The following is a 57,671-nucleotide window of genomic DNA, read 5'->3' as shown; positions in this document are numbered from 1 at the left end:
TGCCGATTGTTGTGGCGGGAGACGGGAACTTCTACGTAGATTATTCCATCGATCTGAACAAAATTCTAATGGAACAGAAACCTGAAGTGAAACCAGGTGAAGACATTCGCCATCTGCTTGTTGACAATTCTCAAGTCCTTCCGGCATACTCATTGCCATACACAGTGAACGAAGACAATGAGCCCGTATTTATGAAAAGATAAATAGAAACTTCTTAAACGTTTCGTGCTTTATGCATGAAACGTTTTTCTGTTTCATAAACTACTATGCGGAGAAAAAGGAGGGCGAAAGATGAAAGAAGAATTATATGAAAACCTAGCCAGAAGAACAGACGGTGATATTTATATAGGAGTGGTCGGCCCTGTACGTGTGGGGAAATCCACTTTTGTTAAACGCGTCATGGAAGAAGTCGTGATCCCTAACATGACAGACGCAAACGACAGGATACGTGCACAGGATGAATTGCCTCAGAGTTCACCGGGCCCTGTGATCATGACAGCGGAGCCGAAATTCGTCCCTGCCCAGGGTACCAGTGTGTCGATTGGCGACGGCGAGCTGGCATTCCAGGTTCGTCTGGCAGACTGTGTAGGTTATGTAATCGACGGGGTGAAAGGTTATGAAGATGAGGAAGGCCCGAAATATGTCCATACACCCTGGCATAATGAACCGATTCCATTTGAAGAAGCTGCACGGATCGGCACTGACAAAGTCATAGGAGACCATTCGACAATCGGAATTTTGCTGACGACTGACGGCACGGTAAACAATATCCCGAGAGCAGCTGCGGAAGTGGCAGAACAAGAAATTGTTGCGAAGCTGAAGGAAATCGGCAAGCCATTCGTCATTGTATTGAATTCTAAAATGCCTGCTCATGAGAGGGCGCTTGACCTTAAACAGCAGCTGCATGAAAAGTACGGTGTGCCTGTTATCGCCATCAGTGCGGATCAGCTGAATGCCCAGGAAATCCAGTTAATCCTCAAAGAAGCGCTTTATGAATTTCCGATCACGGACATTGAGCTGCAGCGTCCGGACTGGATGGAAGAGCTCGGTGATGAACATAAATTAAATGCACGGATTGATCACGTAATCAATGATGGTTTCCTCGGCGTATCGAAGATCAGGAAAGTGCAGGAAATTGCGGAATTGCTGCAGGAAGAAGAGTTTGTGCGCCAGGCGGATGTTGTGGAAGTGGATGCAGGCAAAGGCAAGGCCATTGTCAATATCGATATGGATGAACGAGCTTTTATTGCGGTATGTGAGGAGTTTATGGGCACAGAAATGCGTTCCAAGAAAGACTGGCTGGCATTCATTAAAGAAGCGGTCAAGGCAAAGAAATCCTATGATATGTACGCGGAGGCCATCGATACGGCCAAACAAACCGGATATGGTGTAGCACTGCCGACGATCGCAGATTTCCAGCCGACTCCTCCTGAACTTATTAAACAAGATACATTTTTCGGCGTGCGAATGAAAGCAAAAGCTCCTTCACTGCATATTATACGGATTGATATGGAAGCGGAATTTTCACCGTTGATCGGATCGGAATTCCACAGTCATCACTTGCTGAAAGAATTGAAAAATGCCTACTTGCATGACCGAGATGCATTATGGGAAACTCAGCTTTTCGGAACACCGCTGCATGAAGTAATGAAAGAAAGCATTCGTTTTAAGACCGCTGCAGTTCCGGATAATGCCAGAAAACGACTGCGGGAAACAATTGAGCAGATGGTGAATGACGGCAATAAAGGAATGATTACATTTATCGTTTAATACATGTAAGGGGAAAAGATCCGGACAATATCGGGTCTTTTTTCTTCGATTTCGGCAAGAAAAGCGGGGAAATGCTGATTATAAGCGGAAAGCGCGAGAATATTGTTGCACCGCAGTTTTTCTTATGTTACTCTTTTTACAGTGTTAACAGCAATAGCATCCCCCTTTGAGAGGAGGTGAACGGTGTGAATAAAACAGAATTAATTAACTCTGTGGCAGAAGCGGCAGGTCTAACTAAAAAAGACGCAACTAAAGCTGTTGAAGCTGTATTCGATACAATTCAATCAACTCTTGCTAACGGTGATAAAGTTCAATTGATTGGTTTCGGAAACTTTGAAGTGCGTGAACGTGCTGCCCGCAAAGGTCGTAATCCGCAATCAGGAGAAGAGATCGAAATCGCTGCTAGTAAAGTTCCGGCTTTCAAAGCAGGTAAAGCACTGAAAGACGCAGTAAAATAATTAGAGATGTTACATAGGAGTCCGTCCAGCGAATCTGTTCTGCAGATGCGAATGGATGGACTCCTTTCTTTTTACATAATGAAGCAGACTAGCTGTACGGAATGTGCGGAATATGCTACTATTTTGGTGAAATAGGTTTTGTTCCTAAGGAGGACATGCTGAAATGAATGAGCAGGATGTAAATAAAATTGAACTGGCTGTCACGATGATTTTGGAAGCAATTGGAGAAGATCCACAGCGTGAAGGCTTACTGGATACACCTAAGCGTGTCGCCAAAATGTATCAGGAAGTTTTTGAAGGATTAAATAAAGACCCGAAGGAATATTTCGAAACCATTTTTCATGAAAATCATGACGAAGTAGTATTAGTGAAAGATATTCCGTTTTATTCCATGTGCGAACATCATTTAGTGCCTTTCTTCGGCGTGGCGCATGTTGCTTATATTCCGCGTGATGGTGTCGTTGCAGGATTGAGTAAACTGGCGAGGGCTGTCGAAACGACTGCACGCCGTCCGCAGCTGCAGGAACGCATCACATCGACTGTGGCAGATGCAATGATGGATATGCTGAATCCGATCGGCGTCTATATCATTATTGAGGCAGAACATATGTGCATGACGATGAGAGGAATCAAGAAACCCGGTTCCAAGACAATCACGACGGTAGCGAGAGGGATTTATGAGCACGATGACGTAAAACGTGCGGAAATTTTATCGCTCCTGCGAACGAACTGAGGTCTTTGCCGGGCGCCCGATTTATATGCTATCATTAAGACCATATAGAGACTGGAGATGCGTACATGACACAACCGGATTATCTAATTATTAAAGCCAAAAAAGACGGCGTGAATGTCATTGGTCTGACAAGAGGCAATGATACGAAGTTTCACCATACCGAGAAGCTGGATCGGGGAGAAGTCATGATCGCTCAGTTTACAGAGCACACATCCGCCATCAAAATTCGGGGAGAAGCTGAAATTCATACAGCACATGGAGTGGTTTCGAGTGAAGAAAAAGAATGACCGGCACTTTTACAGCTGATGGGAATGGAGCTTACTGATGGAGACAAAAGGATACACTGACCAAATCGACAATTATATACAGAATTTGCGGAGAGCGATTTATCAGCCGATTGTTGAACGGGATGCGGGCCATGCCCTGATCGATAGAGAGAAAGCGTTCTTGCTTCTGCTGCCTTTATTGAATGGCGAGCAGTGGACAGATGAAATGAATCAAGCTGCTTTGGCAATCGGCGCTATTCATACAGCGTTTGAAGTCCATGATCAAATTGATGCCTCAGATGCTTCTTCCAAAGAACAGCAGTTGATGGTCCTTGCAGGCGATCACTTCAGCGGCATTCATTATAAGCTATTGGCTTCTATTCCTAATTTTCAGCTCATCCGTTCATTGTCTGCCGCAATCGGCCGGATCAATGAATGTAAAACAACATTGCTGCAATCTCCGCCAGCCCGATCTGAAGACCGGCTGCAATTAATCGGGGAAGTGGAAAGCGCCTGTATAATGGAATTCTATGAAACATTCGGATTCACACGCTATAAAGCAATTGCGCAAGTGCTGTTTCCGCTGCTGTGGCTGATCCACAGTAAAGAAATGAATCTGCAGGACATGAAATTTCCGCATTTAGTTCCCGATGCGCTGGATACAGATCAATGGATCAAGCAATTACAGGATAACTTTACAGATCGGGTTAAACAAAGCTTTTTCTTACATAAACCCTTGGTTGATCAATTGCTGGGGATGGCTGAACTTGACGCAGGCAACTTGACGTAGAAAGAAGGGACCAACTCGTGACACTTTCAAAAGAAGAGAAAGTTCATAACGTCTTTGAAAAAATCTCGACAGATTATGATAAAATGAATTCTGTAATCAGTTTCAATCAGCATATCAAATGGCGTAACGATATAATGCTCCGTATGAATGTGCAGCCGGGTGCAAAAGCGCTGGACGTTTGCTGCGGGACAGCAGACTGGACAGTGGCACTGGCTAAGGCAGCAGGACCTGAAGGGGAAGTAACAGGATTGGATTTCAGTGCCAATATGCTTGCATCGGGAAAAGACAAGGTGGCTCCTTACCCGAACCTGACACTCGTACAGGGAAATGCCATGTCCCTTCCTTTCCCAGATCATTCATTCGATTATGTGACGATTGGATTCGGTTTGCGGAATGTGCCGGATTATTTGACTGTTTTAAAAGAAATGCGCAGAGTATTAAAACCGGGCGGCATGGCAGTTTGTCTGGAGACTTCTCAGTCGAAGATTCCTGTCTATCGCCAAGTATTCCGTTTATATTTCAAATACATCATGCCGCTTTTCGGTAAAATTTTCGCGAAAAGCTATAAAGAATATTCCTGGCTGCAGGAATCGGCGAATGATTTTCCGGACATGAAGGAGCTTGCCCAGCTGTTTGTAGATGCCGGCTTCGATGAGGTATCATACAAGTCCTATAGCGGCGGTGCGGCAGCTGGCCATATCGCTTTCAAATAAAAGAGTACACGGGAGAAGGTAATTGGTTTGGAAAAAATTAAGTTAATGTCACTTTATACGGATTTCCGAAAAGATGTGGCCTATATTGAAAAAGAACTTGAGCGCTCCGTGCAATCTTCTTCTCCCATTGTTCGTCAAGCTTCTTTGCATCTGCTGAAGGCGGGCGGGAAACGCATCCGCCCGATCTTTGTCATTCTGGCTGCGCAATTTGGCAATTACTCTCTTAACAATGCTTCCAAAGTGGCCGTGTCACTGGAATTGATACATATGGCTTCGCTGGTGCACGATGATGTCATCGATGACTCAGACATGCGCCGGGGCCTTGAGACAGTGAAAGCGAAGTGGAATAACCGGGTGGCGATGTATGCAGGAGATTTCATTTTTTCCCGTGCGCTGACATCTATCGGCGGGATTGAAAAGGAATCAGTACACGGTATTTTAGCCGAAACCATGCTGGAGATCTGTAAAGGGGAAATCATTCAGATTGATTTTCAGCGGCAGACAGATCAGAATCTGCGGGATTATTTGCAGCGCATCAAACGCAAGACCGCGTTATTGCTCGCATCCAGTTGTGAATTGGGTGCACTCAGTGCGAATGCTGACATCGAAACCGTCCGAAAGCTTCGGCGATATGGCTACTTTACAGGCATGGCTTTTCAAATTGTTGACGATATTCTGGACATCATTTCAACGGACTCTCAACTGGGGAAACCAGCGGGCAGCGATTTATTGAACGGCCATATTACGCTGCCGATTTTATACATAAAAGACGATGAAGAATTTAAGCCGTACATGGAACAGGCATTTACAGGAAATATGCCGGAAGAAGAACGTCAGCAGATGCTGCAGTACATCCGACAGAGCAGCGCAATTGAAAAAGCGCAGCACGTCAGCGATCTTTATCTGGCGAAAGCGCTGAAAGAACTTGAAGGACTGTCGGACGGCAAGTCCAAAAAGGCACTCATTCAAATTGCTGATTTCATCGGCCAGCGGAAATACTGACGGATTTTGTTATTAGTTGAAAGAAAAAGGCGTCAATGGTACGATTTAAAAGGGTATTTCCCAGATAGACAGATGAAGGAGTGTTTGACAGATGGAAAGAACATTTTTAATGGTAAAGCCAGACGGCGTACAACGTAACCTTATAGGTGAAATTGTCGGACGTTTTGAAGACAAAGGGTATCAATTAGTTGGCGGGAAATTAATGAACATTTCTCAAGAACTTGCAGAACAGCATTACGGTGAGCACAAAGAGCGTCCGTTTTTCGGAGAGCTTGTAGAGTTCATCACTTCCGGACCAGTTTTCGCAATGGTGTGGGAAGGCGAAAACGTCATCTCGACTGCACGCTTAATGATGGGTGCTACGAATCCAAAAGAATCAGCGCCAGGAACTATCCGTGGAGATTTCGCTGTTACTGTAGGCAAAAATATCATTCACGGTTCAGATTCATCTGAGTCAGCAAGCCGCGAGATCAACTTGTTCTTTAAAGAAGAAGAGCTTGTGACTTATGACAAAACAGTGAACAGCTGGATTAACTAATTGCCAAAAACAGCCGAGCGAATTTCGCCTGGCTGTTTTTGTTATACATACGCTATACATTTTCCGTTATAATAGGAACGTACATAGAAAGATAGGCAGCAGAGGGGGGACTCGAAATGTCTGATTATTCTATTTTGATTCAAGGAATCAAAAAGAAAACCGGCATTGACTTATCATTATATAAAGAAGCCCAGATGAAACGAAGACTCACTTCTTTATATGAGAAAAAGGGATTTAAAGATTTCAAAGAATATTTTCAGGCGATTCAATCCAATCAAGAGCTGTTGGATGAATTTTTGGACCGCATGACGATTAATGTGTCAGAATTTTACCGCAACGCAGTGCGCTGGAACGTGCTGGAGAAAAAGATTCTGCCGGAGCTTTTGCAGCAAAATAAACGTTTGAAGGTATGGAGTGCAGCCTGCTCAACAGGCGAGGAGCCGTATTCTCTGGCAATGGTATTATCCTCACACATGCCGCTGCGCGATATTTCCATTCTGGCCACCGACTTGGATTTGGGTGTCATCGACCGGGCGAAAGTCGGATTATATGGCGAACGTTCATTGAAGGAAGTACCGAAATCGGTTGTCGCTAAATATTTCATCAAAGAAGGACAGTCTTATCAAGTGTCTGATGAAATCAAAAAAACCGTCACGTTTAAACAGCATAATCTGTTGGAAGACCGTTATGACATAAATTATGATTTAATCGTGTGCCGGAATGTCATGATTTATTTCACTGAAGAAGCGAAAGATCAAATTTATTCAAACTTCTCGAAAGCATTGAAGCCGGGCGGAGTGTTATTTGTTGGCAGTACAGAGCAGATATTTAATCCTGAAAAATACGGTTTCGAATCAATGGATACTTTTTTCTACCGTAAAAAATAAACTTATATAGAAGGAGGAACAGAACATGCGGTTTATCACAGCTGGAGAATCACACGGTCCGCAATTAACAGCCATCATCGAAGGACTTCCTGCACAGATGGAATTGACGGCTGAAATGATTAACAAAGAACTAATAAGAAGACAGGGCGGACACGGAAGAGGACGCCGTATGCAAATTGAAAAAGACCGCGTGGAAATTTCCTCAGGCGTACGCCACGGCAAGACAATCGGCTCACCGGTCACTTTGACAGTTGTAAATGACGACTGGAAGCACTGGACATCCATTATGGGAGTAGAACCGCTCGGAGAAGATGTAAATCCTGAAGATGTGAAACGACAAATTACCAGACCCCGTCCGGGTCATGCGGATTTAGTCGGCGGCATGAAATACGGCCACCGTGATCTACGAAATGTACTGGAGCGTTCATCTGCACGGGAAACGACGATGCGGGTAGCGATTGGTGCTGTGGCGAAGCAGTTTTTAAACCAATTAGGCATCCATACAGTTGCACATGTGACGGAAATCGGAGGAATTGAAACGAATCCCGCTGCTTACGCAAATTTATCTATGGAAGAGCTGCGTGAAATCGTAGAAGGAGATCCTGTTTACTGTGCGGATAAAGAAGCCTCCGTTAAAATGACGGAAGCGATTGATGCTATTAAAAAGCGTGGAGATACGCTTGGCGGTGTCGTTGAAGTAATGATCGAGGGATGCCCGCCGGGAATCGGCAGCTATGTGCAGTTCGACCGCAAGATGGACGGTAAATTAGCCGGTGCTATGATGAGTATCAATGCATTTAAAGGTGTGGAAGTGGGTCTTGGGTTTGACATGGCTAAAATGCCGGGCAGTGAAGTGCATGACGAAATCGGATGGAATGATGAGTTGGGCTATTACCGCAAGTCCAATCGTTTAGGCGGCCTGGAAGGCGGAATGACTACGGGAATGCCTATTGTGGTGCGTGGAGTTATGAAACCGATCCCTACGCTCTATAAACCGCTTGAAAGTGTCGACATTGATACGAAAGAATCATTTGTTGCGACCATTGAGCGCTCTGACCCTTGTGCAGTGCCGGCAGCTTCTGTTGTAGCGGAGCATGTCATTGCGACAGAAATGGCAAAAGCGATTATGGACGAATTCCGTTCCGATACAATGGACGGTCTTCAAAAAGATATTGAGCAATATAGACAGTATGTAAAGGAGTTTTAAGATGGAGAAATTAACCGTTTCCGTCAAAGAACATACGTACAATGTCCATGTCGGTTCCAATACTTACGAGCTGTTCGCGACTGAATACGCTGATTTTATCAGCAGTGCAGATAAAATCGGAATTATTGCAGATGCACATGTGGCAGAATTGCACTTGCCTTTGCTGCAGGACGCACTGGCTAAAACAGGCCGGACAGTTTCAGTCAAGATTGTGCCGGGCGGGGAACGCTGTAAAGCCCCTGATGTCTATGTGGATTGTCAGTCGTTTTTGCTGAATGAAGGATTTACACGGAACTCTGTTCTCCTGGCATTTGGCGGGGGCGCCTGCGGTGATTTAACGGGTTTCGTGGCAGCAACATTTATGCGGGGAATCCGTTTTATCCAATGTCCTACTACGGTACTGGCACATGACAGTGCTGTAGGCGGCAAGACGGCGATCAATATGCCGGAAGGAAAGAATATGGTCGGGTCCTTCCACCAGCCCGCTGCAGTGCTGTTTAATACCAATGTATTCGAGACACTGCCAGCTTCAGAAATGCGATCCGGGATGGCAGAACTGATCAAGCATGCTTTTATTTCAGATGCGGACTGGTCTGATGAACTTCTCAAAGAACAGCAGTTTTCAGCACCTTCAATTGAATGGCTGCAGAAAGAACTGCTGCGGGGAATTAAAGTGAAAGCGCAAATCGTCGGAGAAGATGAATTCGAGCATTCCACTCGAAAGTTTTTAAACTTTGGCCATACATTCGGACACGCTATTGAGGCTGCGTCAGGATACGGCAGTCTTAGTCACGGAGAATGTGTCATGATCGGGATGGGCTACGCGTTTATTTTGAGTGAAAAACACGGTGATATTCTTCCGGAATATACAAATCGTTATCTGCAATTTGCCAAAGACAACGGTTATACATTTGAGCGGGTATTTTCTTATCCGTTTGAAGAGCTGCTGTCTTATATGCAGAAAGATAAAAAGGCTTCATTCGGGAAAATGAATTTTGTTTTGCTCAAGGAAGCCGGACAGCCTTTTGTTCAGGAAATCAGCACAGCGCAATGTCAGGAAGTATATGAAGAGTTTAAGCAAAGACTGGAAAGCGGGGGGATTGTGTGACGGTTAGGGGTATTAGAGGCGCAACGACTGTTGAACGGGACGACGCACAGGAGATTTTATCGTCAACAGAACAATTGGTGCTGGAAATGGCGGAAACTAATGGATTTGAGCCAGAGGATATTGCATCTGTCATTGTTTCGACGACGGTGGACTTGAAGGCAGCATTTCCTGCTAAATCAATTCGTTCCATTGAAGGATGGGCTTACGTACCGGTCATGTGTACACATGAAATTGATGTACCCGGCTCTATGCGTAAATGTATTCGTGTCATGATGAATGTTAATAGTGAGAAAAAACAGCATGAGATTCAGCATATTTATCAAAATAATGCAGTTCAGCTGCGGCCGGATCTGCAGAAATAATTTATTATTTATAAAGGAAGGTGACCCGGCTTATGAAATGGAAGCCTGTCTTATCAACTATGAAACCTTATGCACCAGGACGTTCGATAAATGAAGTGAAACGTACATATGGACTCCAGGAAGTAAACAAGCTGGCATCCAATGAAAATCCCTACGGTTCATCTCCCGCTGTTGCGGAATATTTGCGTTCAAAGGCGGATCAATTTGAGATGTATCCGGATGTTTATACAGCAGGTCTGCGAAAAAAATTAGCGGAGTTCCATCAAATAGATCCATCTGAAATTATTTTCAGCAACGGCTCCGATGAAATGGTGACGATTCTTTCCCGCGCTTTACTCCAGGCCGGTTCAAACACTGTAATGGCTGATGTGACTTTCCCTCAATATGCGCATAACGCAAAAATTGAAGGCGCAGAGGTGCGGGCAGTTCCTGTTCTTGAAAATGGTGATCATGACTTAGAAGGTTTTTTACGGGCAGCGGATGAAGAAACAGCAATTATCTGGGTGTGCAATCCGAATAATCCCACTGGCAATCTGCTGTCAAGTCAATCGGTAAAAGACTTCCTGGACCGTGCACCTAAAACAGCATTAGTTGTGCTGGATGAAGCGTACTTTGAATATGTGACGGCTCCGAATCAAGAAGATTCATTAAAATGGATCCACGACTACGACAACTTGATGGTCATGCGCACATTCTCTAAAGCGTACGGTCTTGCCAGCTTCCGTTTAGGGTATGCTGTGATGAATAAAGACCATGTCGCAGAACTGAATAAGGTGCGAAATCCCTTCAATAATAACTCACTTGCACTGGCTGTCGCAGAAGTGGCACTCGGGGATCAGCAATTTTTGCAGGACTGTGTATCGAAAAATGACAAAGAACGGAAAAGGTATACAGAGTATGCAAAGAAGAACTCGCTTGCCATCTATCCTTCCGAGACGAATTTTGTGTTGATCGAAGTGCCCGTGGATGCAGATGTAGCTTGTGAAGTGCTGTTGCAGCAAGGATTCATCGTACGCAGCGGCAATTTGCTTGGAACGCCGGGATTTGTCCGGATTACGATAGGAACAACACAGCAGAACACGGATTTATTCAAAGCGTTCGATGTATTATTAACTAAAAAGTAAGGATAGATGACGATGAAAACTACTGTAAGTATTATAGGACTCGGCCTGATCGGAGGATCTCTCGGACTGGCGCTGAAACGGAATCCCGATGTACATGTAACCGGTTTTGACCGTTCCTATGCGACTGCAGACGAAGCATTTCGCAGAGGAATCATTGACACGGTCGCGCCTTCAGCAAAATCAGCCTGCGAGCAGGCTGACTTTGTCATTTTTGCGACGCCGGTAAATACGACGGTCGCTCTTTTTGAGGAAGCGGTTAATTGGAATTTTAGAGAGAATGCGATTGTCTCGGATACAGGAAGCACCAAAAAGCCTATTATGCAGGCTGCGGAGGTGCTTAAAAAGAAAGGCATCCATTTCATCGGAGGTCATCCGATGGCAGGTTCACATAAAAGCGGTGTATCCGCTGCGCTGGAGCATCTTTTTGAAAATGCATATTATATTTTGACGCCTGCTGATTCCACAACGGAAGAACAAATCACCCGGCTTGAAAATGTGCTGGAATCGACAAAAGCAAAATTGATTGTTCTGCAGGCGGAAGAACATGACCGTATGACTGCGATCATCAGCCACTTTCCGCATATCGTCGCGTCTTCACTCGTTGGCCGTTTAGCCGCACAGGAAGAAGGACAGCCCTTCGTCAAAAGACTTGCGGCAGGCGGATTTCGCGATCTGACACGCATAGCTTCTGCCGATCCCGTTATGTGGCGGGATATTACCATTCAAAATCGGGAAGAGCTGCTGTCGCAGGTAGACGGCTGGCTGGGAGAGATGAATAATATCCGCGCGATGCTGGTGGAAAATAATTCTGATCATATATACAATTTCTTTAATCAGGCAAAAGAATACCGCGATCAGTTGCCTTCAACATACGACGGTGCCACTCAGGGTGCACTTTATATGACTTTTGATTTGCATATCGATGTACCTGACCATCCGGGGGTAATTTCTGAAATCACAAAGATTCTCGCAGAGGCGGATATCAGTTTGACGAATATTCGAATCGTAGAAACGAGAACAGACGTATATGGTATTTTAGTAGTCAGTTTCCAATCGGCAGCCGAGAGAAAACGTGCCCGTCAAGTTCTTTCACAGGAGACGGATTATTCAATGCATGTACTTTGATACAGCAATTTCATTTGTTAGGAGGAGAGCGAAATGACGGAAAAAAAGACGGTTTCATTCGAACAGCCTGTCCTCCGGGGAACGTTGGAAGTACCAGGAGATAAATCCATTTCTCATCGTGCGGTGATGCTTGGTTCAATTGCGAAAGGGAAGACATCTATCACAGGTTTCCTCGACGGCGAGGACTGTCTGAGCACGATCAGCATGTTTCAGCAGCTGGGGGTTTTAATTACGCGGGAAGGGACCTCTGTTCAAGTGGACAGCCCCGGGATTGACGGATGGAAAACACCAGATGAGACGCTTGACGCTGGAAATTCCGGTACCACAGCCCGTCTTATGCTAGGTATTTTAGCGGGATCATCTGTGACGTCCACGGTGCGTGGCGATCAATATTTAACCAAACGTCCAATGAAGCGTGTAACAGCGCCATTAGCCTTGATGGGTGCAGATATTGCCAGTGAAGAGCATGAAGATTACTTACCGCTTACTGTACAAGGAACAAAACTGCAGGCGATCGATTACCGGATGCCTGTAGCGAGTGCTCAAGTGAAATCCGCTGTTTTATTGGCAGGGCTTCAAGCGGAAGGTGTGACGGTCATTACGGAAACAGATATTTCACGAGACCATACAGAACGCATGCTGCGCCAATTCGGCGCTGAAATTTCACAAGAAGGAAAGACGATTTCAATCAAAGGAGGACAGCAATTGACCGGTACAGACGTGGTAGTGCCGGGAGATATATCATCTGCGGCTTTCTTTATGGTTGCTGCAGCAATGACAGCAGACAGCGACGTTTCGTTTGAAAAGGTTGGATTGAATCCTACACGAACAGGTATACTGGACGTATTGGACGCAATGGGTGTCCAGATGGAGCTGTCAGACGAACTAGGACTTGACGGCGAACGTTATGGTACTGTCAGAATCCGGCATTCGAAGCTGAAAGCGACGGAAATCGGCGGTGAACTCATCCCGAGACTGATTGACGAACTGCCCGTACTCGCTCTGCTGGCGACGCAGGCGGAGGGCCGGACAGTAATTAAGGACGCGGAAGAGCTTCGGGTGAAAGAAACGGACCGAATCGAGGCGGTCGCGGCGGAACTCGGGAAGCTGGGTGCCAATATCGAGACGACGCCGGACGGAATGATTATCACTGGTCCTACAGTGCTGAAGGGCGCGACCCTGGCCTCATACGGCGACCACCGTCTCGGTATGATGGCGGCTGTTTCGGGTCTGATCACTGACGGCCCTGTCCATATTGATGACGCTTCCTGTATTGCGATTTCCTATCCGCAATTCTTTGAAGATCTGGAAGGACTAGTGAACACATAAAGATTTACAGAAAGCTCAGGTGAAATAATGAATAGTTTGCAGGAACTGGAGCAGTTTTTATTGGACGGGGATCTGAAATCTCTCAACGATAGAATAGAAAAACTTCAAGCCACAACAGAGTTTGATCAGTTGTATGATGCGGCAAATCTTTTTATAGAATATGGTTTTCTCAGCCAGGCGGACGCTGTTTTCTCTCAGCTGCTTGAGTTCTTCCCGGATGAAGCACAGCTGAAAATCGACCGTGCTGCAGTGCTTCTGGAACTGGGCGAAGAAGATGATGCATTGCTTTTACTGACGGAAATCAAGCCGGAAGAAGAAGAGTATGCGCAGGCATTGCTGGCGCAGGCGGATTATTATCAGACGATCGGTCTTGCAGAAACAGCACTTTCTAAAGTGCGTGAAGCGAGCGCGCTTGCTCCTCACGAACCGGTGATTCAGCTGGCAGAGGCAGAGTTGCTGCTGGATTCGGGCAGATACAGTGAAGCGGTCAGAATCTATCAGAAGCTGCATGAGAAGGCGGATGAACTGGCGGGTGTACGCCTGTCTTCACGTCTCGCAGAAGCGTATAGTGCAGGAGCAGCTTATGAGGAAGCCATTCCTTACTATGAAGAACTGCTGGATCAGGAAACGAATCCAAATGAATTATTTGGACTCGGACTGGCATATTATCAGACAGAGCAATATACGGATGCGCTCAGCAAGCTTGAACAACTGCTTGAAATGGACCCTGACTATTTCTCGGCCTATATGCTGGCGGGGCAAAGCCATGCCCATCTGAATGAAGATGCACAGGCGCTGAAACTGTTCCAGAAGGGTATTGAGCGGGATGCCTATGACAAAGAACTTCAGCTGGCAGCAGGGAAGTCTGCCCTGAAACTTCAGCTGCCGCAAGAAGCAGAACGCTATCTGAAAGAGGCACTTGTTCTGGACCCTGAATATATTGATGCCCTCGTTACGCTTGCTTCTCTGTATGATCAGCAGGAAGATGACGGTGCTTTAATTGAATTACTGACCTATTCAGAAGCGGATCAATTAGAAATACCGCTGCTTCATGCGTTCATGGCCTATGCATATGAACGGACAGAAAGCTATAATGAGGCATATGAAATGTACAAGAAAGCATATGATGGAATGCAGGAGGATCCGGGCTTCATGGATCAGTATGCAAGATATTTATTGGAAGAAGGCAAGCAGACTGAAGCACTGAAGGTTATTCGTCAGCTCGTTGAAATTGCACCCCAAGCAGAAGAATGGACAGTATATCTAGAAGGGCAATCTGAAGAGGAGGTGTGAAATGAATGCCATGGTTCCTGTAACCGCTAAGAAAGACTTTTTAAGGTGGTTTTTAAAGCGCTATCGGCTGAAGCGCCGGGAATGTGTATGGATTTTAAATTATCTTCTTAGCAATGAGCATTTATTGACCAATGTACACTTTACAGACGAAGCTCATCATTGTCCGAGGGCAATGATTATTTCCACCACGGAAGTAGACAGTATTCCATTTCGGTTTTATAAAGGAAACTTAATGACTGCGGATGCTGAAAAATCGTTTCACGACTTACGGCTTCATCCGGATGAAAAGATGTACATTCAGCTAAATTTCAAAAACAGCAATAAGTGTCCGGAATATGCCAGTGTTGCAGAAGAGAATCCATACCTTCCAGAAGACCTTCTGACTAAACGGAAGGATCAGGAAATCGCTGAGCGTCTGCTGGAAGAAAGCGTGACGCTGATGACGAATGAGATGCTGATGAAACGAATCGATGAAGCGCTGGATAAAGGGGATCGCGAACTTTTTATCAGCTTGACGGCACTTCTGAATGAAATGAAAAAAGATAAGGACCAGTGACCAATGACTTCGCCACATTCGGTGAAGTCATTGGTTTGCCTTGCGGTAAAATATGCGCTAAACTTTATGGAGCACTGAGGGAGGAATGAATATGAACTGGATTCCAAAAGATGTGGATACATATATTAGCCAAAAAGAGTATATTGACACCGTAGTAGTGCCGCTGATTGCAGTCGATACGAAGCCGGAAACAATGAAAAATAGTGCGTCCTCCTCAGAATTTCTGATGAATCTTTCTAAATTCATCGAAAAACAATTCAAAGGACGGATGATGTTCCTGCCTCCTGTATCGTATACACAGTCAACAGATATTCAGCAGCTGGCGGATACACTCTCCGGGGATTTGAAGAAATCTTCTTTCCCGCATATTTTCTATCTGACTACTGATCCGAAGTGGACAAGCGTTTCCACCGATGAGAAAGTCATCTGGCTGCCTTCTATACCGCTTGAAACAATGGACGACCATCTGCGCCAGACCATCATGGAAGACCAGCTGAGACAAGTGCTGACTCATTTCATGGATAAATGGAATGGACAGCAAGTAAATGAATGAAAACTAGTTTTTAGTGCAACAGTAAAGACTGGAGGAAAATTCATTCTTGTGCAGGCTGACAAGTAAATCTTCTTTTTCTAAAGTCTTTTCAGGCTGTATCGCTCATTTGAACCTTCTATTTGAGAAAGTTTGAAGAACTGTTCTCGTTTGTCACCAAATCTTAATATTTGTTCACAAACTTAAAGGCCTACTAAAAGCATTATTGAATTTACTTTCATCTTGATATATCATAGATATGTCCTAGTATTACAATTAGCAAAAGAATGTCCGTGGGACTGACTTTGGAGTAAGAGGAGGGAAATTACTGATGAGCAATAAAGTGTCTAGACGCACGTTCCTGAGCTATACACTAATGGGAACTGGTGGGTTCATGGCTTCTGCGATGCTGATGCCGATGATTCGCTTTGCAATTGATCCTGTATTGGCGAGTGCTGGCAGTTCGGATTTTATCCCGACACCACAAAAAGAGGCTGAGTTGACAGAAACTCCGGTTCGAGTAGACTATACAATCAAAGACCGACAAGATGCATGGTATACTTCTGACGAATCAAACACAGCTTGGGTCTACAAAGAAGGCGACAAGGTCATCGCACTTTCTCCAGTCTGTAAGCACCTTGGGTGTACAGTAAACTGGGAAGGCGACGAGCATAAAAATGAGTTTTTCTGCCCATGTCACGCAGGACGTTACAAAAAGAATGGTCAAAACATACCAGGAACACCGCCGCTTGGACCGCTTGATGAGTATGAAGTGGAAATCGTCGACGGATTTGTCTATCTTGGTGCAACAATACCGAACACATTAGTCTAAAGGGTAAGGGGGTACGAACGCAGTGTTAAATAAAATTTACGATTGGGTGGATGAACGGTTAGACATCACTCCAATATGGCGAGACATCGCTGACCATGAAGTACCTGAGCACGTAAACCCTGCACATCATTTTTCTGCATTCATCTATTGTTTCGGAGGTTTGACGTTCTTCGTAACGGTGATTCAAATCTTGTCTGGTATGTTCCTGACAATGTATTACACACCGGATATCGAAAACGCATGGAAATCAGTTTTCTACCTTCAAAATGATGTTGCATTCGGTGAACTTGTGCGTGGAATGCACCACTGGGGAGCTTCGTTAGTTATTGTTATGATGTTCCTACATACTTTGCGTGTATTCTTTACAGGGTCTTATAAGAAGCCTCGTGAATTGAACTGGATCGTCGGTGTGCTGATTTTCGGCGTAATGCTGGGTCTTGGATTCACAGGATATCTATTGCCTTGGGATATGAAAGCATTATTTGCAACAAAAGTTGGGATTGAGATTGCCGCGTCTGTACCTTTCATCGGAGAACAGATCAAGATTCTTCTCGCTGGTGATTCCACAATTTTAGGTGCGCAGACGTTAACAAGATTCTTCGCGATTCATGTATTTTTCCTACCGGCTGCTTTGCTTGGGTTGCTTGCAGCACACTTTATCATGATCAGAAGACAAGGTATTTCCGGACCACTATAAGAACCAATTTTTTGGTTAGGGTCATCTGAAATTTAAGAAGGAGGGAATAACATGCACCGCGGAAAAGGGATGAAATTTGTTGGGGATTCGCGCATCAAAGCTTCAAACAAAATGCCGAATACACCAAAGGATTACTCAGAATATCCGGGTAAAACCGAAGCATTCTGGCCAAACTTTCTATTGAAAGAGTGGATGATTGGAGCCGTTTTCTTAATTGGTTATCTGATTGTCACACTTGCACACCCGTCTCCGCTTGAGCGTCAAGCGGACCCGACGGATACTATGTATATACCGGTTCCAGACTGGTATTTCCTATTCATGTATCAATTACTGAAATATGAATTCGCATCCGGTCCTTTCAACGTGGTCGGTGCCATCATCATTCCAGGATTGGCATTTATGGCTTTAATGTTGGTTCCTTTTATGGATACTACAAAAGAGAGACGTCCATTTAAACGTCCATTGCCAACAGGATTCATGATTCTTTCATTCTTGGCGATTTTCTACCTGACTTGGGAATCAGTTGCTAACCATGACTGGGAAGCTGCAAAAGTTCAAGGTGCAATCGTTGATGAAGTAGAATTTGATGAAACGGCTGAGGGGTATGAAATCTACCAAGGTTCTTCCTGTATTGGCTGTCACGGTGACTCATTCCAAGGCGGACTGGGCTTGCCATTGACGAATACAGGTATGACAGCAGATGAAATTATAAACATTGCCCATGAAGGCCGTGGAGGAATGCCTCCTGGTACATGGGAAGGTTCAGATGAAGATCTTCAAGTGCTTGCTGAGTTCATTGAAGGTTTGAATACTAAGTAAGAAAAAAGAGTCAGGAAACTGACTCTTTTTTTATATAGAATTCTAAAGCGGAAGATGCCGTTTAGCTCCGACAGGCCGAAACGACCCGAGGAGCTGGCATCTGCAGCTGGATGTATCTAAAGTGTAAAGCGCCGTTTAGTCTCGACAGGCACTGGAGGGCTTGCCGCAAAGGCATACATACAAATACATTAAAAAGTAAGGGGGATTGTTTTTGCGTATTTTATTCACGCAGCTCTGGATAACTTTGTCTCACAAATCTTTTTTGTGGATTCTGCTCTTCATTAATATATTTGGCACGGTTTACGGATATGACTGGTATATGTGGCAGCTGGAAATAACGGAACCGAAGTTTTGGATCTTCGTGCCGGACAGCCCGACCGCTACATTGTTTTTCTGTTTCGCCATTATCGGCTGGCTGATGAAACGTCATTTCAAGTTAATGGAAGCGCTCGCACTTATCACACTGGTGAAGTATGGTATCTGGGCAGTCGTCATGAATTTACTGACTCTGGCAGAAACAGGATCGATCGGCTGGGTTGGGTGGATGCTGATCGGCTCCCATTTTGCAATGGCGCTGCAGGGAATACTGTACTTGCCGAATTATCGATTCAACGGCTGGCATATCGCCATCGCTGCGATTTGGACCTTGCATAATGATGTGATCGATTATGTATTCGGCCAAATGCCAATTTACCACGATCTCATGAAGTACAGTCCGCAAATCGGCTATTTCACGTTCTGGATGTCGATTGCGTGTATCGGAATTGCTATTGGGAGCCTGAACTCGAGACGCGCTTCGCTTCAGAACTGACCGTAGTTAAAAGTTGCAGTAAGCAAGTAAACATTATAAAATTAGAGTAGAAAGAAAGGGGAGAGATCGGCTTGTTCTTGATCTATTTAGGTATTATTATATTGCTTCCGCTCTATGCGCAATTTAAAGTGAAAAGCACATATAAGAAATACTCGAAAGTAGCTTCTACGTCAGGTATGACAGGAGCGCAAGTGGCTCGTCTTATTTTAGACCAAAATGGTTTACATGATGTGAAAGTGGTGGAGAGCAAAGGATTCCTTAGTGACCACTACAATCCAATGACTAAAATTGTTGCATTATCTTCAAGTAACTATCACGAAGCATCGGTTGCAGGGACCGCAATTGCCGCGCACGAAGTGGGCCATGCAATTCAAGATAAAGAAGCGTATGCATTTCTGCGCTTCCGACACAGACTGGCGCCTGTTGCCAGCTTGACGTCGAACGCTTCATGGGTGTTCATTATGATCGGCATAATTTTCTCGAGTATGAACTCTTTGCTTGGGATTGGGATTTTATTGATGGCTGTAGGAGTTTTATTCCAGGTTGTTACTTTGCCTGTAGAATTCAATGCTTCTTCACGTGCTATGGATCAAATTGTTGCACACGGAATCATCCGCAACGAAGAAGAACCATTGGCAAAGAAAGTATTGAGCGCTGCTGCTATGACGTATGTTGCTGCTACTGCAGTGGCTGTTCTGGAGCTAGTGCGTTTGTTATTAATTTTCACAAGCCGCGACTGATTATTAGAAGTTTATATAAATTAAAGGCCGTCCGCTTAGCGGGCGGCCTTTAATCTTGTATCGGACGCTTTTGCTCGTCCAATGTAAAGCCTTCGCCCATTACGTCGTGGACTTCCATTAAGGATACGAATGCTTCGGGGTCGACTGAATTAATGATATTCTTCAAACGGATCATTTCGTTCTTGCCGACCACGCAATAAAGTATTTCACGGTCAGCTTTGGAGAAATGTCCATATCCTTTAAAGACTGTCACACCTCGGTCCATCACGGTGCTGATCATCTCTGCCAGCTCATCAGGATAATTGGTGATTATAAATGCCCCGCGGGCTGAATAGGCACCTTCCTGAACGAAATCAATGACTCGCGCGCCGACAAACAGGGCGACCAATGTATACATCATCGAGCGATAATCCAAGTACACAGCCCATGACAGCAAAATGACTGCCGCATCAAATGCAAACATCGTTTTTCCCATGGTGATGCCGTACTTTTTATGAGCAAGTCTTGCAATAATGTCTGAACCGCCTGTCGTTCCGCCGCTTCTGAAAATAATACCGAGACCGACACCGATGAAGACACCTGCAAATAAAGAAACTAGGAATAAATCGCCCTCCATATGGATCTCCACTTGGTATTTCATAAAAATCTTAATGAAAACAGAAACAGCGACCGTTCCGATAACGGTATAAATAAACGCCCGTCTCCCAAGCATCTTCCATCCGAGAAAGAACATCGGAATATTCAGCACCAGGTTCATTAAGGCAGGGTCCCATTGAAACGCAAAAAGCAAAATAAGTGTAATCCCCGTAAATCCACCCTCGGCCAGCTCATGCTGAATCGTAAAATTCACCAATCCGAAACTGAAAATAGCTGCCCCTAGTATAATTAATAATATATTCCGTATACGAATGCCACTGAACAAAGACAACACTCCTTTAATTCGAACAATAATAACAGTATGTCCCAAATATTTTATTTTGACAATAGTCAACGAAATGCATACGATAGGAAGGGGAGCTGATACCGCATGGAAACAACGAAAACAATGGTACAATTACAGCAAGAAGTCGATACATACATAACAGGCTTTAAAGAAGGCTACTTTCCGCCAATGGAACTGATGGCCCGGCTGACAGAAGAGCTTGGCGAACTGTCCCGCGAAGTGCAGGACCGCTACGGCATGAAGAAAAAGAAGTCAACCGAAGCAGTACGGACACTGGAAGAAGAAACAGGAGATCTTTTATTCGTCCTGATTTGTTTTGCCAACTCACAGAATATTAATTTGACCGAAGCGCTGGATACCGTAATGGATAAATTCAAAACGAGAGATGCAGACCGCTGGACCAAAAAGGAGGAATTGTAATGACAATCAAATTAGCAATAGCAGGCGCCCGCGGACGTATGGGTGGAACGGCGGTGCTTGCAGCAGGCGAAGCGGCGGATATAGAGGTTGTGGCAGCACTTGATTATAAACATGACGGGGAATTTCTACATAATGAAACGGTAACAGATATGGAAGGCGGAGTTCCGATCTATACATCACTTTCCGCACTGAACGCAGCGCATCATCCCGATATCCTGCTTGATGTGACAGATCCTGACGCAGTTTTTGCCAACGCCAGTGAGGCACTGACACTTGGTCTGCATGTCGTCATCGGGACATCCGGATTAACGGCGGAAATGCTGACGGACTTAGAATCTCTATCAAAAGAGCAGCAGAAAAGCTGTATTATTGCGCCGAACTTTTCAATCGGAGCAGTCTTGATGATGAAATTTGCACAGCAGGCAGCCCGCTATTTAGGTGATATTGAAATACTGGAAATGCATCATGACCGGAAACTGGATGCACCGTCCGGGACTGCAGTAAAAACAGCTGAAATGATCCGCGAAGTCCGTGCAGCGCATATTCAGGGACACCCGGAAGAACAGGAAAAGATGGCAGGAGCACGGGGAGCAGACGTTGAAGGAATGAAAATTCACAGTATCCGATTGCCCGGATTGCTTGCCCATCAGGAAGTATTGCTTGGGGGAGAAGGGGAATTGCTGAAAATCCGCCACGATTCATTTGACCGTAAATCGTTTGCGCCGGGAATTTTGCTGGCGATCCGTGAAGCAGTCTCAACAACTCAGTTCGTTTACGGACTGGAAAAGATTATCGATTAAACATCCCAGTGAGGCGGTAGAGCATATGCAACAGCATAAATTAAAAGTAGGGGTCATCTGTTATCCTTCATTGGGCGGGTCGGGTGTTGTCGCAACTGAATTGGGCTTGAAAATGGCAGACAGAGGACATGAAATGCATTACATCACATCCAGCAAACCATTTCGGTTTCTTGATGCGCATCCGAATATCCATTTTCATGAAGTGACAATCGAAGGATATGCTGTTTTCAAATACCCGCCGTATGATATTGCACTGGCTAACCGCATAGCGCAAATCATCGAGTCGGAGGACCTGGATCTTTTGCATGTACATTACGCAGTACCGCACGCGATATCTGCGGTTTTAGCGAAGGATATGGCGGAATCCACAATCGGAATTATCACCACACTGCATGGAACAGATGTGACAATTCTTGGCTATGATCCTAATTTAAAAAATACTTTATCCTATGGCATTAATAAATCGGACCGTGTTACTGCAGTTTCACATTCATTACAAAATGAAACGATCGAACTGCTGCATCCAAAAACTGCTATCCAAACCATTTACAATTTTATTGATGAAGATAAATACTATCCGCGCGAAACAACTTCGCTGCGTGAAGAACTCGGAATTACGGCTGACGAAAACGTACTGATCCATATTTCGAACTTCCGTAAAGTCAAACGAATTCCGGATATCATCAAAAGCTTCGAGCTAATCCGCGAGCAGCATGATGTCAAGCTGCTGCTTGTCGGTGAAGGTCCTGAGAAATTTGATTTGGAAAAGTATGTGGAGACGACGGGACTGCAGGACGATATCCTGTTCCTCGGCAAGCGCGATGATCTCCCCGAATTATTATCCCTCAGCGATGTCATGCTGCTGCTTTCCGAGAAAGAAGCATTCGGACTTGTGCTTCTCGAAGGCTTTGCGTGCGGTGTGCCGGCTGTTGCCACTGCGATTGGCGGCATCCCGGAAGTTGTGAAGGACGGACATAATGGCTATCTTGTTGAACTGGGTGATGTACAGGCGGTTGCGGAAAGAGTGTCGCGTTTACTGACGGATGAGGAGCTGCGCAGACAAATGAAACAGCATGCTGTCCAAACTGTGCAAGAACAATTCAGTTCAGAACATATTGTGTCACAGTACGAAGCATTATATGAAGAAGTGGCGGAGATAAAATGAAAACTTCTTTTGGATCGTCAGCGAGCCGGAGTGTCGTCAGGCAATTGGCGGCTGCTGGTTACGAAGCAGTATTTGTCGGAGGGGCTGTACGTGACTTTGCACTGGGCAAAGAACCTGCCGATATCGATATCGCAACGTCAGCCTTGCCCGAACAAGTAAAAGAGGTATTCGGCCATACAGTTGATATCGGCATCGCACATGGAACGGTGTTAGTCATATTGGAAGGCGAACCGATCGAGGTCACAACATTCAGGACAGAAGGCACGTACAGTGATCACCGGCGGCCAGAGGGAGTCTTCTATGTCACTTCGCTGAAAGAAGATCTGCAGCGTCGTGATTTTACGATCAATGCACTGGCGATGACACTGGATGGTGAATTGATCGACCTTTTCGGTGGACTGCAAGATTTGGAAGACCGGTTCATTCGCTGTGTTGGGAATCCTGCCGAACGTTTCAGTGAAGATGCTTTGCGGATTTTTCGTGCGCTGCGTTTTACTTCCGTACTCGATTTCCGGATTGAGCAGGAAACACTGGATGCGATGAAGAAAATGGCATATGAATTGCGTCACATCGCCAGAGAGCGGATTAAAACGGAAATGGATAAGCTGTTAACAGGCCAAAATCCGTCTGCTGCATTCCAATTCAGCAGAGAAATAAAACTTCCAGAACTGTTTCCAGAGCTGTTTTCTTCATTCGAAAGACTGGACGAGTATGCTCCTTTCCGAAGTGTCCGTCACGGCTGGGCTGCAATACTTGCGCTGAGTGAAAGTAATGCTTCAGAGCTTGCCCGACAGTTTAAGCTTTCCAATGAAGACAAACGTTTTTTGAAACAGTTTGAGGAAGCTTCGGCAAAACGAAAAAAACATTTATTCGAAGAGCTCGACCTGTATGATTTTCCGCTCGATGTATTGGAAATCACCGAAATGATCCATTTATCGCGATATCCCAATGAAAAAGTGGAGCCAGTGGAAGAATTAGCTGCACGAAAGCAGCAATTACCGATCCAGCAGCGGTCTGAACTGGCATTTACTGGAACAGATTTATTGGAGTGGTCAGGCAGACGCGGCGGAAAATGGACGAGTGAGTGGATACGAATCATTGAAGAAGCGGTTGTATGCAGACTGATTGAAAATGACGCGCAGGCGATAAAGGAATGGTTTGTCTATGAAATCTCCCGTAAAGAATGAGTTATTGAAAAGATTATTTGCTGCTCAAGGCGAGCCGGTATCAGGCCAGGACATAGCCGATGAATTTGGGCTGTCCCGCACGGCAATATGGAAATATATTAAAGAGTTAGAAGAAGAGGGCTATGAAATCGGTTCGATGCGTAAAAAGGGTTATTTTTTAATTCAGGCACCGGATTTGGTGAATGCCGCGAACATCAGTACATATCTGCAGACGGAGCGCTATGGATGTCATATCCAACATTTCTCCACATGCCCGACAACTCAGACGATAGCACATGAGAAAGCACAGGGCGGAGCAGTGGACGGCACGCTGATTATTTCTGAAGAACAAACGGCCGGAAAAGGACGCCTCGCGCGGCCCTGGGCTTCAAACGCCGGGCGCGGTATCTGGATGAGTCTGATCATTCGTCCCAAACTGGCGCCGCAGCAAGCACCCCAGCTGACTCTTGTTGCAGCAGTTGCAATCGTCCGGGCGATAGAAGATGTGGCGGAAATTCAGCCTGTCATTAAATGGCCTAACGATATTTTACTTAACGGCAAGAAAGTGACCGGTATTTTGACGGAGCTGCAGGCAGATCCCGACCGTGTAAAAGCGATTATCCTCGGAATAGGATTGAACGCCAATCAGGAGCCGAAAGATTTCCCGGATGAGCTGCAGGCGATTGCCACTTCATTGAAAATTGAAACAGGCATACATATAGACCGGGCGAAGTTGGTGGCAAAAATACTGCAATATCTGGAGCACTACACAACACTCTATGTAGAAAAAGGCTTTGCGCCCATAAAATTATTGTGGGAAAGTTATGCAACGATCACAGGTAAGCGAATTACTGCCCGTATGGTCAATGAAACGGTTGAAGGAACTGCGCTTGGTATTTCATCAGAGGGTATGCTGGAATTGAAGCTCGATGACGGAACGGTGCGGGGAATTTATTCTGCTGACATAGAAATTAAGAATTAAAACTATACAGAATCTTACTGTTTTGATATAGTATACATCGAAGGGCGGTATCGATGAAGAGCTGCACCTGTACATGAATTGAAATAGCAACTAGATCTGCCTTGATCTGAAAAGACAGGGACGGAGGATGCATTGACTAATGCTTACACAACCCTTCTGTCCAATTATGGATCAGCAGGGTTTTATTTTTGTGATAATGGACAAGAATACCCGCTGAAATCATTCCAAAAGGAGAAGATGAACAGTGAAAACTACAACAGATTTTTCAAAAATGAAAGCAGTCGGGGAAAAAATCAGCATGCTGACGGCATATGATTTTCCGACAGCACAAATTGCAGAGCAGGCAGGCGTAGATGTCCTGCTGGTCGGTGATTCATTGGGAATGGTCGTATTAGGATATGATTCGACAGCACTCGTGACACTTGACGAAATGATTCACCACGGAAAAGCAGTACGCCGGGGGGCAAAAGATACGTTTGTCATCGTGGATATGCCTTTTGGGACGTATCACGGTTCGGCGGACCAAACGCTTCAGCAGGCGCTGCGTCTATTCCAGGAAACTTCTGCGAATGCAGTGAAAGTGGAAGGCAGCGGCGAAGTGATCGACAAGATTCGTCTGCTGACAACAGCAGGAATTCCAGTCTGTGCACATCTGGGACTGCTTCCTCAGTCAGCGGGCGTAACGGGCGGCTATAAAGTGCAAGGGAAAACAGCTGCAGCTGCACAGCAGTTAATTGATGATGCCAAGGCTTGTGAAGCGGCAGGGGCATTCATGATTGTCGTTGAATGTATTCCGTTCCAATTGGCGAAAGAAGTGGCAGCTGCTGTATCGATTCCGCTGATCGGTATCGGTGCGGGCGCAGAAACAGACGGTCAGGTTCTTGTTTTTCACGATATGGTGCGCTACGGCAATCATAATCTGCCGAAATTTGTAGAAAGCTATGCAGATATTGGCAAAGATATTGAAGGAGCAATCAAACTCTATAATCTGGCAGTGAAAAACGGTTCTTTCCCTTCAGAAAGCCATCGCTTCACAATGAAAGAAGAAGAGCTGGATGCCCTGTACGGAGGAAAGAAACTATGAATGCAAATGCGACTATGCAAATCGTACGCTCGGTAGCGGAGCTGCAGAATATCTTAAACCCGCGGCAGCGTGAGGGCAGGACAGTCGGTTTCGTGCCGACAATGGGTTTCCTTCATGAAGGACATCTTGCGCTGGCCGGCCAGGCAAGAAGAGAGCATGATGTAGTTGTCATGAGTATTTTCGTCAATCCTGCACAATTCGGACCCGGGGAGGACTATGAGGCCTATCCGCGTGATGAGCAGCGCGATGCGGAATTGGCGGCGGCAGCAGGGGTGGATTATTTATTCATTCCGTCCGTTGAAGAAATGTATCCGCATGACAGCTCGATACGGATTTTACCGGGAACGCAGGCTGAACAGCTCTGCGGCGCGAGCAGACCGGGACATTTCGACGGAGTTCTGAAAGTTTTGCTGAAACTGTTCAATATCGTCGATCCTGATGAGTCCTACTTCGGAATGAAAGATGCACAGCAATTGGCGATAATTGAGACATTTGTACGGGACTTTAATTTGCGAACAGCGATTAATCGTGTCGAAACAGTGCGTGAAGAAGACGGCATGGCGAAAAGTTCGCGCAACGTCCGCCTGACAGAGCAGGAACGAAAAGAAGCAAGTGCGATTAACCGTGCGTTGGCAAGCGGCAAGAAAAGTTATTATGAAGGTGTGCCGCTTAGTGAAATTGAGAAAATCGTTAGTTCAGCAATTGAGAATCATACTTCAGGTACGATTGATTACGTCAAAGCATTAGCCTATCCTTCTCTGGATGAAGACTTCAGCGATGCAGATGAGGTAATTATCGCAGCTGCCGTTAAATTTTCTTCCACAAGGTTAATCGATAATATTATTATGTCAACAATAAAGGATGAGAGAAAATGATTAGAATGATGATGAATGGGAAAATCCACCGCGCGACTGTAACAGAAGCCAATCTGAACTATGTAGGCAGTATTACAATTGACCGCGATCTGTTGGATGCTGCAGGCATGCTGCCAAATGAAAAGGTACAGATCGTCAATAATAACAACGGAGCACGCTTTGAAACCTATATTATTGAAGGCGAAAGAGGGAGCGGCGTTATCTGTGTAAACGGCGCAGCAGCCCGCCTGGTACAACCAGGAGATATCGTCATCATTTTGAATTATGTCTACTTGTCCGACGAAGAAGCGCGCACACACCAGCCGAACGTTCTGATCATGGACAAGCAGAACCGCATTAAAGAACTCATCACTGAAAAACCTGGTGTGGCAATATTTTAAGACTGCCGGCACACAGGGAGAAAACGTTAAAAAACATAGCAATTGGGGACGCAATTCGCTTATGAATTGGTGTCCCCATTTTTGTTGTTATATCAATGTTTAAGACGATTATCGATAGTAAACCGCGTTAGAATCGGCAGACGAATTAACAACAGCACATAAATTTATGCGCCACTGCTAATTACGTAGTTAATATGCTTGTTAATTGGTGGGTGGAATGGATTCCTTGAAAGCAATTTTGAATCAATTGAAAACGTCGAAGAGAACAAAGCATTTTGTGCTAAAATAGATTATAAGAGGACGGCTTATTAAACAATCAGGGCCATATTGTTGCACAATGTAACAGGGAGATACAGAATTTATGAGGATTAGAGAGTTTCAAGGTTCTGATATTAATCAGGTTGTTTCCATATTTTATGAAACAATACATTCAGTAAACGCAGCAGATTATTCAATAGAACAACTTAATGCTTGGGCACCAAAAGATGAGATTGAGGCAAAATTGGAAAGTTGGAATAAGTCTTTAAGTAATAACGTCACTTATGTTGCTGAAATAAACGGTAAAATTGTCGGTTTTGGCGATATGACACATAATGGGTACCTGGATAGACTCTATACTCATAAGGATTTTCAGGGACAAGGAATTGCAACAGTTTTAGTAAATAAGCTCGAATCCCTAGCAAGGAAAATTAGGCTCTCGGAAATTTATACAGAAGCAAGTGTAACGGCTAAGTCATTTTTTGAGCGTCGCGGGTATCAGATAATAAGATCCCAAAACGTAGTACGCAAGGGGATTACATTACCTAATTTTCAAATGACCAAAAAGTTGGTTTCCGAGTAATTATAGCTAGTTGTCAGTATACCGCAAAAGGGCGCTTTTTCTTGAAAAAAGAGCAGCAGCAATACGCAAACTGACTGCGTTGTTACTATCAAACTATATGTGTGGAGGGGATTATGGTTTACTTACATGGCTTTTCATTTCCAAATGAGGGAATGGAATTTGACTTTTTCATGAAGATAAAAAGAACATGCTATGACTCATTTTATCCATTTAAAATTTTATCAAGAAATGATTTTGCAACGATTGTTTTTGAGCCAGTGACGATTTTATATGGTGGAAATGGTTCAGGAAAGAGTACAGCGTTGAATGTGATGGCAGAAAAAACTGGAATCAAACGTGATTCTGTCTATAATAAATCTAATTTCTACCCTGATTATGTCAATATGTGCGAAATGCAACTTAAAGCGGATATTCCTGAAAATAGCCGGATTATAACGAGTGATGATGTATTTGACTATATGTTGAATATCCGGAATCTCAACCAAGGAATTGATCAAAAACGGGAAGAAATCTTCGAGGAATATTTGGAAGTGAAGTACGCCCATTTTCAAATGAAGTCCATGGGGGATTATGAGCAGTTAAAGAAAGTTAACGCAGCCAGAAGTAAAACACAATCTCGCTTTGTGAGAAATGAATTGATGGACAACGTGAAAGAATATTCGAATGGGGAAAGTGCATTCCTGTATTTCACTGAAAAAATTGGCGACAATGGGCTTTATATTTTAGATGAGCCTGAAAATAGTCTTTCTCCAAAACGTCAAATGGAATTGATGAAGTTTATTGAAGACTCTGCCCGTTTTTTTGGCTGTCAGTTTATCATATCAACGCATTCACCATTTTTACTGTCCATGAAAGAGGCGAAAATTTACAATCTGGATGAGAACCCTGTCAAGGTGCGACGTTGGACAGAATTAGAAAACGTCCGTACATATTATGAATTTTTCAATAAACATAAGGAGATGTTTTGAGGTTCTGATGAATAAAAAATATCAACCTCAGGATACAACCTAGGGTGGAATTGTGACGAGGTTGGAGGACAGCATATATTCAACGCTCATTTTCATGTATTGCCTAGTTATGATGATGAACTACTTGCAGGCAAAGGTATTGTATCCATGTTTAAAAGTGCTAATAATCAAAGAGGAAGTTATTGATACTTATGATTTTTTTATCGCCGTATTACAAATGTATCTATATCGTAATCGGGCCATTTGGATGAATAGGGTGATAGCAAACAAAGCAAGGAGTGGGGAAATGGGTAAAACAATAGTTAGGCATTTATGGAATGCTATTTCAGGGGTATTTGTTTTGTTATTATCGCTGTGGATGAGCGGACCAGGAATTGCGGAGACTGACACATCAATGTACAGATGGTACTTCATGTTATTGTTTGTTTTGTGGGTAATTGGATTTGTATTGCAGTTCAAGAAGCGATCTAGGCTTTTAGGGGTTGTTATAACACTCCTACCTGTCATATATTACTTGGCAATTTATATACGAGCCGCATTTATGTAATCAAAAGGGCGCTTTAATTGAACAATCTGCTGCCTTTACATGGCAGTTTTTTCTTGTTGAGTGATTGAATTAAATATTTCCGAATTTAGCAGAATCTAAATCTGTCAGGTTTATGAAAAGACTTCTTTGATAACGTCATTTACCAAACAACCTAGCAAAAAAGCCTTCTTATAAGGAAAGACTTTTCATAAAAAAGTATGTATTAGAGATAAACATTCATCGGTAGTTTCTTGCGGTGCTTTGTCTTTCACTTGAAAATTGCGGGATCTCCAGTCCAAACTCTTAACCTGATCTGTCAAAACAGCTCCCGAAATAGCCAAGCCGGATGGCAAGGCTACTTCGAAAGGATAACCTTTGACTTGGTTTGTGATTGGACAGATGACTGCAAATCCTGTTACATCGTTAAAGGTTTGTGGCGATAGGACAATGCCAGGTCGATGACCAGCCTGTTCGTGTCCTGCTTGTGGGTTGAATTGAGCGTAAACTAAATCTCCTCGTTCAGGTACTGTCATTAAATTAATTCATTCCCTTCTGTTCCAAAATTAATTTCTGTATGACGATTTTCGGGTGTGATTTCCGCTAATAATTCTTCCAATACCGGAACTTTCTTTTTTGGGATTAATGAGATTTCTCGGTCATTCACTACATTTATTTCGATTTTGGAGCCTTGATGAATTGCCAATCTTTCAGCAAATGCACTAGGAATACGAACTGCCAAACTGTTTCCCCATTTTTGAACGGTAGTTTCAACTGTCATGGTTTTCACTCCTTTTTCATTATCTGATTCCATTATAACACCTCAATTCTATTGCGTATACACATAGTATATACATGAGGCGCAAAATTGATACTTGATATTGCAAAAAACAAAAGGAGTTAAGTATCCTGTCCAGTATATTTACTAACACTTAGACAACGAAAAGGAAGTGAATATGGCAAATTTTCTAACACATTTAAAGAAACCCATTCGCAGATGGGTTTCTTTTTTGATGAAGGCGGGACGTGAGTAGGTGCTCTAAGTATGATACAATTTGCTAGAGAAACCAAAACAGGAAGTGGATGATGGGATGTCTACAAGCAAATACGCAGTTGTGGATCTGGAAACCACAGGTCATTCACCTTCTAAGGGCGACCGAATCATACAGATTGCAATTGTCTTTATTGAAAACAATCAAATTACCGATACATATATGCGTTACGTGCACCCCGGGCGTGCGATACCGCCATTCATTCACCACTTAACATCAATCGGTGACCAAGACGTAGCAGACGCGCCTCCGTTTGAAGAAATTGCACAGGAAGTAGCGGACTTATTGGCGGGATGCGTATTTGTCGCGCACAATACAGACTTTGACGTGTCCTTTTTGCAAAAAGAACTCGTGCGCTGCGGCGTTTCAAAATGGCACGGCCAGAAAATTGATACAGTAGAGCTTGCGAAAATATTGTATCCGACGCTGCCGAGTTATCGCTTGCAGGATATTGCGGAAGCTCTCCAAATTTCACTCCAGCAGGCACACCGGGCGGATGACGATGCGGAAGCGACAGCCAGATTTTTATTGCAGGCGATAGCGAAGATTAATACGCTGCCTAAAGAAACGCTGAATCGTCTCCATGAGCGTTCATTTGCACTCAAATCTGATCTGTCTACGCTATTTTACGACGAGTTGCGCGCGGCACAGGGCAGAGAAACAACCAGAGACTTTGCGTTGTTCCGGGGGATTCCATACCTGAGAATGAAAGAAACAGTCGAATACACCGCTGCATCAATGGATTTCCCATCCACTGATGAAGAAAAAGAACAGCTGCTGCAGATGATCAGTCCGAGGTTTCATGTCAGAAGAGGTCAGGCTGAACTGATGGATCTAACTTGGCGGGCTTTCGCTGAAAAGAAACAAGTGGCTGTTGAAATACCGACAGGAGTCGGAAAGACCATTGGCTATTTGATTCCAGCTGTACTGCAGGCATCGATTACGAGAAAGCCGGTAGTCATCAGCACGTACACGAATCATTTGGTAGATAAGTTAGCCGAAGAAGTAGAACAGCTGGAAAAAGCTTTACAACTGCCTATACCGACTACTGTCATCAAAGGAATGGCAAATTATATTTCATTGGGGAAATTTGAAGAATTATTGCGGTTTACCGATGAAGTCTATGATGATTCCATGACGATCATGCAGCTGCTTGTCTGGCTGACAGAGACAAAGACAGGTGATGTCGATGAAGTTAATGTCTCAGGGGGCGGACAGCTGTTCATCGACAGAATTCGCAGACGCTCCGCTTATTTGAAGGAAGATGAACGGACTGCGGATTTTTATTCGCGGATTGTGGCGCGGAGCAAGCAGTCGATGATTGTCGTGACCAATCATTCGATGCTGATGAATGACAAAGAGCGAAACGATCCGTTGTTTCAGTCAATCGGCGGACTCATTGCGGATGAAGCGCATCAGCTGTATCAAGCGGCGATTCGCACACATGAGCAAGTCTTCTCCTACACAAATTGGAAATATGTCATGAGCCAGCTGAACTCATTCAGCAACGGGCAGCTGTTGTTTGATATACAGGAGATCTTATTACGATTTCATTTCAATCACAAATACGCCACTGAAAAACTGCAACAATCGTATGAAGAATTTATTCTGGCTTTTGACGATTCGATGATTGTTTTGATGAACGCGAGTGCAAAACATGGGAATCAGCGTACAACACGTACAGTAGAGACGCTGCAGAAACAATTGCCGCAGCCAGACAGTTTTCGAACGGTCCTGCGAAAAATGAATAACTATATTTCGCAGGCGGAAAATTATATTTCTCCTTTAGAGAAAGTGCCAAATGAATTGACGTTCCATGAACAGGCCGAGGTAAATGAGTGGCTGTACTGGATCAATGAAATGAAAATCAAGGCGGGGGAATGGGTGGAGCTGTTCTTGGATGAATCACAGAGAAACACAACAGTCTGGATGGAGAAAGACAGCAGAAGTCTCCCGGGAAGTTTGCAGATCAAAAAAAGTCCGATCTATGCCGGTTCCGTTGTCCGTACCTTCTTGGACCGGCTGGAAGGCGAAGCAGGAGTCATTTGGACATCCGGCACGTTAACAGCAGGCAAGGACGAACGGTTTGTGCTGGACCAGCTCGGTGTTTCCGATACCGTTCCGCTTTATACGTTTGATGCACCGGAAAACTTTTATGCAGGCGCCCATACATTTATTGTGGAAGATATGCCTGACATACAGCAAGTGACGAATGAAGAGTATATTGCAGCGGTCGCGGATTCACTGATTCAGACGGCTGTTGCGATAGACGGACGTGTTTTTGCTTTATTCCTGTCACATGATATGCTGAAAAAAACATATGAAGAAATTCTCGACAGCGGTTCCCTGCAGGAAGATTATATGCTGATTGCACAAGGCGTCAGCTCAGGAAGCCGCCACAAATTGCTGAAGACATTCAAACAGCAGGAAAAAGCCATTTTATTCGGCACGACAAGCTTCTGGGAAGGAGTCGATGTGCCGAGCGACGAATTGTCGGCGGTCGTCATCGTCCGTCTCCCATTTACTTCGCCTGAAGAGCCGCTGTATAAAGCCCGCGCTGCCCTTTTGCAGGAGAATAAGAAAAATGCATTCACTCACCTGGGACTGCCGGAAGCGATACTCCGTTTCCGCCAAGGTTTCGGCAGACTGATCCGTTCATCAGACGAGAAAGGATTCTTTATCATCCTGGACCGCCGGATCGAAACAAAATCCTATGGCAGAAACTTCTTAGAAGCGCTGCCAAAATCTTTTGTAAAAAAAGTATCCTTAGAGACTCTGGTGAACGAGATAGAAAATTGCTATAATGATTCATGATAATAAAAGCGGAAAGCGCTGTTTAGTCTCGACAGGCGTTGGAGGGCTTAAAAATAAAGGCGCACTTTGCCTTTATCTTTAAGTCCCAAAACGACCCGAGAGACTGGCGCTTGGAGCTGGATAGAATAAAAGCGGAAAGCGCCGTTTAGTCTCGACAGGCACTGGAGGGTTTGTCGACAAAGGTGCGCCCTTTGCACCTTTTCGTCAAATCTGAAGTGACCCGAGAGACTGGCGCTTGCAGCTGGATAAAATAAAAGCGGAAAGCGGCTGTCCAGAGGCGGCAGGCATAAGACGAAGATGCGAAGCGGCGTTCTGTGCCGCACAGCAGCTTTGACTTATGACCCGAGCCTCTAGCCGCTTGTAGCTGGATAAAATAAAAGCGGAAAGCGTCGTTTAGTCTCGACAGGCACTGAATATCTAAATTAAGAAAAACTACGAAAAAGGTATTAAAAATTACGTATTATATCGATAGGAAGGGCTGCATATGCTCAATTGGATTAGGTTTTTATCCGTCTTTTTACTAACCCTTTTTGTCACGATTACGATCATTGTCTTCTATCAGGCGGAAAAACCATTTGCTTCTTCACGTGATGCAGCAATCGATCTTGCCCGTCAGGAAGGAAAGCTCCAAACGGTCGACCGCGCAGATGTATATCATGGCACTGCTTCATTGGTTTCAGTTTATGGAATAGATGAAGAAGGGAAAGACAAAATTTTGTTAGTGGATGAACAGGCAGGTAAAGTCATTCGCAGTGTTACACCCAAAAAAGGTATTACAAAGCAAGAAGCTGCAGACATCGTAAAAAAAGAGGACAAAGTCAAGAAGATTCTTCATTCATCACTTGGACAGGAAAAAGAGAACTTATTCTGGGAAGTGGCGTATATCGGGGAAGATGACAGCTTGAATTACGTTTATCTGAACTTTACGGATGGCGAGTGGCGGAAGCGGATTATGAATTTATAGATGAGAATGGAATCAGGATTAAAGGGGAGCGGACAATTTGAGAAAACAATTGGCATCTAGAGTAAAAACGTTAGCACCATCTACAACATTGGCGATTACTGCGAAAGCAAAAGAAATGAAAGAATCGGGCATCGATGTAGTCGGATTGGGAGCAGGCGAACCTGACTACAACACACCTAAAAACATTATAGGTGCAGCGTATCAATCGATGAAAGATGGCAAGACAAAATATACTCCATCCGGCGGACTTCCGGTATTAAAAGATGCGATAATTGGCAAATTGAAGAGAGATCAGGGATTGACGTATGAGCGTAAAGAAATACTGGTCGGCGTAGGAGCGAAGCATGTGCTGTTCACGCTGTTCCAGGTACTTCTTGACAAAGACGATGAAATTATCATTCCGTCACCGTACTGGGTCAGTTATCCCGAGCAAGTGAAATTAGCAGAAGGTGTTCCGGTATTCATCGAAGGAACAGCGGCGGAGCAATTCAAAGTAACAGCGGAACAAATCGGTCAAGCCGTGACGGAGAAGACCAAAGCGGTAATCATTAACTCACCGGGCAACCCGACAGGAATGATTTATACAAAAGAAGAATTACAGGCGATCGCAGATGTGTGCCGTGAAAAAGATATCTGGATCATTTCAGACGAAATTTACGAAAAGCTTGTTTATGACGGCAAAGAACATGTGTCAATCGCACAGCTGTCTGCTGACGCGAAAGAGCGCACGTTCATTATTAATGGTGTATCGAAGTCTCACTCGATGACTGGCTGGCGGATCGGCTATATTGCAGGAGATGCAGAAGTAGTCGGCGCTATGACGAATTTAGCAAGTCACTCTACATCCAATCCTGCCACCACGTCACAATATGCAGCACTCGAGGCATACAATGGGCCTCAGGATGCAGTAGAAGTCATGCGCAAAGATTTTGAATTACGCATGAATCAAATCTATCCAAAACTCGATGCGATCCCCGGATTCCATGTGCTGAAACCGGAAGGCGCTTTTTACTTCCTGCCTGATGTCGCGGAGGCAATGAAGCATACAGGGTATGATACGGTGGATGATTTTGCAACAGCTTTATTGACGGAAGCAAAAGTGGCGGTTATTCCGGGATCTGGTTTCGGATCTGCCACTACGATCCGATTATCCTATGCAACATCGATCGATCAGCTGGAAAAAGGCGTCGACCGTATTGCGCAGTTTGTGAAAGATCATTGGAAAGCCTGACAGCATGCCTTGGAAAGTACAGAAGCAAATTTTCATTTGCTGATGAGAGGAAGTTTCAACTATGCAGCAAGATGAACGGCTGAAAATTTGGATTGAGCAGGGAAATGTATCTATTTCCCAGCTCTTTTTTCAACATTACCGGCAACTGCTGATTTCTGACAGTGATGCCATGGTCGTATTGCAGATTTTGTCGTTTCAAGAAGATGGAAATTATTTTCCAACACCTGTGGATATTGCCGGCCGCATGCAGCTGAGTGAAAAGGAAATCACGGAAAGTCTGCAGCGTCTCATGCAAAAAGGATTGTTTGCGATCGATCAGAGCACGGATGAAAGAGCGGTGCTTCATGAACGTTTTTCACTGTTGCCATTATGGAACCGGCTGGCAGAGTTGCTGGTTCAGCAGCAAGCCGTCAAGCAGGAGAAGCAGAGTCAGAATGAAGAAGGAGAAGTCTATTCATTATTCGAACAGGAATTTGGACGGTTTTTATCTCCGATGGAATGTGAAACGATTGCTATGTGGATCGATAAAGATGGCCATACCGCAGAAATTATACGAGCAGCCTTACGAGAAGCTGTGTTAGCTCAGAAAATGAGCTTGCGTTATATTGACCGGATTTTATTTGAATGGAAAAAGAAAAATGTCCAGACGATGAAAGACGTGGAAAGGCAGACACAGGCTTTTCGTCCGGTTGCTGCTGTCGCCGTCAATCAGGCACCGGAAAATCCGGTTAAGCGCGTACCTTTCTATAATTGGCTCGAGGAACGGGAGTAGGAGATACTATGTTGACAAAAACACAATGGCAAGTCTGCCTGCAAACTTTCGAAGAGATGTTTCCGGATGCTCATTGTGAACTTATTCATAAAAATCCGTTTGAATTACTGATTGCGACACTATTATCGGCACAATGTACAGACGTCCTGGTAAATCGTGTCACTGCCGATTTATTTCAGAAATATAAAGGACCGGAAGATTATGTACTCGTGTCCATAGAGGAGCTGCAGCAGGATATTCGTTCAATCGGTCTGTGGCGCAACAAATCAAAAAATATTAAAGCACTGAGTGAGCTATTAATTGAGGAGTATGGAGGCGAAGTGCCGCCGAGCCGCGATGTGATGATGACGCTGCCGGGTGTCGGGCGCAAAACAGCGAATGTAGTCGTCTCGAATGCGTTTGGAGTGCCGGCACTGGCAGTCGATACACATGTCGAACGTGTGGCCAAACGGCTGGGGATGAACCGCTGGAAAGACCGTCCGATTGATGTGGAAGAAAAAATCATGCGCTGGACTCCAATGGAGAAGTGGACACAGACACATCATCAGGTGATTTTCTTCGGCCGCTATCATTGCAAAGCGCAAAATCCGAACTGTCCTGAATGTCCGCTACTGTATTTGTGCAGAGAAGGCCAGAAAAGGATGAAGGATAAATGAATCAGCAGCATGTAAAAGACTCAGTGAAACAGCTATTAATAGAATGGGACAGGCTGAGACCTGATCTCGAAGCGGCCTATGCTTCCCATACACCGGAGAGACTGGATCTACTGCAGTCAGCGATTGAACCGCTTGAACAGCTGATCGAGAGAAGCGGAATGGAAGAAAATAAGTTTACGGGCAAAATGCACTTTGTGCTGGAGCCGAATAACTATACAGAAAGACTGGATTTTATTAAGCTTCAAAATACGAGCCACTATGCGCTGATTCAATTAACGATGCTCTATGAGGAAGTCAAAAAGAAAGCTGCGCGCCTGCGTGTGCAGAAATAAAATCAGGACTGAACTTGAAGATGATTGGTCTTCTGGATCAGTCCTTTTTTGTAGAAGAGACTTGGCAGGCGAAGGAAGCAGAAGCGAACCAAAAGTCAGAATGCCCGCACCTATAATCTAATGCAGCGCGCCAAAACGCCTCACAACCGAGCGTTACGGTTGCTGAACCGAGCCAATCACGGCAATGAACGAGTCAAACCGGCAATCCGCCGTACCTATCTCCATTTCAAAGCAAAAATAAGAGGATGTTCGGAAGTCAGGTGAAAATGACTTCTCGAACATCCTCTTTCTTTAATTGTTGCTATTGGACTGGGACGAGTTAGGGGTCGAAATGCTTGGGCTGCTGCCTTGTCCCTGGCCTTGCCCCTGACCGCCTTGATTCCCTTGTCCCTGGTTATTCTGGTTGCCTTGATTATTTTGATTTCCTTGATTATTTTGGCCGTTTTCATTGCCTTGGTTGTTTTGATTATCTTGTCCTTGATCCTGACCTTGATTATTCTGGTTTCCTTGATTATTTGGATCGGAATTTTCATTCTGATTCCCATCATTATTTTCTTCGCCGTCATTTGGATCATCGCTGCCGTCATCATTATTCTCTTGATCGTCCGGTTCCGGCTGCTCCACTTCCTGATCATCAGCGCCTTCAATAGACAATGTAACCGAAGTGGCGCCGCTCGTGTAACCGCCCATGCTGGCACTGACGGAGAATGTATAGCTTCTTCCTAGTTCGGCGCCTGAGAATACAGCCTGGTCATCGGAAGTGGTCGTGATGTTTTGCGCCGCACCGCCGTCAATCGAAACATTGACGCTGAACTGAGGATCCCCGAGATCATCAAATTCGTCGGGTGCGTCATAATTCCATTGAAGTTCTACTGTGTTGGCGTCTGCATCGAACTGAGCAGTCAAATCGGTAGGGCTCGGCAATGTAATCGTCTCAGGTATTTCCTGCTGAGCAGGCAGCGTGCCTTTAACAAATAGCTCAGAGCTTACCGCGCCTGATGAAAATGAACTGGCCAGAACAATCGGGTCACTGCCTTTGACAATTGTCGCTTCTTCGACGGAGTCAGGCTGTTTAAATTGTCCCGGATTGCTTGCGATACTGCCCATAACTGTGCGGAATAATTTCTGCGGTACATGGCGGCCTTTATCATAGGTCGAAATAGGTGTTACATAGTCTGCATATCCGCCCCATGTAGATATCGTATATTCCGTTGTATAGCCGGTAAACCACGTGTCAGGAACATCTGTGCTTTTCATATTGTGTTCCTTCATCGTTTTTGCTGAATAGTTGGTTGTCCCGGTCTTGCCGGCAATATCCATTCCGCTGATTGCTGCATTCGGTGCCGTCCCTTTTGATGAAAGAACCTCACGCAGCACATCGGTAATCATATAAGCTGTTGAATCCTTCATCGCTGTCACAGGGTCTGGACGTAAATTTCTCTCCGTCTTGCCGTCACGCATCGTAATTTTTGACACGGCATGCGGTTTTGTATAGATTCCGCCATTACCAAACGCTGCATACGCACCAGCCATCTGAATAGTGGAGAATTCGTCGCCGCCGCCTAATGCGTTAGACGAACTAATGTCTTTGTACGTTAGTCCGAGTCCTGCAGCGAATCCTTCTGCTTTCTTTGCCCCGACTTCTTCAAATGTTTTAACAGCCGGGATGTTCCGTGAATAATACAATGCTTCACGCATAGTCAGAGTGCCGAGGAAACGTCCGTCTGAATTGTTGATCGACTGGTTGCTGCCTTTGTATTTATAAGGTTCATCGACCACTTTCTGTCCTGTAGACCAGTCCATAAATTCAATTGCTGGACCGTAGGATAGAATCGGTTTAATGCTGGATCCGGGTGCACGCTTCTGCTCCGCGAAGTTCATGTTGCGTCCGGCATATTCCCGTCCGCCGCCAATGGCAACGATGGCACTTGTTTCCGTGTCAAGCACTGTCATACCGGCCTGCATTTTTTCTGATTCATAATAGCTCGGGTCATCTATCGCCGCTTCAACGGTTTCCTGGACTTTCGGATCCAATGAAGTATGCACAGTGATGCCTTCTGCCAATAAATCTGAGTAGCCTGCCGCTTCCAGTTCATCTAGCACCGCATCTACATAAGCCGGGTATTTTCCATTCGATTCCCGTTCTTCTTCTGCTAAGAGGGTAGATGTAATAGGAACTTTTTTTGCAGCTTCCATTTCTTCTTTTGTGATTTTCTCATGTCTGTGCATAAGCGTCAGTACGAGATTGCGTCGTTTTTCTGCACGCTCCGGGTGTTTAAAAGGATTATAGCCATTCGGATACTGCGGCATTCCTGCAAGCATGGCCATTTCAGGCAGTTCCAGCTCATTCAGTTTTTTGCCGAAGAAGTAGCTGGCGCCAGTACCGAAACCATAACGATTACCGGACATCAGCACTTTATTGAAATACATTTCAAAGATTTCTTCTTTCGTGTATTCTCTCTCTAATTTGAAGGCAAGCCATGCTTCCTGAGATTTCCGTTTAAGAGTTTTCTCTTTATTAAGGAAGGAATTCTTAATAACTTGCTGGGTCAGAGTGGAAGCACCCTGAGACCCAAAGCCGCCGCGCAAATTGCCTAGCACTGCGCCGCCCAACCGATAGAAATCCATGCCGCCATGCTCGAAGAAACGTACGTCTTCTGTAGCCAGAATGGCGTCTTTCATTTGTTCAGGAATTTCATCATACGGTACATAATCGCGTTTTTCTGCACCGAATTTCAGGAAAATCTCCCCGTTTGCATCGAGGAAGTTGGATGTCAAAGGATCTTTCAGTAATTCTTCATCTAAATCTGGTGCTGAACTTGCATAAAAGGCGAACAGTGAAGCGCCGCCCACCAAGATAACGAGACCTAAAATGAGGATTCCCATAATGATTTTCTTGAAAATACCTTTTGGTGTCTTTTTGCGCGGCTTCTTTTTCTGCTGCGACTCCTGCTGTTTCCTTCTGGCCGTTCTCGAGTTTATATTGTCACTCATATTTCTTCCTGCCTTTCACTATCTAAATCTAGTCTTTTTTGCTGTATCCACTGCTGAACCGCCTGTAAATAGTCCAGTCTGGGCTGGTAACCAGTTTCAATCTCAATTGAACATTCTTCAATTTCGCCAAGCGTGATCGACTTCCTGCCGCCGTCTTCCATTCGCTTCCATAAAGGAAGAAATACATCAAACGGCAGTAAGAAATAGCGGCCAAGCGAGCTGAAATTGACAATGAAAAAAGCCAGTCCCGATTGATCGATCACTTGTTTCATATGTTCTACTTGATGCAAATGAATGTTTTGCAGAGGCAGAGAGGTTTTATTTTTCGTCTCTTTTGCTTCGAAATCCATGTAATAACCGTTCCACACGCCATTATAGTCGGTTGTGGAAGGGGTGCGGAAATAAGCTTCTGTAATGACTGCAGCACTCCTTGCGGGATACCGCACATTGACAATTTGTATCGGCACCGGTTTTTTATGGATGACGGCCAGTCTGTGGGCCAGGTAGTATTCATTTGTATCGTTTAACTCATCCTCTAATGACTTACCCCGATTGCTGAATGAATAGTCATGAGTTTTCTTTTTAATTGCAGATACGGCAGGGGTGTACTTTTTTCCGTTTGGATAACGAATTGCCAAATTGACCACCTCGTACTCTCAATCATACCATACACGTTATTTGACGAGTTACTAAAAAGAAAGTTTCACAGGTCTGACATGGATGGGTTCTTAGATGGTTTTGGAATGTTTGTTCGCAGAAAGTGGAGAGACAGAAGCTTTTCTGATAAAATGAAGTCAGTGAACGAATGAAGAAGGAGTTTTTACAATGAGTCTAGCAGAGGATACAAACAAATTGCTCGCCATTTGTGATGAATGTGAAGAGCGTTTTTATACAATGAGAGAAACGGATCACGACCCCGAGTTTTTTGCAGAGGTGAAACCGTACGCAGACCTCAGTCACCAGGCGATTGCCGACTGGGCCGCTGAAATGAAAGAGTGGATCAGTAAAGCAAAGCCAAAATATGTACATGCTGTTCAAGTCGATTCGACAAAAGATGCCATGACACAGTTCGTCGTGCAGTCTTTTTATAAAGCGACGGGCAAGAAGCGGTTCATCTTATCTATTAATGCAGCCCGTTATACGCTGCAAACCGTTTTAACTGCCCTTGTCAATGAAAAAAGTGAGGAACAGCCGAATGAGTAAACTGCATATTCCTGACCTGATTCAGCAGTTGTTTAACGATGCACGTTTCGGTCCGAATATTTCTTATATTGAGACGCAGAAAGAACAGCAGGCAGTTGTGGCCGATTTCCCGCCTGAGCTGCATCCTTCCATTCGGCAGGCACTGGCAGATAAGGGAATTACACAGCTTTACAGCCATCAACGTCAGGCGTTCGATGCGGTGCGTGAAGGCAACTCGATTACTGCTATCACACCGACAGCTTCGGGAAAATCACTTTGTTATCATTTGCCGGTGCTGCAGTCGATTCTGGATAATCCGTCTTCGCGCGCGCTTTATCTGTTTCCGACGAAAGCATTGGCGCAGGATCAGCTGGCGGATCTGCATGATTTAATCGAAGCGAGCGGCGAGAAGATTTTGAGTCATACATATGACGGCGATACGGCACCGGGTTTGCGTTCGAAAGTACGGAAGTCAGGGCATATCATTCTGACCAATCCCGATATGCTGCATTCCGCCATATTGCCGCATCATACGAAGTGGATTTCATTATTTGAGAACTTGAAATATATTGTAGTCGATGAGCTGCACACCTATAAAGGCGTGTTCGGGAGCCATGTCGCGCACGTTATGCGCAGACTGCAGCGGATTTGCCGATTCTACGGCAGCGATCCGATTTTCATCTGTACTTCTGCGACAATTTCCAACGCAAAAGAATTATCAGAGAATCTGACGAATAAAAAAATGGTGCTGATTGACAAAAACGGTGCACCCCGCGGAAAGAAACATTTTGTATTCTATAATCCGCCGATTGTCCATGATGTGTTTGGAATTCGGAGAAGTGCTGTGCTGGAAGTCCGTGATCTCGGTGCGTTTCTTTATCAGGAACATATCCAGACGATCATTTTCGCGCGCAGCCGTGTCCGAGTAGAAATGCTCGTTACTTATATGAAGGAACTGACAAAAAAGAAGTTGTTTGATGAGACGGTGATGGGGTATCGCGGCGGTTATCTGCCGTCTGAACGCAGGAAGATTGAAAGTGGACTGAAAAACGGTCAGATCCGAACCGTCGTCAGCACAAATGCACTGGAACTAGGAATCGATATCGGTCAGCTGCAGGCATGCATCATGACAGGGTACCCCGGCAATATCGCGAGTGCACTGCAACAGGCGGGAAGAGCGGGCAGACGCCAGGAAGACGCGCTCATCATCTATGTAGCGCAATCCATGCCGCTTGATCAGTACATCATCAAGCATCCGTCATATCTGCTCGGACAGCAGCCGGAAGAGATCCATATTCATCCTGATAATATGCTGATTTTAATGGACCATCTGAAGTGTGCTTCATTCGAACTGCCATTCAGTTCAACGGAGACGTACGGTGAATTTGAAGTGCAGGACTTGCTGGCATTTCTCCAGAGCGAAGGCGTACTGCTGCAAACTTCGGATAAATGGCACTGGATGACGGACCGTTTCCCTGCAGGAGAGATCAGTCTGCGTTCGGCATCTCAGGAAAATGTTATCATTATTGATCAGACATTCCCGAAAGAAACCCGTGTCATTGGAGAAATGGACCGCTTCAGTGCCATGACCTTGCTGCACGAAGAAGCGATCTATCTGCATCAAGGAACGCAATATCAGGTCGAGAAACTGGATTGGGAAGAGAAGAAAGCCTACGTCACAGTAGTGGACGTTGACTATTTCACCGATGCCAATCTCGCAGTGGAATTGAAAGTAATCAGTGAGGATAAGAAAATGGACGTAGAAGAACGTTCATGGGCATACGGCGATTTGGCAGTGCTCGCAATCCCGACGATATTTAAGAAGATTAAGTTTGACACCCACGACAATATTGGATCAGGCCCGATATCACTGCCTGCAGAAGAGCTGCATACATCAGGCACCTGGATGGCATTCGATGTACCGGAAGGATGGGACAAAGCCGGCCTGACAGACGCCATGAGTGCGGCGGCTTATACGATTCAGTCACTGATCCCGCTTTTCATCAAATGCGACCGCAGTGATATCCATGTCGTGCCACAGGTGAAAGCCATCCACACACTTAAGCCGACATTTTTCATCTATGACAGCTACCCCGGCGGAATCGGTCTGAGCGAAAAAATTTACGGCAGCTGGAACGAGCTGCTGACAATGGCGGCGGAACATGTGGCCGAGTGCCGCTGCGAGTACGGATGCCCGGTTTGTGTTGGTGCGCAGGAAGCAGGGCAGACGGAGAATAAGTCGAATGCCGAGCAGTTGTTAAGGGATTTAGCGGGCTAATGGCGAAAGTTTAAAAAATTGCTTACATCTAAATTAATATAAAAAAAAGACTGCATACTCAAGATCAGAGTACTGCAGTCTTTTTTGGTTTAACTTCAATAACAGAGGGCCGATCATCACATTGCTTTCTGTACCCGCTCAAACAGCACATTGTTTTCCAAATGAACATGAGTGAAAGTGTCTTTTTCGAACTCCTCGAGGCGTGCGTAGACGAGACGGTACGTTCCGCAGGCTTCTTTTGGAGGTGTAAAGTTATTTGTGATTTCTCTCAGTTCATGAAGAAGCCGTCCTGCACTGTCGTGTTCATTTTCAAGCTCCGTGACATGCGGCTCCAGCTGCTCCTTCAATTCAGCTGTGGGATTTTCCAAAAACTCAAGAATAAGCGGAAAAACGTTTTGATCTTCATCGTCTGTATGATCGATCAGCTCCGCACGCAGTAATTTAAAGATCTCCTGGATGCGCAGCAGGTGGGGCTGTGTGTCTCCGTGAACGCGCGCGACTTTTGTGACATAGGGGGCAAGCAGCGGCAATTCTTCACGCAGTCCGGCATGATATTTCTCTTGTATGTATGTGACAAGCGTTTTGTCGCCAAAGTCTGAAGGTTCCATTTGCTGATGCAATTCTTTTTTCTTTTCGATTTCATGCACATCTGTTAAGACATTGTGAGGATCCAGCCCGCGTTGTTCGGCTGCTTCCTTTAGTGATATTTTTCCGCCGCAGCAGTAATCGATACGAAGGTTTCGAAACAGGTCGGCGCTTTGAGGTAACATCGTGACAATTTCAGAGACATTGAGGTCGAGCGTTATTTGTGACATATGAACTCCTCCTATGAATGTAATTGATAACTGTTCTCATATCTATCATACGGAATCCTTAGTGAGTGGGATAGTAGGGAAATGCCTAATTCATGCACGAAACGGCTATATAGCTGCCCGAGTTTTTTAATAGGATACATAGGCTGTTGGAAAGATGAATAACCTCCTCAGACTTGTGCCAATTATCACAACACTGTCTTGACATCATTCGGCTCTCTACCTATACTTAGGGAGATTATGAGATGATAGCATCTAAGTTTATTACGTTACTATTTTGAGGAGGCAGAAGTAGATGAAAAATAAAAATGTACGCAGGTTCGGTTCTACATTCGCAGTTGCTGGTGCAGTTGTATTAGCCGGCGCATCGGTCGGTGCGGCAGAGCAGTGGTATGCCGACGTTGCAAAGGACAATACGCATTACGAAGGGATTAAGGCTTTGACGGAACAGGGGGTTATCCGTGGTTATTCTGAAAATCAGTTTAAGCCCGGTAATTCAATTGAACGCCGCCATGCAGCGCTAATTCTCGCAAAAATGGGTGATTTCCAGGAACCGTCTAATGTGGCTGACGTCTTGAAACAGTATAAAGATATTACAGCCAACAGTTTTTATGCAAAAGAAATGGCAACGCTTACACATGCGAACGTATTTAAAGGGGATGAAAAAGGAAACTTTAATCCTACTCAGGCCCTGACACGCCAGCAAATGGCATCTGTACTGGTAAATGCTTTGAATCTTGAAAAATACGATAACGGCGAGAAAGTGAATGTTAACTTATCGAATGTAGGCGAGTCGCATAAAAAAGGCGTACAGATTTTAGCAAACCTAGGTTTGACTGATCAGTTGACTGATTATAGACCTAATGAGCCTGTGACACGCGGGGCATTTGCATCGTTCATTCACCGCGCGAATCAGCTGGTGAAGCCTGAACAACCTGAACAGCCGGAGCAGCCTGAAAAACCTGGTGAGGCTGACTTTACATTATCATTGATGCATATGAATGATTCACATGCGCGCGTTGCGGAAATGCCTAAAGCGATTACGGCTATTAAAGAAATCCGCAAAGAGAAACCGGAAGCCCTGCTTCTTCACGGCGGCGACGCATTCTCCGGAACCCTCTATTTCACTGAGTTTGAAGGACAAGCTGATATGGAACTCATGAATTTGATGGGTCTTGATGCGATGGTCTTCGGTAATCATGAATTTGATTTAGGTGACAGCGAAAATGGTCATCAGGCACTGGCAAACTTTGTGAAAGGCGCCAACTTCCCTGTGCTTGGAACAAATATCGATTTCTCTGCAGATCCCATCATGAAAGATATTGTAAGTGAGACGGAATTTACAAGTACTCCTGCATTGGGAGAAATTCATAAAGGGCTTATTAAAGAAGTAAACGGAGAGAAAGTAGGAATCTTCGGATTGACTACGGAAAGTGCAGAATTCGTCTCCAGTCCAAAAGCAGTTAAGTTTTTAGATTACAAAGAGTCGGCTGAAAAAGCAGTAGCTTACTTTGAAAGCCAAGGAGTCAATAAAATTATTTCCCTTAATCACATTGGTTTCGACAGTGATCCATCTGTAGGTAATGATTTGCTGTTAGCAGAATCAGTGGAGGGTATTGATATTATCGTAGGCGGACATTCGCACACGAAACTAGATAAACCAGTAGTCGTCGATAAAAAAGCAAACGGAGAAAAGAAAGATCCTACGATTATTGTGCAGGCTGACCAATATCTGACTCATTTGGGTACATTAGATGTAGAGTTTGATGATAAAGGTGTGATTACAGGCTATGCCGGTGAATTAATCAAATTGAGCGACAAGGCGGAAGATCCGGAAGCGGCAGAAGCGCTTAAAAAGTTCTCTGGTAAAATCGAAGAAACGTTCGGGCAGGAATTTGGAGCGAATCTGACGGTTGATTTGCCTAACCCGAGACACCGCGGTGAAGATAATCCGGGACCGAGCGTACGTGCCAATGAAACAGCACTGGGCAATCTGATTACTGACGGAATGTTGGCAAAGGCAAAAGAATATGATCCGAAAACAGTAATTGCTCTTCAAAACGGCGGCGGAATTCGTAATCATATAGATAAAGGACCTGTTACGATTGGTGAAGTAATGGAAGTACTGCCATTTGGAAATACGTTATCTCTCGTTACGCTGACAGGCGCTGAAATTAAAAACACGCTGGAGCACAGTGTGAGGAATGCTCCGAATGAAGAGGGCGGATTCCTGCATATGTCCGGTATGAAGATGACTTTTGATAGCAGTAAAGAAGTTGGCGATCGTGTGCAGTCCATGCAAGTGAAAGTCAACGGTGAATACGTTGATATCGACATGGATAAAGAATATGTAATTACGACAAACGCCTTTACTGCAAGAGGCGGCGACGGATTTAAAGTTCTCGGCGATGCATATGAAAAAGGCCGTGTAACGGATCTGGGATTAGATGATTGGGTGAATTTGCGTGATCATATGAAAAATTTGGGGACAGTTTCACCTGAAATTGAAGGCCGAATTGTTGATGTAAAGAAATAAGAAATGAAAAAAGTCTTCTGACCTGAATTTTATCGGTCAGAAGACTTTTTGTGATGATAAACTTTGCATTCAAGTCTTATTGCGGATTGCGAACAAGTATTGAGCATTGGTCCCGATCAATATCATTCCGATAATGAAAATAGAAAACAGCTGGGAATCACCTGTCACTGCTGAATAAATAATGAGAAGCAGCAAAGTCAGAATTAATATGAGATTCATTGTGTTAAATGCACGGTAAAGTCCCTCGAGCATAACATGGCGTTCACCTTCATCTGAGACGGCCAGCAGTTTTTGAGAATAATCCTTTGCTGACACATCCGGCAGTTCACGGTCGGGGTAGAGGGAATTGACAATGCTGGAAAGAGTGATAGAAAGAATGAAAGTCAGCGCTCCGATAATAATCGACGAGATCATCAGCCAGGACGGTTGATCTGTAATAATCGCAATTGCAATTGCTGAGATTCCGACAGCCATGGCGGCAGTGACAATCAGAGAGGTGTCGCTGAACCGTTTATATTGCCAGACATCCCTTTTATCCTCTTTTTCTCCTGTCAAATAAAGTTTCGATTTTTTCTTCATCTGCACAATACTGACTGCTGCTGTAATTAGTAATACGGCAGTAATAGCCAGAAGTGCAATATTCATTTCAAAAGCCACAGGTGCAAATTCCAATTTAATGTCTGCAGTCAAAACGGCATACATTCCAAAAAAACCAACTGCTCCACCAATCAGCATCCAAATAATTGTCTTCATTATAATTCCTCCTTATCGAAAATAAAGATTTCCTCTATTGCTTCGTTAAAGATCGCCGCAATTCTTACAGCAATCAGCAAAGACGGAATGAATTCTTCCCGCTCGATTAAGCTAATTGTCTGCCGTGATACTTTTGCGCGTTTTGCGAGCTCTGTCTGATTAAGCCCGTCACGCGCACGCAATTCTTTGAGTCTTGTTCTCAACAGCCCCACCTCTTCATTTAATTGTAACTTAACTATAACAATTTGACAAGTATAGTTGTCAAATTGACTAATTTACATGTCGTCTCATCGTTTAAAAATTAAACGTGTGGTAGTGAAATCTTTGGACAAAAAAGGAATGCACTTTGGCATTCCTTTTTCTCATCCATATGTTTTCTGATGCGCTTTCTTCCGCTTCAGATAATCATCATCTTTTCGAATAGTATCCCAGTATACCTTAAAGATTTCAGCGGACTTTGCTTTCTCGGCATCAATCACGCGCTCTTTCACTGTGCCGTCTTCATTATACTTCCTTCCGCTTTTATGATTGGCATAACGCCGGGCACGTGTATAGCCCATCTGGATAAACTTCCTCGCCATATCCATGCCGATGAAATCATCTTCTTTACGGTAATTTTCAAATAGCTCATAGATTTTTTCGGCGGAATCTTTTGCGATATCTGGTGTTCTGAAACGCCAATGCGGCAAGATTTCGCTTTTATAAGGTTCTACCAGCAGGACACCCTGCTCGCCTTTGCCGACTTTATATAGTTCAGGCTGCTTACGAAGATCCAGGTTTGGATAATCGAGTTCATAATCAAACGCCATACCCGTTCACTTCCTTTTACCATTACGTACCCCGGCGCACAGCTATGAAAACGCTTCATTTCCCAAGAAATAGTCTTCCAAAGTCAGACAAGTCCAAATGTGCTCGCAATCTGCTGAACTATAGTATAATTCATACAAATTATGTATTGATAACACGAGGTGACATCGTTGAATTTTCAACTAAATAAACTAGACTATATCGGGATTGCCATGCATACGATGGAAAGCCCAACTATAAAAGAGCTGAATGATTATGTCCTATGAGAAAAAGCTGATGGCAATGAAGTCGCTGGTAAAGAAATCAGCAGTGGTAAAAGAACCAGTGGAAGTCTTTAGTAAACCGCCTGTGCCATCTTATGAAAAACGATGGCTCACGACCCAGCTTGAAAAAGTGGAGAATGATTTCGGTATCGTCTATAAACGGATTATTCACTATCCGCTGTCTCATATGCATGGAAATATCCGCTTAGGTGATGTGCAGGATAAACTGGCTGATTGGTCAGAAACTGAATATAAACATCCGCTTTCACCTAAAGAAGGCAAGCTGCTGTTTTTTGATACAGAGACGACAGGACTTAAAGGAGCAGGTGCTGTTATATTTTTGATTGGGCTGCTTGAATTGAAAGAAGATGAATTTGTCATGACGCAGTATGTACTGCCGAATCCCGATCATGAAGCGGCATTTCTTTTTGAATCGGAGCTGTGGAAAGAAGGACTCACACTCGTCACCTATAATGGAAAGAGTTTTGATTTCCCGCAGCTGCAGACACGCTGGTCACTGCACCGGAAATTACTTCCGCCCCTTCCCGTGCCTCACCAAATTGATTTACTTCATGGATCGAGGCGTATCTGGAAAGGGGAGATGGACTCTTTCAAGCTGACCGAAGTGGAGCGCAGACAGCTCGGTTTCATTAGAAAAGACGATATTCCGGGGCATATGGCACCGATTATCTATCAAGATGCTGTGAAGAACGGACGTGCAGAAATTTTGATGAAGGTCATGTGGCATAATGAATGGGATATTTTATCTCTCGTTACACTGTTCAGCTTGTCAACTGATCTCATATTGCAGGACAACCAGCAAACGGCCCGGGTCGCAACGAATATCGCGAAATGGTTTCAGGACCTCGGATTAAGTGAACGCAGCTACTCGGAACTTGAGAAAATAGCAGAAGAGTTTGGCAGCAGTTATCCGCTTACGCACTACCATCTGGGATTTTTGCTGAAACGCTATAAAGAATTTGAACGTGCGATTAAGTCATTCGAAATTGTTGCCGAGTACGGTGAGGGCAGAGAACAGGTACTGGCCTGTGAAGAACTGGCGAAATTATATGAGCACCAGCTGAAAAATTTCCCGTTGGCGTATGAACGGATTCTCACCGGGAAATCCTTGCTGGAACAGAATGAAATGCTGTCACGGCGCTTCATTGAGCGCATGAAGGCGGCATTTGCGAAACGGGAAATACGTGTAATGAATAAATTATTTCCCGGGCAAGCGCAGGAACCGACAAAGGAGACATGACAGTATTATCAATTAAGACAAAGAATGACAGGATATGCTATAATGACCGTATGGAATCATAGACGGAAGGACGTTTTGTCATGGAATTAAAGTTAGATTCGAAAACAATTTTAGAAAAAGAATTTAAATCAGGGATGCGCGGGTATAAACAAGAAGACGTAGATTTATTTTTGGATGATGTCATTCAGGACTACGAGACGTTCAAAAAGGAAATTGCACGGCTTAAAGAAGAGAATGAAAAATTGAAAGCAGCAGCGAGTGCAGCACCCCAGAGGACAGCAGCGCCAACTCCCCAGCCGACAAATTTTGATATTCTTCAGCGCATTTCCAATTTGGAGCGGCATGTATTTGGCAGCAAACTTTCTGATGACTGATTAAAAAAAGAACAATTGATTTGGCAACCCGGCCGAATCCATTGTGTGAATGACTATTTTGATGTATACTAAGTAGTACCATAGATCTTATTCAGGTAATCGCTGCAATTTCGATTGTAGAGGAAAGTCCATGCTCACACGGATCTGAGATGACCGTAGTGTTCGTGCTCGGTGAAAAAATAAGCCGGGGCAATGCTTTTGCATTGATGGCGGGAATAAATCCTAAGTCTTCGGATATGGATGAGATTCTCTGAAAGTGCCACAGTGACGTAGTTGGCATGGAAACATGTCAAGTGGAACGGGTAAACCCCACGAGTGAGAAACCCAAATTATGGTAGGGGCGCTCTTCCGAAAGAATTCAATGGAGGAAGGGACAGGCAATTGTCTGTAGATAGATGATTACCGCTTCCAGTACGAGGTGCAAACCGTTTGAGTACCGAAGAACAAAACATGGCTTACAGAATATCCTATGGTTTACATCACAATTAGCTCTCCTACAGTTTTGGGAGAGTTTTTCTTTTGTCTTGAAGATTTCTTGAAAGATGCATATAGCAAAATGTACATAACCGTTCGGCGGAGAATGCCGTAAACGTTTCGAATTGGAGTGTTGAATGTGAGCGAATATAAATTAGTTGCAACAGCAGCGATGGGTTTGGAATCAATTGTAGCTTCAGAAGTCAAAGATCTCGGTTATGAGGGCCAGACGGAGAATGGTAAAGTGTACTTTACCGGAGATGAAGAAGCGATTGCCAGAGCAAATATGTGGCTTCGCGTAGGAGATCGAGTGCGCATTGTGGCAGGCGAGTTTAAAGCTTTTACTTTTGATGAACTGTTTGAACGGACCAAGGCTATACCATGGGAAGAATTTCTGCCGGTTGATGCGGCTTTTCCGGTGGCGGGCAAGTCTGTGAAATCTACACTATACAGTGTGCCGGACTGCCAGGCTATTGTTAAAAAAGCCATTGTAGACCGTCTGAAGTCTGCTTACAAGCGTACGGGTTTTTTAGATGAATCGGGTCCTTTGTTCAAATTGGAAGTATCAATCTTGAAGGATAAAGTGACGCTCACCATTGATTCAAGCGGCACCGGCCTGCATAAACGGGGCTATCGTCTCGGACAGGGGGATGCGCCGCTAAAAGAAACAATGGCAGCCGCACTTGTAAAACTTTCAAAATGGAGTCCGAACCGGCCGTTTATTGATCCGTTCTGCGGTTCCGGTACGATTCCGATTGAAGCGGCTATGATTGGACAAAATCTTGCACCCGGTTATAATCGTTCATTTTTGAGTGAAGAATGGCCATGGATGAATGCGCAGGTCTGGGACCGTGTCCGTGAAGAAGTGGAAGATGTGGCAAAGTATGATCTTCCATTGGATATCCGTGGGTACGATGTCGATGGAAAGATGATTTCCATCGCTCAGCAAAATGCGATGGAAGCCGGCTTTGCAGATTTAATCAGCTGGCAGCAGCAAGACATCCGCGATTTGCATGTGGAAGGTCAAAATGGCGTGCTGATCGCCAACCCTCCTTACGGCGAACGTCTAGGTGAAACAGAAGAAGCAGAAGATATCGCGGAGATTCTTGGCGGCATTATGAAAAATTATCCGTCATGGTCTGTTTATATTTTATCTTCATTGGAAAACTATGAAGAAATGTACGGACAGCGTGCAACGAAAAAACGCAAACTCTTTAACGGGTTTATTCGTACAGATTACTATCAATATTGGGGACAGCGAGTATAAGAGACGAATTAGGAAGAGGAAATTGTCCTCAACTTTCGCTTGTACACGGAAAGGAGTCAGCATGAATACGAAAATTCCATTTCAATTAGAAAAAGACCAGACATTTTTCGAGTCACTGAATGGCTGGCTGGGCGATACATTGTATGATGATTTGACAGAAAAAGGGTTTGAGTGCCGGGACGAACAGATTTATATGGCATTTCAAATTGAACAGGCACTGAAAGACAATAAGGTTTTATTGGCGGAAGCCGGTGTTGGGACTGGGAAGACGATTGCGTATTTATTGCCTGCAATTGCCTATGCGCGTTATACAGGGAAGCCCGCCGTTATTTCTTGTGCGGATGAAACGCTGATCGATCAGCTCATCAAAGAAGAAGGCGATATTCAGAAACTGAGTGAGGCGCTTGATCTGACTGTCGATGTCCGATTAGCAAAGGCACGGAATCAGTATATTTGCCTGAAGAGACTGGAAGAGACGAGCCAGCAGACAGATGAAGAATTTGTTGACTTAGTGGAAGACCAGCTGCCCGATTTTGTCTATGCAGATCGGTCACTGCAGTCGGTATCGCCATATGGCGTACGCTCGGATTATCCTTATTTAGCAGATGAAGAGTGGGATATGATTAATTTCCATCCGATTCAGCAATGTGCTGCTTGTGACATCCGCAACCGCTGCGGTCAGACGATTCACCGCAATCATTACCGTGAGGCTGTGGATCTGATTATTTGCTCACATGACTTCTACATGGAGCATTTATGGACAAAAGAATCAAGATCCCGTCAAGGACAGCTGCCGCTGCTGCCTGAAGTGTCGATGGTCGTTTTTGACGAAGGACATTTGCTCGAGTATTCTGCTCAGCGCGCTCTGACATACGAAGTGCAGCAGCAGACGATTGTGCAGCTGCTGGAACGCATTATGGTGGACGGTATCCGGGAAAAATCACTTCAGTTGATGGAAGTCTTGCTGGATGTCCATGAATTGTTTTTCAAACAGCTCCGCGATCATGCGGCGTATCATGATACGGAACGTCTGACGATCGAGAAAAATGACACGATGCTTTCATTGGCGAAAGAAGCTGTTTCTTTATCGAATCAACTTCTTGAAGAATTCGTCTTCGAGGGCGAACTGTATGTAATCCCTGAATATGACTTAAAAATTGTGGAAGAATACCTGGAGCAGTACATTTACTCAATGGAGCTTTTTTCCAATGAAAATGATGCGGTGGACTGGCTCGAGAACCGGCGCGATGAGAGTACATTACTGATCATGCCGCGGCTCGTGACATCCATCTTGAAAGAGAAATTATTCACCGGCAAGATGCCGATTATATTCTCTTCTGCTACTTTGTCAGTGGAAAATTCTTTTGATTACCTGGCTTATAGTTTAGGCATTGAGGACTTTCAATCGTTTTCTATTGAATCGCCTTTTGACTACGATGAGGTCATGAAGATTCATTTGGAACAGGGAACAAGAGATGAGCAAATTGCCCGCCTGTCACAATTGCTTGAAGAGGAAGAGCAGACGCTGGTCTTGTTCAGCTCCAGACAGTCGATGATGGAAGCATACGAACAGCTGCCGATCGAGCAAAGTGTCATGGCGACGTATGAAGGTGAGCGTTCTTTATCTTCATTGGTGAAAGATTTCCAGCAGCGCAAGGTTTCTGTGTTCTTCTCCTATCATTTATGGGAAGGGCTGGATCTGCCGCATGATTCACTTACACGGGTCATTATTTTCGATTTGCCGTTCCCGCCGAATGATCCATTGTTTGAAGCGAGAAGAGAAGCGGCGGAAGATCCGTTTGATGAAGTTGATCTGCCGTTCATGCTGCTGCGTCTGCGACAGGGGATCGGGCGTTTGATCCGGACAAGTGAGGACCATGGTTCCATCCATGTTTTTGTACAGCCGGACAGTAACGAATTACTGCCTGTCATTGAAAGGGTATTACCTGTACCATTTTCTTGAATCAAATATAAAAAAGCGCACAGACATTGAGTTGACAATGTTTGTGCGCTTTTTAGCTTGTAATTAAAGCAAAGTATAGGTGACTTTAATTTTCTTCATCGATGGTCAGCAGAAGGTTGAGTAATTCGCCGTCTTCAAATTGCACCGGAATTTTGAATGCCTGTTTGAATCCGTAAAATTTAGTTTTTCCAGTCAGTACGGTCGGCGGAGAGATATCAAGGATCATTCCTTCTTTTTCAAGTATCGTACACAGATTGCCCGCAATCATATTGCCGAGCTCGCCTGTGAATGATTCAGCCATTTCCCCTTCGATATGCATGCCGAACATTGCCTGTCCGATTTTATCGATGATCTCGTTAGTCGGTTCTACAATCAAACGGCCTTTCATATTGCCGATCAAACCAATCAAGACACTGATTTCCCTCTGTTCATAAGGCTGCTGAATTAAAGCAGGCGAGAGAACCTGGAATTTTATAGGGATTACTGTGGTAAGCGAAGAAATGGTTGCATTTAATACTTTTTGCACATTTGTAGCAGTACTCATCTGTCGAAACACCCTTTCGGAGAATTAATAGTAGTACAATCATATCACTAATGACGGCTAAAAGCCTATATAAAAATTTGTGAATTAGAATATTAGGTCTGCACCAAGACAACTTGTCTGGCAGGTATTGCGAGAACTAGGCGACTTAGCATTTACAGGTTTCGTTGCTCGACTTTGCAGGAGGTTTAAATGAGGTGTGAGTTTGCAGTTTAAAACCGCTTCGGCGCTGGGGGATTGCCTTACGCAGTGAGCCTGCAGGCGAAGGGCGTGCCAGCAGTCTCACTGCAACGGCCGACCCCGCAGTTGCGCCTTCGCTGCTATGGGGAATGTAAATATGTTGTTTTTTTAAAGGGTGCTAGCTTAGTTGGCGTATTTTTTCTGACTTTGCAAACGTATTAATCACAAGAATCTTAGCCTTTGCAGAATAATAAGTATTGCATGAAAGGCCTCACCTATCGCGATCATCTCAAATAGTATGCTCATACTGCAACTCACATAAAAATTATTGAAAAACTAGCCAGTGTACCGAAGTGGAAGGCAACCTAAGTACGCCGCGTCCTGCGGCAACGGTTGCATGACTCACTTCGTGTGAGCCTGCGGCTAAAAACACTCTGGGAGGATCAGCCCGACAGGTGAGACGACTTGCGGGAGCTTGCGACCAAGTCGGCTCACCGCGGGCCCGCAAGACACGCGTCCGCCTGGAACGAAGGGAAACGGTATCCCTCCACTTACCATTCAATACAGCGCAATCACAGTCAAATTTCAAACTGTTCATGACATAGACTGTCAAGCACAAATTTTGGTGAAGACCCAAAAAAGTTAACTTCTATTTAATTGTCCATTAATGGTATGATAGGGTGAGTTAAATTGAAAGGACGACGATTATGTCTACAAACCATGAATTTTTACAGCGATCTGCCATATACGGACAGATTTTCTCAACCAATGAAGATGATGAAAGAAAAACTAAAACCACTTTGCTTGCCAATAAAATCATATCCAAAGAATATACGATTGCCTTCGCCGGCCACTTTTCTGCCGGTAAATCTTCTACGATCAATGCACTGACCGGGGATGATTTGCTGCCTTCAAGTCCAATTCCTACAAGCGCGAACATCGTGAAAGTACATAAAGCTGATGAAGACTTCGCAATTATTCATCGTGTCGATGGAAGCGCGGTCAAATTCAGCGGTCATGGTTTCTCTGAAGCCGTGAAAGCGTTCAGTAAAGACGGAGCGGCGGTTTCATTAGTTGAAATCGGCCACACGGAATCGAACTTGCCTGAAGGCATTACCGTTATGGATACGCCGGGAGTGGATTCGACGGATGATGCACACCGATTGTCGACTGAATCCTCTTTGCACTTGGCAGACTTAGTATTCTATACGATGGATTATAACCATGTACAGTCCGAAATGAATTTTCGTTTCACAAAAGAATTGATGCGTTATAACAGCAATGTATACTTAATTATCAATCAGATCGATAAGCACCGCGACAGCGAATTGTCATTCGGTGCATTTAAGCAGTCCGTCGAAGATTCTTTCAAATTATGGGGAGTGGAGCCAAAAGGGATTTTCTATACATCTCTGAAAGAACTTGATCACCCTCATAATGACTTTGCGAAGGTGAAGGCGATTGTTGACGGTTCGATTGAACACCGTGAAGAAAACTTTGAAGAAAATATAGATCAATCCTTGCGCAAATTGAAAGATGAGCATGTATCTTTCCTGAAGCAGCAAGTCAATGATGTCAAAGAAAATTATGCTGACACGGTAAACGAAAATGAATGGTCGCAGTATGAAGAGCTTAATCAAGATTTAAAAGAAGCGAAAAAGCGGATGGAGCTTTTATCAGGCGATGAATTTTATATCAACTTTGAAAAAGAGCGCAATGAATTATTGTCGAATGCCGGACTGGCACCATTTGAAACACGCGAGCTATTAAAGGATTATCTTGAAGCCAAGTCTCCGAAGTTTAAAGTAGGGCTTTTATTCGGCGCAAAAAAAACGCAGGAAGAACGGGATAGACGCCGTCAGAAGTTAGATGATAATATTTCAGGCCTTGCGCATACGCAAATTGAAATTTACATGAAATCTTTGATGAAAGAATCGTTGAAGCAAGCAGGGATTTTCACGGATGAACGCTCACTTGCAATTGACGCAATGGATTTGTCGCTGCCGTTTAATGAAGTGGACGAACAGCTGCATGTGGCAGAAATCATTACAGGCGAAACAATTCTCAATTATACTGAGCAAATGAAGCGGGCCATCCATCTGGTTTATAAGCGTAAAACAGATAAATGGAAAGAAGAAATGTCCGTCATCGCAAAATCAGCAGGAGGAGAACAATCTGGACCCCTGGCTGCGGTAATTGAGACGCTCCAGGAAAAAGTGGATGCTATCAAAGAAGTGAATAAATGGCAGGAACGCTTGGAGTGGGTGGATAAAGAAATTGATAACCCGTCTGCTCCGACAAGAATCGGCCGCGATCAATTGCTGGCGGA

General features: G+C 44.6%; 58 protein-coding genes and 1 other RNA gene (1 of these 59 running past the window's edge). 49 read left to right on the top strand and 10 right to left on the bottom strand.

Features of this window, described 5'->3' with window-relative positions; translation table 11 throughout:
- From GDZ68_RS00295 to GDZ68_RS00180, 24 genes are all read left to right on the top strand, one after another.
- Window positions 1-203: the 3' portion of a hypothetical protein gene (locus tag GDZ68_RS00295; protein WP_153720278.1), read on the top strand. Its footprint begins 511 nt before the window's first position; 203 of the gene's 714 nt are visible here — the last part of the coding sequence; its start codon lies off the left edge, out of view; the stop codon is at window positions 201-203.
- A gap of 88 nt (window positions 204-291) precedes the next feature.
- Window positions 292-1,770, top strand: coding sequence for a stage IV sporulation protein A (spoIVA, locus tag GDZ68_RS00290; protein WP_153720277.1), 1,479 nt, complete (start codon window positions 292-294; stop codon window positions 1,768-1,770).
- Window positions 1,771-1,955: 185 nt separating this feature from the next.
- A complete protein-coding gene (locus tag GDZ68_RS00285; RefSeq protein WP_037561579.1) occupies window positions 1,956-2,228 on the top strand; it encodes an HU family DNA-binding protein in 273 nt (90 codons plus the stop codon).
- 163 nt (window positions 2,229-2,391) lie between these two features.
- A complete protein-coding gene (gene folE, locus GDZ68_RS00280; RefSeq protein WP_153720276.1) occupies window positions 2,392-2,961 on the top strand; it encodes a GTP cyclohydrolase I FolE in 570 nt (189 codons plus the stop codon).
- 65 nt (window positions 2,962-3,026) lie between these two features.
- Window positions 3,027-3,248: a trp RNA-binding attenuation protein MtrB gene (mtrB, locus tag GDZ68_RS00275; protein ID WP_085428802.1), complete on the top strand. Its 222-nt coding sequence runs from the start codon at window positions 3,027-3,029 to the stop codon at window positions 3,246-3,248.
- A gap of 37 nt (window positions 3,249-3,285) precedes the next feature.
- A complete protein-coding gene (locus GDZ68_RS00270; protein WP_153720275.1) occupies window positions 3,286-4,017 on the top strand; it encodes a heptaprenyl diphosphate synthase component 1 in 732 nt (243 codons plus the stop codon).
- A gap of 17 nt (window positions 4,018-4,034) precedes the next feature.
- Entirely contained in the window at window positions 4,035-4,730 is a 696-nt protein-coding gene (locus GDZ68_RS00265; protein ID WP_153720274.1) for a demethylmenaquinone methyltransferase, read from the top strand.
- Between the two features lie 27 nt (window positions 4,731-4,757).
- On the top strand, window positions 4,758-5,732 hold the full coding sequence (locus GDZ68_RS00260) for a polyprenyl synthetase family protein (protein ID WP_153720273.1): 975 nt from the start codon (window positions 4,758-4,760) through the stop codon (window positions 5,730-5,732).
- Between the two features lie 91 nt (window positions 5,733-5,823).
- A complete protein-coding gene (ndk, locus tag GDZ68_RS00255; protein WP_153720272.1) occupies window positions 5,824-6,270 on the top strand; it encodes a nucleoside-diphosphate kinase in 447 nt (148 codons plus the stop codon).
- 116 nt (window positions 6,271-6,386) lie between these two features.
- Window positions 6,387-7,157: a CheR family methyltransferase gene (locus tag GDZ68_RS00250; RefSeq protein ID WP_153720271.1), complete on the top strand. Its 771-nt coding sequence runs from the start codon at window positions 6,387-6,389 to the stop codon at window positions 7,155-7,157.
- Between the two features lie 25 nt (window positions 7,158-7,182).
- Complete coding sequence (gene aroC / locus GDZ68_RS00245; RefSeq protein WP_153720270.1) at window positions 7,183-8,364, top strand: chorismate synthase; 1,182 nt, start codon at window positions 7,183-7,185, stop codon at window positions 8,362-8,364.
- Between the two features lies 1 nt (window position 8,365).
- Complete coding sequence (aroB, locus tag GDZ68_RS00240; RefSeq protein ID WP_153720269.1) at window positions 8,366-9,472, top strand: 3-dehydroquinate synthase; 1,107 nt, start codon at window positions 8,366-8,368, stop codon at window positions 9,470-9,472.
- The gene (aroH, locus tag GDZ68_RS00235; protein WP_153720268.1) at window positions 9,469-9,834 is read left to right on the top strand and encodes a chorismate mutase; all 366 of its coding nucleotides are present in this window, start codon (window positions 9,469-9,471) and stop codon (window positions 9,832-9,834) included. Before aroB ends, aroH begins: the two co-directional genes overlap by 4 nt.
- Before the next feature lie 32 nt (window positions 9,835-9,866).
- A complete protein-coding gene (gene hisC / locus GDZ68_RS00230) occupies window positions 9,867-10,958 on the top strand; it encodes a histidinol-phosphate transaminase (RefSeq protein WP_153720267.1) in 1,092 nt (363 codons plus the stop codon).
- A 12-nt stretch (window positions 10,959-10,970) separates the two neighbouring features.
- Window positions 10,971-12,083: a prephenate dehydrogenase gene (locus tag GDZ68_RS00225; RefSeq protein ID WP_153720266.1), complete on the top strand. Its 1,113-nt coding sequence runs from the start codon at window positions 10,971-10,973 to the stop codon at window positions 12,081-12,083.
- Between the two features lie 33 nt (window positions 12,084-12,116).
- Window positions 12,117-13,412, top strand: coding sequence for a 3-phosphoshikimate 1-carboxyvinyltransferase (gene aroA, locus GDZ68_RS00220; protein ID WP_153720265.1), 1,296 nt, complete (start codon window positions 12,117-12,119; stop codon window positions 13,410-13,412).
- A gap of 27 nt (window positions 13,413-13,439) precedes the next feature.
- Window positions 13,440-14,705, top strand: a complete 1,266-nt coding sequence (locus GDZ68_RS00215) for a tetratricopeptide repeat protein (protein WP_153720264.1) — start codon at window positions 13,440-13,442, stop codon at window positions 14,703-14,705.
- Window position 14,706: 1 nt separating this feature from the next.
- The gene (locus tag GDZ68_RS00210; RefSeq protein WP_153720263.1) at window positions 14,707-15,261 is read left to right on the top strand and encodes a ReoY family proteolytic degradation factor; all 555 of its coding nucleotides are present in this window, start codon (window positions 14,707-14,709) and stop codon (window positions 15,259-15,261) included.
- Window positions 15,262-15,352: 91 nt separating this feature from the next.
- Window positions 15,353-15,814: a DUF2487 family protein gene (locus GDZ68_RS00205; RefSeq protein WP_194841004.1), complete on the top strand. Its 462-nt coding sequence runs from the start codon at window positions 15,353-15,355 to the stop codon at window positions 15,812-15,814.
- Window positions 15,815-16,118: 304 nt separating this feature from the next.
- Window positions 16,119-16,622, top strand: coding sequence for a ubiquinol-cytochrome c reductase iron-sulfur subunit (locus tag GDZ68_RS00200; RefSeq protein WP_153720261.1), 504 nt, complete (start codon window positions 16,119-16,121; stop codon window positions 16,620-16,622).
- A 22-nt stretch (window positions 16,623-16,644) separates the two neighbouring features.
- Window positions 16,645-17,319: a menaquinol-cytochrome c reductase cytochrome b subunit gene (gene qcrB, locus GDZ68_RS00195; RefSeq protein WP_029053030.1), complete on the top strand. Its 675-nt coding sequence runs from the start codon at window positions 16,645-16,647 to the stop codon at window positions 17,317-17,319.
- Between the two features lie 51 nt (window positions 17,320-17,370).
- Complete coding sequence (locus tag GDZ68_RS00190; RefSeq protein WP_153720260.1) at window positions 17,371-18,138, top strand: menaquinol-cytochrome c reductase cytochrome b/c subunit; 768 nt, start codon at window positions 17,371-17,373, stop codon at window positions 18,136-18,138.
- Window positions 18,139-18,349: 211 nt separating this feature from the next.
- The gene (gene lhaT, locus GDZ68_RS00185) at window positions 18,350-18,949 is read left to right on the top strand and encodes a lipoprotein heptaprenylglyceryl N-acetyltransferase LhaT (protein ID WP_228550963.1); all 600 of its coding nucleotides are present in this window, start codon (window positions 18,350-18,352) and stop codon (window positions 18,947-18,949) included.
- A gap of 65 nt (window positions 18,950-19,014) precedes the next feature.
- Complete coding sequence (locus tag GDZ68_RS00180; RefSeq protein WP_153720258.1) at window positions 19,015-19,689, top strand: zinc metallopeptidase; 675 nt, start codon at window positions 19,015-19,017, stop codon at window positions 19,687-19,689.
- 49 nt (window positions 19,690-19,738) lie between these two features.
- Here the strand turns inward: GDZ68_RS00180 and GDZ68_RS00175 are convergent, their stop codons facing one another.
- Window positions 19,739-20,611, bottom strand: coding sequence for a YitT family protein (locus tag GDZ68_RS00175; protein ID WP_153720257.1), 873 nt, complete (start codon window positions 20,609-20,611; stop codon window positions 19,739-19,741).
- A 105-nt stretch (window positions 20,612-20,716) separates the two neighbouring features.
- Here GDZ68_RS00175 and GDZ68_RS00170 point away from each other — a divergent pair, with 105 nt between their 5' ends.
- The 10 genes from GDZ68_RS00170 to GDZ68_RS00125 all read left to right on the top strand — a co-directional run bounded on the left by GDZ68_RS00170 (window position 20,717) and on the right by GDZ68_RS00125 (window position 29,313).
- Window positions 20,717-21,052: a nucleotide pyrophosphohydrolase gene (locus tag GDZ68_RS00170; RefSeq protein ID WP_153720256.1), complete on the top strand. Its 336-nt coding sequence runs from the start codon at window positions 20,717-20,719 to the stop codon at window positions 21,050-21,052.
- Window positions 21,052-21,852, top strand: coding sequence for a 4-hydroxy-tetrahydrodipicolinate reductase (dapB, locus tag GDZ68_RS00165; RefSeq protein WP_153720255.1), 801 nt, complete (start codon window positions 21,052-21,054; stop codon window positions 21,850-21,852). The genes GDZ68_RS00170 and dapB overlap by 1 nt, the downstream gene beginning before the upstream one ends.
- A gap of 25 nt (window positions 21,853-21,877) precedes the next feature.
- Window positions 21,878-23,017, top strand: coding sequence for an N-acetyl-alpha-D-glucosaminyl L-malate synthase BshA (bshA, locus tag GDZ68_RS00160; RefSeq protein ID WP_153720254.1), 1,140 nt, complete (start codon window positions 21,878-21,880; stop codon window positions 23,015-23,017).
- Window positions 23,014-24,204: a CCA tRNA nucleotidyltransferase gene (locus GDZ68_RS00155; protein ID WP_153720253.1), complete on the top strand. Its 1,191-nt coding sequence runs from the start codon at window positions 23,014-23,016 to the stop codon at window positions 24,202-24,204. Before bshA ends, GDZ68_RS00155 begins: the two co-directional genes overlap by 4 nt.
- A complete protein-coding gene (locus GDZ68_RS00150) occupies window positions 24,182-25,165 on the top strand; it encodes a biotin--[acetyl-CoA-carboxylase] ligase (RefSeq protein ID WP_153720252.1) in 984 nt (327 codons plus the stop codon). Before GDZ68_RS00155 ends, GDZ68_RS00150 begins: the two co-directional genes overlap by 23 nt.
- Before the next feature lie 244 nt (window positions 25,166-25,409).
- The gene (gene panB, locus GDZ68_RS00145) at window positions 25,410-26,249 is read left to right on the top strand and encodes a 3-methyl-2-oxobutanoate hydroxymethyltransferase (RefSeq protein ID WP_153720251.1); all 840 of its coding nucleotides are present in this window, start codon (window positions 25,410-25,412) and stop codon (window positions 26,247-26,249) included.
- The gene (gene panC / locus GDZ68_RS00140; RefSeq protein ID WP_330583155.1) at window positions 26,246-27,124 is read left to right on the top strand and encodes a pantoate--beta-alanine ligase; all 879 of its coding nucleotides are present in this window, start codon (window positions 26,246-26,248) and stop codon (window positions 27,122-27,124) included. Before panB ends, panC begins: the two co-directional genes overlap by 4 nt.
- Entirely contained in the window at window positions 27,121-27,504 is a 384-nt protein-coding gene (gene panD / locus GDZ68_RS00135; RefSeq protein WP_153720250.1) for an aspartate 1-decarboxylase, read from the top strand. Before panC ends, panD begins: the two co-directional genes overlap by 4 nt.
- Before the next feature lie 361 nt (window positions 27,505-27,865).
- The gene (locus GDZ68_RS00130; protein ID WP_153720249.1) at window positions 27,866-28,345 is read left to right on the top strand and encodes a GNAT family N-acetyltransferase; all 480 of its coding nucleotides are present in this window, start codon (window positions 27,866-27,868) and stop codon (window positions 28,343-28,345) included.
- 113 nt (window positions 28,346-28,458) lie between these two features.
- Window positions 28,459-29,313, top strand: coding sequence for an AAA family ATPase (locus GDZ68_RS00125; RefSeq protein ID WP_153720248.1), 855 nt, complete (start codon window positions 28,459-28,461; stop codon window positions 29,311-29,313).
- Window positions 29,314-30,045: 732 nt separating this feature from the next.
- Here GDZ68_RS00125 and GDZ68_RS00120 read toward each other — a convergent pair.
- Both GDZ68_RS00120 and GDZ68_RS00115 read right to left on the bottom strand, forming a co-directional pair.
- Complete coding sequence (locus GDZ68_RS00120) at window positions 30,046-30,372, bottom strand: type II toxin-antitoxin system PemK/MazF family toxin (protein ID WP_153720247.1); 327 nt, start codon at window positions 30,370-30,372, stop codon at window positions 30,046-30,048.
- Window positions 30,372-30,650, bottom strand: coding sequence for an AbrB/MazE/SpoVT family DNA-binding domain-containing protein (locus GDZ68_RS00115; protein WP_153720246.1), 279 nt, complete (start codon window positions 30,648-30,650; stop codon window positions 30,372-30,374). Before GDZ68_RS00115 ends, GDZ68_RS00120 begins: the two co-directional genes overlap by 1 nt.
- 277 nt (window positions 30,651-30,927) lie before the next feature.
- Here GDZ68_RS00115 and dinG point away from each other — a divergent pair, with 277 nt between their 5' ends.
- The 6 genes from dinG (at window position 30,928) to GDZ68_RS00085 (ending at window position 37,657) form a co-directional block, all read left to right on the top strand.
- Window positions 30,928-33,702, top strand: a complete 2,775-nt coding sequence (gene dinG, locus GDZ68_RS00110; protein ID WP_153720245.1) for an ATP-dependent DNA helicase DinG — start codon at window positions 30,928-30,930, stop codon at window positions 33,700-33,702.
- A 484-nt stretch (window positions 33,703-34,186) separates the two neighbouring features.
- A complete protein-coding gene (locus GDZ68_RS00105) occupies window positions 34,187-34,666 on the top strand; it encodes a cell wall elongation regulator TseB-like domain-containing protein (RefSeq protein ID WP_153720244.1) in 480 nt (159 codons plus the stop codon).
- A 37-nt stretch (window positions 34,667-34,703) separates the two neighbouring features.
- Window positions 34,704-35,897 (top strand): pyridoxal phosphate-dependent aminotransferase, encoded by a 1,194-nt coding sequence (locus GDZ68_RS00100; protein WP_153720243.1) that lies wholly within the window; start codon window positions 34,704-34,706, stop codon window positions 35,895-35,897.
- A gap of 61 nt (window positions 35,898-35,958) precedes the next feature.
- Complete coding sequence (locus GDZ68_RS00095; RefSeq protein WP_153720242.1) at window positions 35,959-36,669, top strand: DnaD domain-containing protein; 711 nt, start codon at window positions 35,959-35,961, stop codon at window positions 36,667-36,669.
- Window positions 36,670-36,677: 8 nt separating this feature from the next.
- The gene (nth, locus tag GDZ68_RS00090; RefSeq protein ID WP_153720241.1) at window positions 36,678-37,325 is read left to right on the top strand and encodes an endonuclease III; all 648 of its coding nucleotides are present in this window, start codon (window positions 36,678-36,680) and stop codon (window positions 37,323-37,325) included.
- Window positions 37,322-37,657, top strand: coding sequence for a YpoC family protein (locus GDZ68_RS00085; protein ID WP_153720240.1), 336 nt, complete (start codon window positions 37,322-37,324; stop codon window positions 37,655-37,657). The genes nth and GDZ68_RS00085 overlap by 4 nt, the downstream gene beginning before the upstream one ends.
- Before the next feature lie 291 nt (window positions 37,658-37,948).
- Here GDZ68_RS00085 and GDZ68_RS00080 read toward each other — a convergent pair whose 3' ends face one another.
- Window positions 37,949-40,651: a transglycosylase domain-containing protein gene (locus tag GDZ68_RS00080; RefSeq protein WP_153720239.1), complete on the bottom strand. Its 2,703-nt coding sequence runs from the start codon at window positions 40,649-40,651 to the stop codon at window positions 37,949-37,951.
- A complete protein-coding gene (gene recU, locus GDZ68_RS00075; RefSeq protein WP_153720238.1) occupies window positions 40,648-41,289 on the bottom strand; it encodes a Holliday junction resolvase RecU in 642 nt (213 codons plus the stop codon). The genes GDZ68_RS00080 and recU overlap by 4 nt, the downstream gene beginning before the upstream one ends.
- Before the next feature lie 187 nt (window positions 41,290-41,476).
- Here recU and GDZ68_RS00070 point away from each other — a divergent pair, with 187 nt between their 5' ends.
- Together GDZ68_RS00070 and GDZ68_RS00065 are read left to right on the top strand one after the other, a co-directional pair.
- A complete protein-coding gene (locus tag GDZ68_RS00070; RefSeq protein WP_153720237.1) occupies window positions 41,477-41,854 on the top strand; it encodes a YppE family protein in 378 nt (125 codons plus the stop codon).
- Window positions 41,847-44,111, top strand: a complete 2,265-nt coding sequence (locus GDZ68_RS00065; protein ID WP_153720236.1) for a DEAD/DEAH box helicase — start codon at window positions 41,847-41,849, stop codon at window positions 44,109-44,111. Before GDZ68_RS00070 ends, GDZ68_RS00065 begins: the two co-directional genes overlap by 8 nt.
- A gap of 116 nt (window positions 44,112-44,227) precedes the next feature.
- Here the strand turns inward: GDZ68_RS00065 and ric are convergent, their stop codons facing one another.
- Window positions 44,228-44,926 carry an iron-sulfur cluster repair di-iron protein gene (gene ric / locus GDZ68_RS00060; protein WP_153720235.1) on the bottom strand — a complete coding sequence of 233 codons (699 nt, stop codon included), beginning with the start codon at window positions 44,924-44,926 and terminating at the stop codon, window positions 44,228-44,230.
- A gap of 292 nt (window positions 44,927-45,218) precedes the next feature.
- On the opposite strand from ric, the gene GDZ68_RS00055 reads away from it, so the two are divergent.
- Window positions 45,219-47,459 (top strand): 5'-nucleotidase C-terminal domain-containing protein, encoded by a 2,241-nt coding sequence (locus GDZ68_RS00055; protein WP_153720234.1) that lies wholly within the window; start codon window positions 45,219-45,221, stop codon window positions 47,457-47,459.
- Between the two features lie 69 nt (window positions 47,460-47,528).
- Here the strand turns inward: GDZ68_RS00055 and GDZ68_RS00050 are convergent, their stop codons facing one another.
- The 3 genes from GDZ68_RS00050 to GDZ68_RS00040 all read right to left on the bottom strand — a co-directional run bounded on the left by GDZ68_RS00050 (window position 47,529) and on the right by GDZ68_RS00040 (window position 49,021).
- On the bottom strand, window positions 47,529-48,212 hold the full coding sequence (locus GDZ68_RS00050; protein WP_153720233.1) for a DUF3169 family protein: 684 nt from the start codon (window positions 48,210-48,212) through the stop codon (window positions 47,529-47,531).
- Window positions 48,212-48,415 carry a helix-turn-helix transcriptional regulator gene (locus GDZ68_RS00045; RefSeq protein WP_153720232.1) on the bottom strand — a complete coding sequence of 68 codons (204 nt, stop codon included), beginning with the start codon at window positions 48,413-48,415 and terminating at the stop codon, window positions 48,212-48,214. Before GDZ68_RS00045 ends, GDZ68_RS00050 begins: the two co-directional genes overlap by 1 nt.
- Window positions 48,416-48,574: 159 nt before the next feature.
- Window positions 48,575-49,021 (bottom strand): DUF4385 domain-containing protein, encoded by a 447-nt coding sequence (locus GDZ68_RS00040; RefSeq protein WP_153720231.1) that lies wholly within the window; start codon window positions 49,019-49,021, stop codon window positions 48,575-48,577.
- A gap of 253 nt (window positions 49,022-49,274) precedes the next feature.
- Between GDZ68_RS00040 and GDZ68_RS00035 the strand changes: the two genes are divergently transcribed.
- From GDZ68_RS00035 to GDZ68_RS00015, 5 genes are all read left to right on the top strand, one after another.
- The gene (locus tag GDZ68_RS00035) at window positions 49,275-50,543 is read left to right on the top strand and encodes a ribonuclease H-like domain-containing protein (RefSeq protein WP_194841002.1); all 1,269 of its coding nucleotides are present in this window, start codon (window positions 49,275-49,277) and stop codon (window positions 50,541-50,543) included.
- Window positions 50,544-50,623: 80 nt separating this feature from the next.
- Window positions 50,624-50,917: a cell division regulator GpsB gene (gene gpsB / locus GDZ68_RS00030; RefSeq protein ID WP_153720229.1), complete on the top strand. Its 294-nt coding sequence runs from the start codon at window positions 50,624-50,626 to the stop codon at window positions 50,915-50,917.
- Between the two features lie 87 nt (window positions 50,918-51,004).
- Window positions 51,005-51,380, top strand: an RNA gene (gene rnpB, locus GDZ68_RS00025) — RNase P RNA component class B.
- Window positions 51,381-51,530: 150 nt separating this feature from the next.
- On the top strand, window positions 51,531-52,658 hold the full coding sequence (locus GDZ68_RS00020; protein WP_153720228.1) for a THUMP domain-containing class I SAM-dependent RNA methyltransferase: 1,128 nt from the start codon (window positions 51,531-51,533) through the stop codon (window positions 52,656-52,658).
- 61 nt (window positions 52,659-52,719) lie between these two features.
- Entirely contained in the window at window positions 52,720-54,621 is a 1,902-nt protein-coding gene (locus GDZ68_RS00015) for an ATP-dependent DNA helicase (protein ID WP_153720227.1), read from the top strand.
- An 85-nt stretch (window positions 54,622-54,706) separates the two neighbouring features.
- On the opposite strand, the gene GDZ68_RS00010 is transcribed toward GDZ68_RS00015, so the two are convergent.
- Window positions 54,707-55,165, bottom strand: coding sequence for a chemotaxis protein CheX (locus GDZ68_RS00010; protein WP_153720226.1), 459 nt, complete (start codon window positions 55,163-55,165; stop codon window positions 54,707-54,709).
- A gap of 884 nt (window positions 55,166-56,049) precedes the next feature.
- Between GDZ68_RS00010 and GDZ68_RS00005 the strand changes: the two genes are divergently transcribed.
- Window positions 56,050-57,671, top strand: a 1,622-nt coding sequence (locus GDZ68_RS00005) for a dynamin family protein (RefSeq protein WP_194841001.1), incomplete at its 3' end; no start/stop codon positions are given.

The sequence above is a fragment of the Sporosarcina cascadiensis genome (genome assembly GCF_009650995.1).
Classification (GTDB): Bacteria; Bacillota; Bacilli; order Bacillales_A; family Planococcaceae; genus Sporosarcina; species Sporosarcina cascadiensis.
Note: the sequence above shows the minus strand (reverse complement) of the source record. Positions and strands in the feature narration are given on the sequence as shown.

Excerpts from the sequence above, each read along its gene's own strand:
- spoIVA (WP_153720277.1), top strand. The coding sequence starts at position 292 with ATGAAAGAAGAATTATATGAAAACCTAGCCAGAAGAACAGACGGTGAT.
- folE (WP_153720276.1), top strand. The coding sequence starts at position 2,392 with ATGAATGAGCAGGATGTAAATAAAATTGAACTGGCTGTCACGATGATT.
- mtrB (WP_085428802.1), top strand. The coding sequence starts at position 3,027 with ATGACACAACCGGATTATCTAATTATTAAAGCCAAAAAAGACGGCGTG.
- GDZ68_RS00270 (WP_153720275.1), top strand. The coding sequence starts at position 3,286 with ATGGAGACAAAAGGATACACTGACCAAATCGACAATTATATACAGAAT.
- ndk (WP_153720272.1), top strand. The coding sequence starts at position 5,824 with ATGGAAAGAACATTTTTAATGGTAAAGCCAGACGGCGTACAACGTAAC.
- GDZ68_RS00250 (WP_153720271.1), top strand. The coding sequence starts at position 6,387 with ATGTCTGATTATTCTATTTTGATTCAAGGAATCAAAAAGAAAACCGGC.
- aroC (WP_153720270.1), top strand. The coding sequence starts at position 7,183 with ATGCGGTTTATCACAGCTGGAGAATCACACGGTCCGCAATTAACAGCC.
- aroB (WP_153720269.1), top strand. The coding sequence starts at position 8,366 with ATGGAGAAATTAACCGTTTCCGTCAAAGAACATACGTACAATGTCCAT.
- hisC (WP_153720267.1), top strand. The coding sequence starts at position 9,867 with ATGAAATGGAAGCCTGTCTTATCAACTATGAAACCTTATGCACCAGGA.
- GDZ68_RS00225 (WP_153720266.1), top strand. The coding sequence starts at position 10,971 with ATGAAAACTACTGTAAGTATTATAGGACTCGGCCTGATCGGAGGATCT.
- aroA (WP_153720265.1), top strand. The coding sequence starts at position 12,117 with ATGACGGAAAAAAAGACGGTTTCATTCGAACAGCCTGTCCTCCGGGGA.
- GDZ68_RS00215 (WP_153720264.1), top strand. The coding sequence starts at position 13,440 with ATGAATAGTTTGCAGGAACTGGAGCAGTTTTTATTGGACGGGGATCTG.
- GDZ68_RS00210 (WP_153720263.1), top strand. The coding sequence starts at position 14,707 with ATGAATGCCATGGTTCCTGTAACCGCTAAGAAAGACTTTTTAAGGTGG.
- GDZ68_RS00205 (WP_194841004.1), top strand. The coding sequence starts at position 15,353 with ATGAACTGGATTCCAAAAGATGTGGATACATATATTAGCCAAAAAGAG.
- GDZ68_RS00190 (WP_153720260.1), top strand. The coding sequence starts at position 17,371 with ATGCACCGCGGAAAAGGGATGAAATTTGTTGGGGATTCGCGCATCAAA.
- GDZ68_RS00170 (WP_153720256.1), top strand. The coding sequence starts at position 20,717 with ATGGAAACAACGAAAACAATGGTACAATTACAGCAAGAAGTCGATACA.
- dapB (WP_153720255.1), top strand. The coding sequence starts at position 21,052 with ATGACAATCAAATTAGCAATAGCAGGCGCCCGCGGACGTATGGGTGGA.
- bshA (WP_153720254.1), top strand. The coding sequence starts at position 21,878 with ATGCAACAGCATAAATTAAAAGTAGGGGTCATCTGTTATCCTTCATTG.
- GDZ68_RS00155 (WP_153720253.1), top strand. The coding sequence starts at position 23,014 with ATGAAAACTTCTTTTGGATCGTCAGCGAGCCGGAGTGTCGTCAGGCAA.
- GDZ68_RS00150 (WP_153720252.1), top strand. The coding sequence starts at position 24,182 with ATGAAATCTCCCGTAAAGAATGAGTTATTGAAAAGATTATTTGCTGCT.
- panC (WP_330583155.1), top strand. The coding sequence starts at position 26,246 with ATGAATGCAAATGCGACTATGCAAATCGTACGCTCGGTAGCGGAGCTG.
- panD (WP_153720250.1), top strand. The coding sequence starts at position 27,121 with ATGATTAGAATGATGATGAATGGGAAAATCCACCGCGCGACTGTAACA.
- GDZ68_RS00130 (WP_153720249.1), top strand. The coding sequence starts at position 27,866 with ATGAGGATTAGAGAGTTTCAAGGTTCTGATATTAATCAGGTTGTTTCC.
- GDZ68_RS00125 (WP_153720248.1), top strand. The coding sequence starts at position 28,459 with ATGGTTTACTTACATGGCTTTTCATTTCCAAATGAGGGAATGGAATTT.
- GDZ68_RS00120 (WP_153720247.1), bottom strand. The coding sequence starts at position 30,372 with ATGACAGTACCTGAACGAGGAGATTTAGTTTACGCTCAATTCAACCCA.
- GDZ68_RS00115 (WP_153720246.1), bottom strand. The coding sequence starts at position 30,650 with ATGGAATCAGATAATGAAAAAGGAGTGAAAACCATGACAGTTGAAACT.
- dinG (WP_153720245.1), top strand. The coding sequence starts at position 30,928 with ATGTCTACAAGCAAATACGCAGTTGTGGATCTGGAAACCACAGGTCAT.
- GDZ68_RS00105 (WP_153720244.1), top strand. The coding sequence starts at position 34,187 with ATGCTCAATTGGATTAGGTTTTTATCCGTCTTTTTACTAACCCTTTTT.
- GDZ68_RS00095 (WP_153720242.1), top strand. The coding sequence starts at position 35,959 with ATGCAGCAAGATGAACGGCTGAAAATTTGGATTGAGCAGGGAAATGTA.
- nth (WP_153720241.1), top strand. The coding sequence starts at position 36,678 with ATGTTGACAAAAACACAATGGCAAGTCTGCCTGCAAACTTTCGAAGAG.
- GDZ68_RS00085 (WP_153720240.1), top strand. The coding sequence starts at position 37,322 with ATGAATCAGCAGCATGTAAAAGACTCAGTGAAACAGCTATTAATAGAA.
- GDZ68_RS00080 (WP_153720239.1), bottom strand. The coding sequence starts at position 40,651 with ATGAGTGACAATATAAACTCGAGAACGGCCAGAAGGAAACAGCAGGAG.
- GDZ68_RS00070 (WP_153720237.1), top strand. The coding sequence starts at position 41,477 with ATGAGTCTAGCAGAGGATACAAACAAATTGCTCGCCATTTGTGATGAA.
- GDZ68_RS00065 (WP_153720236.1), top strand. The coding sequence starts at position 41,847 with ATGAGTAAACTGCATATTCCTGACCTGATTCAGCAGTTGTTTAACGAT.
- ric (WP_153720235.1), bottom strand. The coding sequence starts at position 44,926 with ATGTCACAAATAACGCTCGACCTCAATGTCTCTGAAATTGTCACGATG.
- GDZ68_RS00055 (WP_153720234.1), top strand. The coding sequence starts at position 45,219 with ATGAAAAATAAAAATGTACGCAGGTTCGGTTCTACATTCGCAGTTGCT.
- GDZ68_RS00050 (WP_153720233.1), bottom strand. The coding sequence starts at position 48,212 with ATGAAGACAATTATTTGGATGCTGATTGGTGGAGCAGTTGGTTTTTTT.
- GDZ68_RS00040 (WP_153720231.1), bottom strand. The coding sequence starts at position 49,021 with ATGGCGTTTGATTATGAACTCGATTATCCAAACCTGGATCTTCGTAAG.
- GDZ68_RS00035 (WP_194841002.1), top strand. The coding sequence starts at position 49,275 with ATGTCCTATGAGAAAAAGCTGATGGCAATGAAGTCGCTGGTAAAGAAA.
- gpsB (WP_153720229.1), top strand. The coding sequence starts at position 50,624 with ATGGAATTAAAGTTAGATTCGAAAACAATTTTAGAAAAAGAATTTAAA.
- GDZ68_RS00015 (WP_153720227.1), top strand. The coding sequence starts at position 52,720 with ATGAATACGAAAATTCCATTTCAATTAGAAAAAGACCAGACATTTTTC.
- GDZ68_RS00010 (WP_153720226.1), bottom strand. The coding sequence starts at position 55,165 with ATGAGTACTGCTACAAATGTGCAAAAAGTATTAAATGCAACCATTTCT.